The sequence below is a fragment of the Neoroseomonas terrae genome, assembly GCF_018129025.1.
Lineage (GTDB): Bacteria > Pseudomonadota > Alphaproteobacteria > Acetobacterales > Acetobacteraceae > Neoroseomonas > Neoroseomonas terrae.
Window position 1 is genome coordinate 110614 of record NZ_JAAEDI010000015.1, and the last position, 56428, is coordinate 167041.

General features: G+C 70.3%; 49 protein-coding genes, 1 tRNA gene and 2 pseudogenes (2 of these 52 running past the window's edge). 28 read left to right on the forward strand and 24 right to left on the reverse strand.

The features are described 5' to 3' along the window. On the reverse strand, window positions 1-219 hold the 5' portion of the coding sequence (gene dksA / locus GXW78_RS15190) for an RNA polymerase-binding protein DksA (RefSeq protein ID WP_211869677.1). The gene continues 198 nt to the left of window position 1, outside the view; the window shows 219 of its 417 coding nt (coding positions 1-219); its start codon is at window positions 217-219; the stop codon falls past the left edge of the window. A gap of 142 nt (window positions 220-361) precedes the next feature. Further along, window positions 362-778 (reverse strand): flagellar assembly protein FliX, encoded by a 417-nt coding sequence (locus GXW78_RS15195; RefSeq protein WP_211869678.1) that lies wholly within the window; start codon window positions 776-778, stop codon window positions 362-364. Between the two features lie 209 nt (window positions 779-987). Here GXW78_RS15195 and GXW78_RS15200 point away from each other — a divergent pair, with 209 nt between their 5' ends. The 18 genes and pseudogenes from GXW78_RS15200 to GXW78_RS15280 all read left to right on the forward strand — a co-directional run bounded on the left by GXW78_RS15200 (window position 988) and on the right by GXW78_RS15280 (window position 19140). Beyond that, entirely contained in the window at window positions 988-2076 is a 1089-nt protein-coding gene (locus tag GXW78_RS15200; RefSeq protein WP_211869679.1) for a flagellar basal body P-ring protein FlgI, read from the forward strand. After that, window positions 2076-2411 (forward strand): rod-binding protein, encoded by a 336-nt coding sequence (locus GXW78_RS15205; protein WP_211869680.1) that lies wholly within the window; start codon window positions 2076-2078, stop codon window positions 2409-2411. The genes GXW78_RS15200 and GXW78_RS15205 overlap by 1 nt, the downstream gene beginning before the upstream one ends. Next, complete coding sequence (locus tag GXW78_RS15210) at window positions 2408-2809, forward strand: hypothetical protein (protein ID WP_211869681.1); 402 nt, start codon at window positions 2408-2410, stop codon at window positions 2807-2809. The genes GXW78_RS15205 and GXW78_RS15210 overlap by 4 nt, the downstream gene beginning before the upstream one ends. Window positions 2810-3215: 406 nt before the next feature. Then, window positions 3216-3638, forward strand: a complete 423-nt coding sequence (locus tag GXW78_RS15215) for a YciI family protein (RefSeq protein WP_211869682.1) — start codon at window positions 3216-3218, stop codon at window positions 3636-3638. A 3-nt stretch (window positions 3639-3641) separates the two neighbouring features. Then, a complete protein-coding gene (locus tag GXW78_RS15220; protein WP_211869683.1) occupies window positions 3642-4937 on the forward strand; it encodes an RNA polymerase sigma factor in 1296 nt (431 codons plus the stop codon). A 342-nt stretch (window positions 4938-5279) separates the two neighbouring features. Next, a tRNA-Leu gene (locus GXW78_RS15225) sits at window positions 5280-5364 on the forward strand. 51 nt (window positions 5365-5415) lie between these two features. Then, window positions 5416-5832, forward strand: a pseudogene (locus GXW78_RS28000) (trigger factor); the annotation flags it as partial. 564 nt (window positions 5833-6396) lie between these two features. Continuing rightward, a pseudogene (tig, locus tag GXW78_RS28005) lies at window positions 6397-7248 on the forward strand (trigger factor); the annotation flags it as partial. A gap of 219 nt (window positions 7249-7467) precedes the next feature. Continuing rightward, entirely contained in the window at window positions 7468-8238 is a 771-nt protein-coding gene (locus GXW78_RS15235) for an ABC transporter ATP-binding protein (RefSeq protein ID WP_338147753.1), read from the forward strand. Continuing rightward, complete coding sequence (locus GXW78_RS15240) at window positions 8231-8974, forward strand: ABC transporter ATP-binding protein (RefSeq protein WP_211869685.1); 744 nt, start codon at window positions 8231-8233, stop codon at window positions 8972-8974. Before GXW78_RS15235 ends, GXW78_RS15240 begins: the two co-directional genes overlap by 8 nt. Window positions 8975-9035: 61 nt before the next feature. Next, window positions 9036-10277, forward strand: coding sequence for an ABC transporter substrate-binding protein (locus GXW78_RS15245; RefSeq protein WP_211869686.1), 1242 nt, complete (start codon window positions 9036-9038; stop codon window positions 10275-10277). 65 nt (window positions 10278-10342) lie between these two features. After that, a complete protein-coding gene (locus GXW78_RS15250; RefSeq protein ID WP_211869687.1) occupies window positions 10343-11581 on the forward strand; it encodes an ABC transporter substrate-binding protein in 1239 nt (412 codons plus the stop codon). A gap of 67 nt (window positions 11582-11648) precedes the next feature. Beyond that, window positions 11649-12875 (forward strand): ABC transporter substrate-binding protein, encoded by a 1227-nt coding sequence (locus GXW78_RS15255; RefSeq protein WP_211869688.1) that lies wholly within the window; start codon window positions 11649-11651, stop codon window positions 12873-12875. 64 nt (window positions 12876-12939) lie between these two features. Next, window positions 12940-14172, forward strand: coding sequence for an ABC transporter substrate-binding protein (locus GXW78_RS15260; RefSeq protein WP_211869689.1), 1233 nt, complete (start codon window positions 12940-12942; stop codon window positions 14170-14172). 57 nt (window positions 14173-14229) lie between these two features. After that, complete coding sequence (locus GXW78_RS15265; protein ID WP_211869690.1) at window positions 14230-15447, forward strand: ABC transporter substrate-binding protein; 1218 nt, start codon at window positions 14230-14232, stop codon at window positions 15445-15447. A 17-nt stretch (window positions 15448-15464) separates the two neighbouring features. Beyond that, window positions 15465-16361 carry a branched-chain amino acid ABC transporter permease gene (locus tag GXW78_RS15270; protein ID WP_211869691.1) on the forward strand — a complete coding sequence of 299 codons (897 nt, stop codon included), beginning with the start codon at window positions 15465-15467 and terminating at the stop codon, window positions 16359-16361. Between the two features lie 3 nt (window positions 16362-16364). Beyond that, a complete protein-coding gene (locus GXW78_RS15275) occupies window positions 16365-17354 on the forward strand; it encodes a branched-chain amino acid ABC transporter permease (protein ID WP_211869692.1) in 990 nt (329 codons plus the stop codon). A 478-nt stretch (window positions 17355-17832) separates the two neighbouring features. Continuing rightward, the gene (locus tag GXW78_RS15280; RefSeq protein ID WP_211869693.1) at window positions 17833-19140 is read left to right on the forward strand and encodes an NtaA/DmoA family FMN-dependent monooxygenase; all 1308 of its coding nucleotides are present in this window, start codon (window positions 17833-17835) and stop codon (window positions 19138-19140) included. 6 nt (window positions 19141-19146) lie between these two features. Here the strand turns inward: GXW78_RS15280 and GXW78_RS15285 are convergent, their stop codons facing one another. Beyond that, window positions 19147-19449: a hypothetical protein gene (locus tag GXW78_RS15285; RefSeq protein WP_211869694.1), complete on the reverse strand. Its 303-nt coding sequence runs from the start codon at window positions 19447-19449 to the stop codon at window positions 19147-19149. A 31-nt stretch (window positions 19450-19480) separates the two neighbouring features. After that, window positions 19481-19831, reverse strand: coding sequence for a hypothetical protein (locus tag GXW78_RS15290; RefSeq protein ID WP_211869695.1), 351 nt, complete (start codon window positions 19829-19831; stop codon window positions 19481-19483). A 194-nt stretch (window positions 19832-20025) separates the two neighbouring features. Between GXW78_RS15290 and GXW78_RS15295 the strand changes: the two genes are divergently transcribed. Next, window positions 20026-21009 carry an ABC transporter ATP-binding protein gene (locus GXW78_RS15295; protein ID WP_211869696.1) on the forward strand — a complete coding sequence of 328 codons (984 nt, stop codon included), beginning with the start codon at window positions 20026-20028 and terminating at the stop codon, window positions 21007-21009. A gap of 358 nt (window positions 21010-21367) precedes the next feature. On the opposite strand, the gene GXW78_RS15300 is transcribed toward GXW78_RS15295, so the two are convergent. From GXW78_RS15300 to GXW78_RS15320, 5 genes are read right to left on the reverse strand one after another with little or no spacing between them, the layout of a single operon-like run. Continuing rightward, a complete protein-coding gene (locus tag GXW78_RS15300) occupies window positions 21368-22438 on the reverse strand; it encodes a GNAT family N-acetyltransferase (RefSeq protein WP_211869697.1) in 1071 nt (356 codons plus the stop codon). After that, complete coding sequence (locus tag GXW78_RS15305) at window positions 22435-23538, reverse strand: polysaccharide deacetylase family protein (protein WP_211869698.1); 1104 nt, start codon at window positions 23536-23538, stop codon at window positions 22435-22437. Before GXW78_RS15305 ends, GXW78_RS15300 begins: the two co-directional genes overlap by 4 nt. Then, window positions 23535-24722 carry a glycosyltransferase family 4 protein gene (locus GXW78_RS15310; RefSeq protein ID WP_211869699.1) on the reverse strand — a complete coding sequence of 396 codons (1188 nt, stop codon included), beginning with the start codon at window positions 24720-24722 and terminating at the stop codon, window positions 23535-23537. The genes GXW78_RS15305 and GXW78_RS15310 overlap by 4 nt, the downstream gene beginning before the upstream one ends. Beyond that, window positions 24719-25720, reverse strand: a complete 1002-nt coding sequence (locus tag GXW78_RS15315; RefSeq protein ID WP_211869700.1) for a glycosyltransferase — start codon at window positions 25718-25720, stop codon at window positions 24719-24721. Before GXW78_RS15315 ends, GXW78_RS15310 begins: the two co-directional genes overlap by 4 nt. Further along, window positions 25717-26595 (reverse strand): glycosyltransferase family 2 protein, encoded by an 879-nt coding sequence (locus tag GXW78_RS15320; RefSeq protein ID WP_211869701.1) that lies wholly within the window; start codon window positions 26593-26595, stop codon window positions 25717-25719. The genes GXW78_RS15315 and GXW78_RS15320 overlap by 4 nt, the downstream gene beginning before the upstream one ends. A gap of 401 nt (window positions 26596-26996) precedes the next feature. Here GXW78_RS15320 and GXW78_RS15325 point away from each other — a divergent pair, with 401 nt between their 5' ends. The 6 genes from GXW78_RS15325 to GXW78_RS15350 all read left to right on the forward strand — a co-directional run bounded on the left by GXW78_RS15325 (window position 26997) and on the right by GXW78_RS15350 (window position 35118). Further along, the gene (locus GXW78_RS15325) at window positions 26997-28451 is read left to right on the forward strand and encodes a lipopolysaccharide biosynthesis protein (protein WP_211869702.1); all 1455 of its coding nucleotides are present in this window, start codon (window positions 26997-26999) and stop codon (window positions 28449-28451) included. Then, entirely contained in the window at window positions 28448-29197 is a 750-nt protein-coding gene (locus tag GXW78_RS15330; protein WP_211869703.1) for a YdcF family protein, read from the forward strand. Before GXW78_RS15325 ends, GXW78_RS15330 begins: the two co-directional genes overlap by 4 nt. Next, window positions 29197-30321: a GNAT family N-acetyltransferase gene (locus tag GXW78_RS15335; protein ID WP_211869704.1), complete on the forward strand. Its 1125-nt coding sequence runs from the start codon at window positions 29197-29199 to the stop codon at window positions 30319-30321. The genes GXW78_RS15330 and GXW78_RS15335 overlap by 1 nt, the downstream gene beginning before the upstream one ends. Continuing rightward, a complete protein-coding gene (locus tag GXW78_RS15340; protein WP_211869705.1) occupies window positions 30318-31502 on the forward strand; it encodes a glycosyltransferase family 4 protein in 1185 nt (394 codons plus the stop codon). Before GXW78_RS15335 ends, GXW78_RS15340 begins: the two co-directional genes overlap by 4 nt. A 431-nt stretch (window positions 31503-31933) precedes the next feature. Then, window positions 31934-34021, forward strand: coding sequence for an NAD-dependent epimerase/dehydratase family protein (locus tag GXW78_RS15345; RefSeq protein WP_211869706.1), 2088 nt, complete (start codon window positions 31934-31936; stop codon window positions 34019-34021). Window positions 34022-34032: 11 nt separating this feature from the next. Further along, window positions 34033-35118, forward strand: coding sequence for a glycosyltransferase (locus tag GXW78_RS15350; protein ID WP_246522235.1), 1086 nt, complete (start codon window positions 34033-34035; stop codon window positions 35116-35118). Between the two features lie 143 nt (window positions 35119-35261). Here GXW78_RS15350 and GXW78_RS15355 read toward each other — a convergent pair whose 3' ends face one another. The 15 genes from GXW78_RS15355 to GXW78_RS15425 all read right to left on the reverse strand — a co-directional run bounded on the left by GXW78_RS15355 (window position 35262) and on the right by GXW78_RS15425 (window position 51311). Beyond that, the gene (locus GXW78_RS15355) at window positions 35262-35969 is read right to left on the reverse strand and encodes an LbetaH domain-containing protein (protein WP_211869708.1); all 708 of its coding nucleotides are present in this window, start codon (window positions 35967-35969) and stop codon (window positions 35262-35264) included. Continuing rightward, window positions 35969-37138, reverse strand: coding sequence for a DegT/DnrJ/EryC1/StrS family aminotransferase (locus GXW78_RS15360; RefSeq protein WP_211869709.1), 1170 nt, complete (start codon window positions 37136-37138; stop codon window positions 35969-35971). The genes GXW78_RS15355 and GXW78_RS15360 overlap by 1 nt, the downstream gene beginning before the upstream one ends. Next, window positions 37138-38145 carry an NAD-dependent epimerase/dehydratase family protein gene (locus GXW78_RS15365; RefSeq protein ID WP_211869710.1) on the reverse strand — a complete coding sequence of 336 codons (1008 nt, stop codon included), beginning with the start codon at window positions 38143-38145 and terminating at the stop codon, window positions 37138-37140. Before GXW78_RS15365 ends, GXW78_RS15360 begins: the two co-directional genes overlap by 1 nt. After that, on the reverse strand, window positions 38129-39247 hold the full coding sequence (locus tag GXW78_RS15370; RefSeq protein WP_211869711.1) for a DegT/DnrJ/EryC1/StrS family aminotransferase: 1119 nt from the start codon (window positions 39245-39247) through the stop codon (window positions 38129-38131). The genes GXW78_RS15365 and GXW78_RS15370 overlap by 17 nt, the downstream gene beginning before the upstream one ends. Next, window positions 39244-40269, reverse strand: coding sequence for a Gfo/Idh/MocA family protein (locus GXW78_RS15375; RefSeq protein WP_211869712.1), 1026 nt, complete (start codon window positions 40267-40269; stop codon window positions 39244-39246). Before GXW78_RS15375 ends, GXW78_RS15370 begins: the two co-directional genes overlap by 4 nt. Beyond that, on the reverse strand, window positions 40266-40775 hold the full coding sequence (locus tag GXW78_RS28310; protein WP_211869713.1) for an acyltransferase: 510 nt from the start codon (window positions 40773-40775) through the stop codon (window positions 40266-40268). The genes GXW78_RS15375 and GXW78_RS28310 overlap by 4 nt, the downstream gene beginning before the upstream one ends. Before the next feature lie 140 nt (window positions 40776-40915). Further along, window positions 40916-42400, reverse strand: coding sequence for an exosortase A (gene xrtA / locus GXW78_RS15385; RefSeq protein WP_211869714.1), 1485 nt, complete (start codon window positions 42398-42400; stop codon window positions 40916-40918). Next, entirely contained in the window at window positions 42397-43635 is a 1239-nt protein-coding gene (locus GXW78_RS15390; protein WP_246522237.1) for a TIGR03087 family PEP-CTERM/XrtA system glycosyltransferase, read from the reverse strand. Before GXW78_RS15390 ends, xrtA begins: the two co-directional genes overlap by 4 nt. Window positions 43636-43640: 5 nt before the next feature. Then, entirely contained in the window at window positions 43641-44684 is a 1044-nt protein-coding gene (locus GXW78_RS15395; protein ID WP_211869715.1) for a FemAB family XrtA/PEP-CTERM system-associated protein, read from the reverse strand. A gap of 10 nt (window positions 44685-44694) precedes the next feature. Further along, window positions 44695-45579, reverse strand: coding sequence for an XrtA system polysaccharide deacetylase (locus tag GXW78_RS15400; RefSeq protein ID WP_211869716.1), 885 nt, complete (start codon window positions 45577-45579; stop codon window positions 44695-44697). Then, a complete protein-coding gene (locus GXW78_RS15405) occupies window positions 45576-46559 on the reverse strand; it encodes an ExeA family protein (RefSeq protein ID WP_211869717.1) in 984 nt (327 codons plus the stop codon). The genes GXW78_RS15400 and GXW78_RS15405 overlap by 4 nt, the downstream gene beginning before the upstream one ends. 9 nt (window positions 46560-46568) lie before the next feature. After that, complete coding sequence (locus tag GXW78_RS15410; protein ID WP_211869718.1) at window positions 46569-48245, reverse strand: TIGR03016 family PEP-CTERM system-associated outer membrane protein; 1677 nt, start codon at window positions 48243-48245, stop codon at window positions 46569-46571. Between the two features lie 58 nt (window positions 48246-48303). Further along, a complete protein-coding gene (locus GXW78_RS15415) occupies window positions 48304-49206 on the reverse strand; it encodes a P-loop NTPase family protein (protein ID WP_211869719.1) in 903 nt (300 codons plus the stop codon). After that, window positions 49203-50675: an XrtA system polysaccharide chain length determinant gene (locus GXW78_RS15420; RefSeq protein WP_211869720.1), complete on the reverse strand. Its 1473-nt coding sequence runs from the start codon at window positions 50673-50675 to the stop codon at window positions 49203-49205. The genes GXW78_RS15415 and GXW78_RS15420 overlap by 4 nt, the downstream gene beginning before the upstream one ends. Before the next feature lie 3 nt (window positions 50676-50678). After that, complete coding sequence (locus tag GXW78_RS15425; protein ID WP_211869721.1) at window positions 50679-51311, reverse strand: XrtA/PEP-CTERM system exopolysaccharide export protein; 633 nt, start codon at window positions 51309-51311, stop codon at window positions 50679-50681. A gap of 427 nt (window positions 51312-51738) precedes the next feature. Here GXW78_RS15425 and GXW78_RS28315 point away from each other — a divergent pair, with 427 nt between their 5' ends. From GXW78_RS28315 to prsR, 3 genes are all read left to right on the forward strand, one after another. Then, window positions 51739-52947 carry an exopolysaccharide biosynthesis polyprenyl glycosylphosphotransferase gene (locus tag GXW78_RS28315; RefSeq protein ID WP_211869722.1) on the forward strand — a complete coding sequence of 403 codons (1209 nt, stop codon included), beginning with the start codon at window positions 51739-51741 and terminating at the stop codon, window positions 52945-52947. Window positions 52948-53377: 430 nt separating this feature from the next. Then, window positions 53378-55396 carry an XrtA/PEP-CTERM system histidine kinase PrsK gene (prsK, locus tag GXW78_RS15435; protein ID WP_211869723.1) on the forward strand — a complete coding sequence of 673 codons (2019 nt, stop codon included), beginning with the start codon at window positions 53378-53380 and terminating at the stop codon, window positions 55394-55396. Beyond that, window positions 55393-56428, forward strand: the 5' portion of a protein-coding gene (prsR, locus tag GXW78_RS15440; protein ID WP_211869724.1) for a PEP-CTERM-box response regulator transcription factor. It continues 353 nt past the right edge of the window; 1036 of the gene's 1389 nt are visible here — the first part of the coding sequence; its start codon is at window positions 55393-55395; the stop codon falls past the right edge of the window. The genes prsK and prsR overlap by 4 nt, the downstream gene beginning before the upstream one ends.

Consider the following 56428-nt stretch of genomic DNA (forward strand, 5'->3'; position numbering starts at 1 on the left):
GCGGAGTTCAAGGGCGCGGTCGGTCTCGACACTGGCGCGGTCCGTCAGGTCGGGTTCCGCGATCCCGCCTTCGGAGAGGGAGGAGAGTGTCTCGCCTGCCTCCCTGAGCAGGTCCTGTCGCCACTTGAGGAGCTTCTGCCGGAAGTACTCCAGCTGAAGCGGGTTCATGAACTCCTCGGCGTCCGAGGGGCGGTAGTCCGGCGGCAGCGTCACGAGCATATCTATCCATTCCCCCGGGCCGAGGGTGCTCCCAGCTCCGATCGGAGCAGGCACCCCCCCTCGATGCGGGCGGAACATAGACGCGTGCCATGGCGAAAGCCAAGAGGGGAGAAAGCGACAAATCCCTGAAACAGCGCGCTTTTCAGTCCGATGACGCGGCGGGGTCCAGGCCGTGGCGTGCAAGTTCCACCCTGGCGCGCAGCCGGATCGCCGTAAGGACGGCAGCCAGGGCGGGATCGGCCGCCTCCGCGCCAGTCGGCAACGCGGCCAGGCGGTGAAGGGCGGCCTGGTCCAGCGCACCCTCCAGCACCCCGATCTGCAGTTCGCGAAGCGACAGCAGCAGGGCATCCGCCTGCTGCCGGGCGCGGGCATCGCGCTCGGCCGCGGGTCCCGACTCCTGCAGCGCCAGCAAGCCGAGCGGCTGCGCCGGCACCGCGCCCTGGGTACCGGCGGCCGCATGGGCCCTGACCCCACCCAGGCTGAAGCTTCCCCGCCCGCTACCTGTCGGCCGCGTCCTGCCTCCTGCCAAACCACCCGACACGCCCCGAACGCCAACCATGGCCCTTCCCTTCCGCCCCACCGGCAATCCCCCGCCGGTTCCCGGCAGATACTGCCGGCCGACTCGGCTGCTATCGCTGGCACGGCCCTTGCGCCGACCACGCCAGCCCGGCGACTGCCGTGGCACCGGTTCGATCAGCCGCGCCGCGCCGCCAAGCGCGGCCTGGGAGGAGCATCTTGGCCCCCAATGCTTACGCGAGAACAAAGAAGATGGTGGCCTGCCTGGCGCTGGCCCTCGGCCTGGCGATGCCGGCCGTCGCCCAGGTCCGCATTAAGGACATCGCCGATGTCGAGGGCGTGCGCGACAATCAGCTGGTCGGCTACGGCTTGGTGGTGGGGTTGAACGGCACGGGGGACCGGCTGCGCTCGGCCGTCTTCACCCGGCAATCGCTGGTCGGCATGCTCGAACGGCTCGGCGTGAACACGCGCGACAATGAGCGCCAGCTCGATACGCGCAACGTCGCCGCCGTCATGATCACCGCCAACTTGCCGCCCTTCGCTCGGCCGGGCAGCCGGATCGATATCTCGGTCTCGGCCCTGGGCGACGCGACGAACCTGACCGGCGGCACGGTGCTGGTCACGCCGCTGCTCGGCGCGGATGGGGAGGTTTACGCCGTCGCGCAGGGCGCCGTCGCGACCGGGGCGATCAGCGCCCGCGGCGCCGGCGCTTCCGTCACCCGTGGCGTGCCGACCGCCGGCCGCATCGCCAATGGCGCCATCGTGGAGCGGGAGGTGCCGTTCCAGCTCGCCGCCCGTGATCGCGTCCGCCTGTCCCTGCGCAACCCGGACCTGACGACGGCGCGGCGCATCGCCTCGGCGATCAACGGGGCGCTGCGCGGCGAGGTCGCTGCCGCGACCGATTCCCGCACCGTGACCGTCGCCCTCGGCGGCCGATCCCCGGTCGATTTCCTCAGTCGCATCGAGCAGCTCCGCGTCGAGCCCGACCAGGTGGCGCGCGTCGTCATCGACGAAGCCTCCGGTACCATCGTCATGGGCGCGAATGTGCGGGTCTCCACCGTCGCCATCGCGCAGGGCAACCTGACGATCAGGGTGACGGAGACGCCGCAGGTCAGCCAGCCCAACCCGCTGGCGCAAGGGGAGACGGTCGTCGTGCCGCGCACCTCGATCGAGGTGGACGACCAGGCCAACCGCCGCATAGGCGTGCTGCCGCGCGCCGTCACGCTCGACCAGCTCGTGCGCGGTCTGAACAGCCTCGGCGTCGGCCCGCGCGACCTGATCACCATCCTCCAGGCCATCAAGGCCGCCGGCGCCCTCCAGGCCGAGCTGGAGGTCCGCTGATGGACACGCCCACCATCGCCCCGGTTCAGCCGCGCCCGTTGCGTGCGCCCGGTGCTGCCGGCAGCGACGCCGCCATGCGCCGCGCCGCCCAGGATTTCGAGGCCCAGGCGCTGGGCATCCTGATGCAGCCGATCTTCGCCACGGTGGATACCGCCGGGTCCCGCTTCGGCGGCGGCGCGGCGGAGGCGCAGTGGCGGCCCCTTCTCGTCGATGCCTATGCCGCCGCCGCCGTGCGGTCGGGCCATGGCATCGGCCTCGCCGACGCCGTGCTGCGGGAACTGCAACGCCTCCGCGGCGCGGACACCACCCCCAATACGGGAGAAATTACCCCATGATGGACAGCCTGATCCTGGCCGGCCAGCGCCTCGCCGAGGCCCTCCGCGCGGAGAACGACGCGCTGGCGCAGCTCGACCTGCCCCGTGCCGCCACGCTCGCGACCAGCAAGATCGCGGCGTCGGACGCCTTCGCCGCTGCCTACGCGGCGCAGGCGAAGCATGGCTCGGCGCCGGAGGGGCCGATCCGTCAGGCGGCCGCTCTGCTGGCCCGCCGGCTGGAGGAGCTAGGGCAGGAGAACCGGCGCCTGCTGGAACGTGCCGTGGCGCTGCAATCCCGTGTCATCGAGACGATCGCGGGCGCCGCCCTGCAACGCAATGCGCCAATGGGTTACGCGCCGGCGAACCATCGCCCGCCGGGCGGGGCGGCACCGGCGCTGACGCTGTCGGCGCGCGTTTGAGGCGTGTCGGGGCAGCGGCGGTCGGAATTGAAGGGGCTTTGCCCCTCCAAACCAACCCAGCAAAGGCCGAAAGGCCTTTGCAAACCTCGACCTGGCGCCGGGCGCCGCTGGCAGACTGGACGGCGGAATCCGCCCTTGCGCACGATACGCGCTGGAGGCGGCGATGTTTCCAGGCACGCCCAGCGCCAGGAGATTGCGGTCCAGGTGCTCCAAGCACCTGGCGGGGTGGTTCGGAGGGGCAGCGCCCCTCCGACCTTAGGTCGCGCCACGCACCGCCGCGCGGCGAGGCGCGGAACCGGACGGGCAGCGCGATGTTTTTCACGCCACCCTGTCGATTCAGCCCGGCCTCGTTCGTCGTAGGGTCAGGGCGGCCGCTGGGGTCGTCTGCGGAGATGGAGACGGAACGATGCGCGTGATGGTGCTGGTGAAGGCGACCGAGGACAGCGAAGCGGGCGTGCCGCCGACGGTCGAACTGTTCGAAGCGATGAGCAAGTTCAATGATGAACTGGCCAAGGCCGGCGTCATGCTGGCCGGCGAGGGGCTGAAGCCGTCCTCCCAAGGCAAGCGCGTGGCCTTCGACGGGCCGGGCCGCAGCGTGATCGACGGGCCTTTCGCCGAGACGCGGGAGCTCGTCGCCGGCTTCTGGTTGTGGGAGGTGCGAGACATGGCCGAGGCCGTCGAGTGGGTGAAGCGCTGTCCCAACCCGATGTTCGGCCCGAGCGAGATCGAGATTCGGCCGGTCTATGAGGCCAGCGATTTCGGCGAGCTGATCGAGAAGGGCATGGCGGACCAGATGGAGCGCCTGCGCCGCCAGACCGGCGGGAACTGAGCTGTGCCGCCGCCGGGGCAGGGGGCCGCGGCGGCGGCCGTCGAGGCGGTGTTCCGCATCGAGCGGGCGGCGCTGATCGGCGGCCTGCTGCGCCTGGTGCGGAATCTCGATGTCGCCGAGGATCTGGCGCAAGATGCCATGGAAGCGGCGTTGGCGGATTGGCCCCGCGGCGGCGTGCCTGAGCGGCCGGGCGCTTGGCTGATGGCCACGGCCAAGCGCCGCGCCATCGACCGCTTCCGCCGCGACCGCATGCTCGGCCGCCGCCATGCCGAGATCGGGTGGGAAGGCGAGGTGGCGCAGGACGTCGCCGGCGCCATCGATGCCGCGTTGGATGACGGGATCGGCGACGAGGTGCTGACGCTGGTCTTCACCGCCTGCCATCCCATGCTGCCCCCGGAATCCCGCGCCGCGTTGACACTGCGCCTGATCGGCGGGCTGACGGTGCCGGAGATCGCCCGCGCCTTCCTGTCCAACGAGCCGACGATCGCGCAGCGCATCACCCGCGCGAAGCGCAGCATCGCCGAGGCGGGGCTGGTCTATGAGGTGCCGCGGGGTGCGGCGCTGGCGGCGCGTCTCGCCTCGGTGCTCGAGGTGCTCTACCTGATCTTCAATGAGGGCTACGCCGCGACGGCGGGTGAGGCGCTGACGCGGCCGGACCTGTGTGCCGAGGCCTGCCGCCTCGGCCGCATCCTGGCTGCCGCCATGCCGGCGGAACCCGAGGTCCAAGGCCTCCTGGCTTTGATGGAGCTGCAGGCGTCGCGCCTCGCGGCGCGTAGCGGGACGGATGGCGCCCTCGTGCCCTTGCCCGCGCAGGATCGCCGCCGCTGGGACCGGACGCGCATACGGCTTGGCCTGGCCGCGTTGGCGCGGGCCGAGGCGTTGGGCGGTGCGGAAGGTCCTTATGCCTTGCAGGCTGCGCTCGCGGCCTGTCACGCGCGTGCGCGGACCGCCGACGCGACCGATTGGCCGCGCATCGCCGGGCTGTATGACCGGCTGCTGGCCGCGATGCCCTCGCCCGTGGTGGCGCTGAACCGCGCGATCGCCCACGGGATGGCGTTCGGCGCCGCGGCAGGGCTGCGGCTGCTAGCGGTGATCGAAGAGAAGGGGGCCTTGCGCGGCTATGCGCCATTGCCAGCGGCGATCGGCGATGCGCTGTTCCGGCTGGGGCGCCGAGGCGAGGCGAAAGTTGCCTTCGCCGCAGCGGCCGGGATGACGCGCAACGAGCGGGAACGAGATTTCCTGTTGGGCCGCGCGGCGGATTGCGTAGCGCCGTCCGGGCGGGGGTGCGACGCCCCATGATGCCGACGCCTCATGCCCGGAGCGATCCTGCGGCGTGAGGGATGGCCCTGCGGGTCGGCTCGTCGATCAGGCCAGTTGGGTCGGTTTTTGGTCGAAATCGTAATGAAAGGCCGGCCGGAAGCCGGGAAGGCTGGTATCGCCCGGTCCGGCGAGGTGAGGGCAGCCACGATTTTCCGCATGAATGGCGAATCGTACCGGCGGATCAGGATCACGGGATGGCTCCTTTCCGCGGGGCAGGGCGGCGGGCCGGCCCGTCCGGACCGTCATCGTCCAGCCATGCCTTGGAAAGACGGCCGTCCTGCGCTACAGACCGCGCCTCTCCGCCGCGCGGCGCCTCTGCGGGCGGGCGTGGTGGAACTGGCAGACACGCCGGATTTAGGTTCCGGTGGCGCAAGCCGTGGGGGTTCGAATCCCTTCGCCCGCACCAACAGGCGCCGCCGGTTGTCTCTAAGCCTTCGGATTGGATGGACGTCCCTCGATGCAGGTCACCGAGCTCGCGAATGACGGGCTGAAGCGCGCCTACTCCGTCACCGTCTCCGCGGCGGATCTTGCCGCCTCGCGCGACAAGCGGCTCGCCGAGATCGCCAAGACCGCCACCATGCCGGGCTTCCGCCCGGGCAAGGTGCCGATGTCGGTGGTGAAGCAGCGCTACGGCTCCGCCGTGCTGGGGGAGGTGCTGGAGCAGTCCGTTTCCGACACCTCGCGCCAGGTGATCACCGATCGCGGCCTGAAGCCCGCGATGCAGCCGAAGGTCGAGCTGACGAGCTTCAACGAGGGCGCCGACCTCGAATACCGCATGGATCTCGAGATCCTGCCGGATGTGCCGATGCCGGATTTCTCGGGCATCGAGCTGGAGCGCCTGAAGGCCGAGCCGGCCGAGGAGGCGATCGACAAGGCGCTTGCTTCCATCGCCGAGCGCAACGGCGAGCTGGCCGATGCCGAGCCGCGCGCCGCGACGAAGGGCGACATCCTGGTCAGCGACTTCACTGGCCGCCTGCCGGCCGACCTGCTGAAGAACGGCCCCGGCCTCGGCGCCGTGCCGGGCAAGCCGGGTTCCCTCCCGACCGGCTGGGCCGTCGAGACGGTTGGCCCGCTCGACCATGAGATCGCGGCGATCGGCAGCGAGGCCGGCCGCCCGTATTTCGACCTGAAGGTGACAGGCACGCCGACCGAGAAGGCGATCCTGCGCATCCGCTTCGCGCCGGTCGACGAGCTCCAGGTGAAGGGCGGCGACACGCTGACGCTGCTGACCGCGGTGCGCGTCGCGGACGGCGCCTTGCCGGCGGGTGCGGAGCCGAAGACCGGCTTCAACGAGATCTCGGGCGACAAGGACATCCACCAGCGCGCCGCCGCGACCCTGGGCGCCGATGGCGATCGCATGACGCTGACGCTCGCCGAAGGTGATGCGCCTGTGCAGGCCTGGCCGAGCTTCGTCGTGACGCTGCCGGCCGGTGCAGTGGATTTCACGCTGCGCGTCGGCCCCGCCCGGGTCTTCGCCGGCAGCGAGGAACCCGAGGCGCGCGTCTTCCCGGGCGGCACCGCGACCGATCTGCCGATCGAGGTGGCCGGTACCGGCTTCATCCCCGGCTTCACCGAGCAGATGGACGGCATGGCGCCAGGCGAGACCCGCGAGATCGACGTGGTCTTCCCGGGCGACTATGGCTCGGCCCAGCTGGCCGGCAAGCATGCCCGCTTCTCGATCACCGCGAAGGCGCTCAAGACCCGCGTCGCGAAGCCGATCGATGACGAACTCGCGAAGGCCGTCGGCATGGCGGACCTCGCCGCGCTGAAGGATGCGATCCGTGGCTCGCTCCAGCGTGAGTACGACGCGCTGGCGCGGCTGAAGCTGAAGCGCGCGCTGCTCGACAGCCTGGCCGACAAGGCGTCCTTCCCGGTGCCGGAAGGCATGGTGGAGGCCGAGTTCGCGCAGATCTGGCAGCGCGTCGAGGCCGACCTGAAGGCGGGCCGCCTGGACGATGACGACAAGGGCAAGGACGAGGAGACGCTGAAGGCCGAGTACCGCGGCATCGCGGAGCGCCGCATCCGCCTCGGCCTGCTGCTGTCCGAGATCGGCCGCGCCAACAACGTGCAGGTCGGCCAGGACGAGATGGCCCGCGCCGTCCAGCAGGAAGCGATGCGCTACCCCGGCCAGGAGCAGCAGGTGCTGGAGTTCTTCCGCAAGAACCCGCAGGCCGCGGAGAACCTCCGCGCCCCGCTGTTCGAGGAGAAGGTCGTGGACTTCATGATCGAACTCGCGAAGGTCACCGAGCGCCAGGTGGCGCCGGAGGAGCTGACGACCGCCGCCGCCTGACCGAGGCCGCGCATCGCAGGATTCGCCAAGGGGCAGCCGGCATCGGCTGCCCCTTTTTCATGCAGCGCGGCTCCGTTTCATGCTCTCCATCCCGCCTGCGGAAGTAAATGCGCGGCTTCCATGTCGGCCTGCTTGCACCGCCGCCCGCGCCTCGCCTACATCGGAAGGCAGAACATGAGCGGTCGTCCGGGCCGCCGAAATATGGGGAGAACGTCGAGGGTGCCTGATGCCATCCTGGAGACGGCGGGACTGACGAAGGAGTTTCGCGGCTTCGTTGCCGTGAACGACGTCAACCTGTCGGTTCGCCGCGGCACGATCCACGGCCTGATCGGCCCGAACGGCGCCGGCAAGACCACCTGCTTCAACCTGCTGACCAAGTTCCTCCCGCCCACCCGCGGCACCATCCACTACGATGGGCGTGACATCACCGGCATGAAGCCGGCCGAGGTCGCGCGGCTCGGCCTCGTGCGCTCGTTCCAGATCTCCGCGGTTTTCCCGCATCTCTCGGTGCTGGAGAACGTCCGTGTCGCGCTCCAGCGCAGCCGGGGTGGGTCCTTCGACTTCTGGCGGTCGGACGCGCTGCTGCGCCGCTATGACGACCGGGCGCGCGCGCTGCTCGAGGATGTGGGCCTGTCGGGCTATGCGGAACTGACGGCCGGCGAACTCCCCTACGGCCGCAAGCGTGCTCTCGAGATCGCTACGACCCTCGCCCTCGATCCCGTGATGATGCTGCTGGACGAGCCGACCGCGGGCATGACGCATGACGACGTCGGCCGCATCGTCGCGCTGATCCGCCGCGTTTCGGCCGGCCGTACCGTGCTGCTGGTCGAGCACAACCTCACCGTCGTCTCCGGCCTGTGCGACACGATCACGGTGCTGGCGCGCGGGCGCGTGCTGGCGGAAGGCGACTACGCCACTGTCGCCCGCAACCCGGAGGTCGTCGCCGCCTATCTCGGCACCGAAGCGCCCACGGAGGCCGCCCATGGCTGACGCCCTCGCCGAACGGCTGCGCCCCGTGCAGGACGGCACGCCCCTGATGGCGGTACGCCGGCTCGAAGCCTGGTATGGCGAAAGCCACGTCCTGCATGGGGTCGACATCGACATCCGTGAAGGTGAGGTGGTCACGCTGCTCGGCCGCAATGGCGCGGGCAAGACGTCCACGCTGCGGGCCATCATGGGGCTGGTCCCGAGACGCAGCGGTTCGGTCCAGTATGCGGGGCGGGAACTGATCGGCGCGCGGTCGGATGTGATCGCCCGCACCGGCGTCGCCTATTGCCCGGAGGAGCGCGGCATCTTCGCCTCGCTCGACGTGACGGAGAACCTGATGCTGCCACCGGTCGTGCGGCCGGGCGGCCTGCCGGTGGACGAGATCTACGCGCTGTTCCCGAACCTCAAGGAGCGCGCCCGCAGCCAGGGCACGAAGCTGTCGGGGGGCGAGCAGCAGATGCTCGCCATCGCCCGCATTCTGCGCACCGGGGCGAAGCTGCTGCTGCTCGACGAACCCTCCGAGGGCCTCGCGCCCGTCATCGTCCAGCAGATCGGCCGCACGATCCGTGAGCTGAAGAGCCGCGGCTTCACCGTGCTGCTGGTGGAGCAGAACACCCGCTTCGCGCAGACCGTTGCCGACCGGCACTACGTCATGGAGCACGGCAAGGTCGTGGACATGGTCCGCAACGAGGAGCTCGCCGGCTCGATGGGCCGCCTTCAGCAGTATCTCGGCGTCTGACGCCGCACCGTGACAGGCGGCGCGGATGCAGGCGCCGCTGGCTATCGAAGGAGATGCGTTCATGACCGGACTTTCCCGCCGCGGAGTTCTCGCCGCCGGTGCCGCCGCCGCCTCCTGGGGGGCGCTGCCGGTTTCCCGCGCCCGCGCGCAGGCCGCCAACACCATCAAGATCGGCGTGCTGAACGACCAGTCAGGGCTTTACCGGGACCTGTCCGGGCCGGGCTCGACCGCCTGCGTTCGCCAGGCGGTGCAGGAACTGGGCGATCTCGGCTTCACGGTCGAGGTGCTGCAGGCCGATCACCAGAACAAGCCCGACGTCGGCTCGACCATCGCCCGCCAATGGATCGACCGTGACGGCGTGGACGTCATCATGGACGTCCCGACTTCCTCGGTCGCCCTCGCAGTGAACCAGGTGGTCAAGGAGAAGAACAAGATCATGCTGAACTCGGGCGCCGCGGCGTCCGACCTGACGGGTTCGGCCTGCACGCCCAACACCATCCACTGGACCTACGACACCTACATGCTGGCCCGTGGCACGGGTGGGGCGATGGTGCGCGCGGGCGGCGACACCTGGTTCTTCATCACCGCCGACTACGCCTTCGGCCACGCGCTGGAACGCGACACGGCGGAATTCGTGCGCTCGGCCGGCGGGCGCGTGCTCGGCCAGGTACGCACGCCTTTCCCCGGGACGACCGACTTCTCCTCCTTCCTCGTGCAGGCGCAGGCATCCCGCGCGAAGGTGATCGGGCTGGCGAATGCCGGCGGCGACACGATCAACTCGATCAAGCAGGCGGCGGAATTCGGCATCACCCGCCGTGGCGTGAAGCTCGCCGGGCTGCTCGTGTTCATCACCGACGTGCATGCGCTCGGCCTGCAGACGGCGCAGGGGCTGGTGCTGACCGAGACCTTCTACTGGGACCTCAACGACCGCACCCGGGCGCTGACCACGCGCGTGCGGCCGAACATGCCGAACAACGCACCGCCGTCGATGGTGCAGGCGGGCTGCTACTCCGCCGCGCTGCACTACCTGAAGACGGTGAAGGAGATGGGCGTCGCGGCGGCCAAGGCCGATGGCGCGGCGACCGTGGCGCGCATGAAGGCGATGCCGACCGAGGATGATGCCTTCGGTGCCGGCTCGATCCGCGCCGATGGTCGCAAGATCCACCCCGCCTACCTGTTCGAGGTGAAGAAGCCCGACGAAGGGCGCGGCGCCTGGGATTACTACAAGCTGCTGCAGACCGTGCCGGCCGATGAGGCCTTCCGGCCGCTCGCCGCCGGCGGCTGCTCGCTGGTCCGCAGCTGACCGATGCGGGGCGAGGCGGGATCCAACCTGCCCGCCCCATGCGTGCCGTCAACAGGGAGAGACGAATGACCATGACCACCCGTCGCAGCCTGCTCGCCACCGGGGCCGCCCTGGGCGCACTGCCGCTGCACCGCGCCCGTGCGCAGGCGGCGAACACCGTCAAGATCGGCGTGCTGAACGACCAGTCCGGCCTCTATCGCGACGTGAACGGGCCGGGATCGGTGGCCTGCACCAGGCAGGCGATCGCCGATCTCGGGGCGACGCTGCGCGGGATGAATGTCGAGGTCGTGGTCGCCGACCATCAGAACCGCCCCGATGTCGGCGTGAACATCGCGCGGCAGTGGTTCGACCGCGATGGCGTGGACATGGTGATCGACGTGCCGACCTCCTCGGTGGCGCTCGCCGTCGCGCAGGTCGCGCGGGAGAAGAACAAGGTCTACATCAACTCCTCAGGCGCCACCTCCGATCTTACCGGATCGGCCTGCACGCCGAACACGCTGCACTGGACCTACGACACCTACATGCTCGCCAAGAGCACGGGCGGCGCGATGGTCCGCGCGGGCGGCGACACCTGGTATTTCATCACTGCCGACTATGCCTTCGGCCATGCGCTGGAACGCGACACGACGCGCTTCATCACGGCAGCCGGCGGGCGCGTGCTGGGATCCGTGCGGACGCCGTTCCCGGGCACGACGGATTTCTCCTCCTTCCTGGTGCAGGCGCAGGCGTCGCGGGCGAAGGTGGTCGGCCTCGCCAATGCCGGCGGCGACACCATCAATTCCATCAAGCAGGCGGCCGAGTTCGGGCTGACGCGGCGCGGCACCAAGCTCGCCGCGCTGCTGATGTTCATCTCGGACGTCCACGCGCTGGGGCTGGAGACGGCGCAGGGGCTGGTGTGCACCGAGACCTTCTACTGGGACCTCAACGACAACACCCGCGCCTTCACCGCGCGCGTGCTGCCGAACATGCCGGGCGGGCTGCGACCCGGCATGGCGCAGGCCGGCTGCTATTCGGGGACGATGCACTACCTGAAGGCGGTGCTCGAAATGGGCGTGGCGGCGGCGAAGGCCGATGGTGCCGCGACGGTCGCGCGCATGAAGCAGATGCCGGTGCAGGACGACGCTTTCGGCGCGACCTCGATCCGCGCCGATGGGCGGCGGATCATGCCGGCCTATCTGCTCGAGGTGAAGACGCCGGCCGAGAGCCGCGGCCCCTGGGACTACTACAAGCTGCTGCAGACGACGTCGGCGGATGAGGCCTTCCGGCCGCTGTCGGAAGGGGGCTGCCCGCTGGTCCGGTCCTGATTCGCGACCCCGGGCGGGGCAACGACTCCGCTCGGAACCAATGAACGAACAACGGAGGATTCGCCTGATGGAAACTACCCGCCGCGGCCTGCTCGCCGCCGGTGCCGCCACGGCCGCCATCGCGCCGCTCTCCCGCGCGCGGGCGCAGGCCAACACCATCCGCATCGGCGTGCTGACCGACATGTCCGGCACCTACCGCGACAATACCGGCCCGACATCGGTCGCCGCGACGCGGGAGGCGGTGGCGGAATTCGGCACCAGCCACGGCTTCACCATCGAGGTGCTGGAGGCCGACCACCAGAACCGCCCCGATGTCGGCTCGAACATCGCTCGGCAATGGTACGACCAGGGGGTCGATCTGATCCTGGATGTGCCGACCTCCTCGGTCGGCCTCGCGGTCAACCAGATCGCGAAGGAGAAGAACAAGCTCTACATCAATGTTGGTTCGGCCACTGCCGACCTGACCGGCCCGCAATGCGGCCCGACGACGCTGCACTGGGCCTACGACACCTACATGCTGGCGAAGTCGACCGGTGGCGCGATGGTGCGCGCGGGCGGCGACAGCTGGTACTTCATCACCGCCGACTATGCCTTTGGCCATGCGCTGGAACGCGACAACACGACCTTCATCCGTGCCGCCGGTGGGCGTGTGCTGGGCGCGGTGCGGACGCCATTCCCGGGTACCACCGACTTCAGCAGCTTCCTGGTGCAGGCGGCGGCCGCGCGGCCGAAGGTGATCGGCCTGGCGAATGCCGGCGGCGATACCGCGAATTGCGTGAAGCAGGCCGCGGAATTCGGCATCACGCGCCGCGGCATCAAGCTCGCCGCGCTGCTGCTGTTCCTCAACGACGTCAACGGCATCGGGCTGCAGACGGCGCAGGGGCTCGTCTGCACGGAATCCTTCTACTGGGACACCAACGACAAGACCCGCGCCTGGACGCAGCGCGTCGTCCGCCGCACGCCGACCAACTACCCGTCGATGATCCATGCCGGCTGCTATTCGGCGGCGCTGCACTTCCTCAAAGTCGTCGCCGCGATGGGTGTGCCTGCGGCCAAGGCCTCGGGGCTCGAACTGACGAACCGCATGAAGGCGATGCCGACCGAGGATGACTGCTTCGGCCCGGGCACCATCCGCGTCGATGGGCGCCGGCTCTGCCCCTCCTTCCTGTTCGAGGTGAAGGCGCCGTCCGAGAGCCGCGGTCCCTGGGACTACTACAAGCTGCTGCAGACCACGCCGGCCGAGGAGGCCTATCGGCCACTGTCCGAGGGAGGCTGCCCACTCGTGCGCGGCTGACCGTCGCCGCGCGCCGCGACTGAGGAACGAACGCATTCAACGCTTGCCATGGGAGGAACGACGAATGAGCGAGACCAGCCGCCGTAGCGTTCTTGCCGCCGGTGCGGCCTTCGCTGCCCTGCCCCTGTCGCACGCCCGTGCGCAGGCGGCGAACACCATCAGGATTGCGTTGCTCTGTGACTTCTCCGGCACCTACCGCGATGTGACCGGGCCGAACGAGCTTGCATGCGTCCGCCAGGCCGCCGCCGAGTTCTCCAATCGCGGCTTCAACATCGAGGTCGTGTACGCCGACAACCAGAACCGCGCCGATGTCGGTTCGAACATCACGCGGACCTGGATCGACCGCGACGGCGTCGATTGCATCGTCGATGGCGGCGCGTCCTCGGTCGCGCTGGCGGTGAACGAGGTTGTGCGGGAGAAGAACAAGGTCTTCCTCAACTCCTCCTCGGCGACCTCGGACCTGACGGGGCGGTTCTGCTCGCCCAACCTCGTTCATTGGACCTACGACACTTACATGCTGGCGAAGTCGACCGGTGGCGCGACGGTGCGGGCCGGCGGGGATAGCTGGTATTTCATCACCGCCGACTACGCGTTCGGCCATGCGCTGGAACGCGACACCGCGACCTTCGTGCGCGCCGCCGGCGGGCGGGTGCTGGGGCAGGCGCGCACGCCGTTCCCCGGTACCTCGGATTTCTCCTCCTTCCTGGTGCAGGCGCAGGCCAGCCGCGCGAAGGTCATCGGCCTGGCGAATGCCGGCAGCGACACCATCAACTGCATCAAGCAAGCATCCGAATTCGGCCTGGCGCGGCGCGGCATCAAGCTGGCCTCGCTTCTGATGTTCATGCCCGATGTGCATTCCCTCGGCCTCGAACAGACGCAGGGGCTGATCTGCACCGAGACCTTCTACTGGGACCTCAACGACCGCACGCGCGCCTTCACGCGCCGCGTCGCTGGCCAGCTCCAGTCCAACGTGCCGCTCTGCATGAACCATGCGGGCGGTTATGCCTCGGTGATCCACTACCTGAAGGCCGTGGCCGACATGGGCGTGGCGCGCGCCAAGGAGAACGGCGCCGAGGTCGTCGCCCGCATGAAGGCGATGCCGTGCGACGATGATTGCTTCGGCCCCGGCAGCATCCGCCAGGACGGGCGCAAGCTGCACCCCGCCTACCTGTTCGAGGTGAAGGCGCCGTCCGAGAGCCACGGCCGGTACGACTACTACAAGCTGTTGCAGACCACCGCGGGCGACGAAGGCTTCCGCCCGATGGCCGAGGGCAATTGTCCGCTGGTGCGGAGCTGAGGAATGGCGGCGGGGCCCAGCACCCCGTCCGCCGGCAGGAAGAAGGGAGAAAGGGTCATGGACATGCATCGCCGCAGCCTTCTCGCCGCGGGCTCCGCCGCCGCAGTCGCGCCGTTCTCGCGCGCGCGTGCGCAGGGCGGCACCATCCGGCTCGGTGTCCTGACCGACATGTCGGGGCCTTATCGCGACAGCACCGGTCCCGCCAGCCTGCTGATGACGCAGGTCGCCGCCGAGGAATTCGCCAATCGCGGCTTCACGATCGAGGTCGTCGGCGCCGACCACCAGAACAAGCCCGATGTCGGCGCCAACATCGCCCGCCAGTGGTACGACCAGGGCATGGATGCGATCGTCGACGTGCCGACCTCCTCGGTCGCGCTCGCGATCAACCAGATCGCGCGGGAGAAGAACAAGGTCTTCCTCAATTCGGGCGCAGCGACCTCGGACCTCACGGGCCCGCAATGCAGCCCGAACACGGTCCACTGGACCTACGACACCTACATGCTCGCCAAGGGCACGGGTAACGCCATCGTGCAGACCGGCGGCGACAGCTGGTACTTCATCACCGCCGACTACGCCTTCGGCCACGCGCTGCAGCGTGACACGACCCGTTTCATCGAGGCCGCGGGCGGCCGAGTGGTCGGGGCGGCGCGCTATCCGTTCCCCGCCACGACGGATTTCTCCGCTTTCGTCGTGCAGGCGCAGGCCTCGCGGGCCAAGGTGCTCGGCATGGCGAATGCTTCGGGCGATACGCTCAACACCATCAAGGCGGCGCGCGAATTCGGCCTGCACCGGTCGATGAAGCTAGCCGCCCTGCTGATGAGCAGCACGGACATCCACGGCCTCGGCCTGGAAGCCGGGCAGGGGCTGTTGCTGACCGAGGCGTTCTATTGGGACCTCAACGACCGCACCCGCGCGTTGACGCAGCGGGTGCGGGCGCGGAACCAGGATCGACCGCCTTCCCAGGTGCCGGCGGGCTGCTACGGCGCGACGCTGCATTACCTCAAGGCCGTTGCCGATCTCGGTGTCGCTGCCGCCAAGGCGGATGGCCGCGCCACCGTCGCGCGCATGAAGGCGATGCCGACCGACGACGACGCCTTCGGTCCGGGCCGCATCCGCGAGGACGGTCGCAAGATCCATCCGGTCTACCTGTTCGAGGTGAAGACCCCGGCCGAATCCCGCGGTCCGTGGGACTACTACAAGATCGCCGCCACCACCCCGGCCGAGGAGGCGTTCCGGCCCCTGGCGGAGGGCGGCTGCTCTCTCGTGCGTTCGTGACAAGGATCTGATCGTCGATGCTCGAATTCCTCGAGACCATAACCGGCGTCCCGACGCCGCTGCTGTTCGGGCAGATCCTACTCGGACTGATCAACGGCGCCTTCTATGCGATGCTGTCGCTCGGCCTCGCGGTGATCTTCGGGCTGCTCAACATCATCAACTTCACCCATGGCGCCCAGTTCATGATGGGCGCCTTCGTTGCCTGGATGCTGCTGACCTGGCTGGGGCTCGGATACTGGTGGGCGCTGATCCTGGCGCCGCTGATCGTCGGCGCCACCGGGGTGGTCATCGAACGGTTGATGATCAGTCGCCTTTACAAGCTGGATCACCTCTACGGCCTGCTGCTGACCTTCGGCATCGGGCTGATGATCGAGGGCTTCTTCCGTAACCAGTACGGCTCCTCGGGCCTGCCCTACCGCATCCCGGCCGAGCTCTCGGGCGCGTGGGATCTCGGCTTCATGTTCATGCCGGTCTATCGCGGCTGGGTGGTGGTTTTCTCCCTGGTCGTCTGCCTGGCGACCTGGCTGGTGATCGAGAAGACGCGCCTCGGCGCCTATCTCCGCGCCGCGACCGAGAATGCGGCGCTGGTGCAGGCCTTCGGCGTGAACGTGCCGCGGATGATCACGCTGACCTACGGGGCGGGGGTCGCGCTCGCGGCACTCGCCGGCGTGCTCGCCGCGCCGATCTACTCGGTGAACCCCCAGATGGGCACCAATCTGATCATCGTCGTCTTCGCCGTCGTCGTGATTGGCGGCATGGGGTCGATCCTCGGCTCGGTGCTGACCGGCTTCGGCCTCGGCGTGATCGAGGGCCTCACCAAGGTCTATTGGCCGGAGGCGTCCGCCACCGTCATCTTCGTCATCATGGCGATCGTGCTGCTGACACGTCCCGCCGGCCTGTTCGGGAGGGCCTGAGTCATGGCATCCGAAACCACCGCCGGACCGATGCCCGCCACCATGGGTGAGGCGCGGGGCTTCCTGGGCTACAGCCGCGCACAACTCGTCGCGCTGGTCATCCTGGTTGCCGCGCTGATCGTCGGGCCGTACTTCCTCTACCCCGTCTTCCTGATGAAGCTGCTGTGCTTCGCGCTGTTCGCCTCGGCATTCAACCTGCTGATCGGCTATGTCGGGCTGCTGTCCTTCGGCCATGCCGCGTATTTCGGCATGGGCGGCTACATCGCGGGCTACACGGCCAAGGCCTACGGCTTCACGCCGGAGGTCGCGGTCATCGCCGGTGCCGCCGTCGCCGGCATCCAGGGCTGGATCTTCGGCTGGATCGCGATCCGCCGGCAGGGCATCTACTTCGCGATGATCACGCTCGCGCTCGCGCAGATGGTCTATTTCTTCTGCGTTCAGGCACCGTTCACCGGCGGCGAGGACGGCATCCAGGCGATCCCCCGGGGCCGGTTGTTCGGTCTGATCGACCTCGGGCCCGACATGTCGATGTACTGGTTCGTGGCCGCCGTCTTCCTCGCCGGCTTCGTGATGATCCATCGCGTCATCCATTCGCCCTACGGCCAGGTGCTGAAGGCGATCCGCGAGAACGAGCCGCGCGCGACCTCGCTCGGCTACCGCACGGACGACTACAAGCTCGTCGCCTTCATCCTCTCCGCGACGATCGCGGGGGTTGCGGGTGGCGTGAAGTCGCTGGTCTTCGGCATCGCGACGCTGACCGACGTCCACTGGGCGATGTCCGGCGAGGTGGTGCTGATGACGCTGGTCGGCGGGCTCGGCACGGTCTTCGGGCCGATGGTGGGCGCCGCGGTGATCGTCACCATGCAGAACTACCTGGCCGAGATGGGCGCCTGGGTCACGGTCATCCAGGGCGGGATCTTCGTGGCCGTGGTGCTCGCTTTCCGGCGCGGGCTGGTCGGGGAGATCGCGCATCTGCTGAAGGTGAAGCTGTAGCGGCGCGCCGGCTCGTTGCGCGAAGGCTGGATCGGAGAGGGGCTCTGCCCCTCTCCGAACCTCACCCCGCCCGGCCATTGTATGGCCTGGACCGCCATCATCTGGCAGCGGGCGCGAAGCCCAATTCTCCCGGTCTCAAACCCGTTCCGTGCGCAGATCTGTCTGACGGCCATGTTCCGGCCCTGCGTGCGCAGGGCCAAGTCAGGGTTTGCAAAGGCCCTTCGGCCTTTGCCGGCGTAGGGTTCGGGAAGGGGCAGAGCCCCTTCCTGATCCGGCCGCTCCTCGCCAATCTTCGCGCATCTGGCCCCCTGGCGCACAATCTGCTGCCACGAGCGTCCCTTCCTGCTCTGAAACCGCACGCGGGCGCCGAATTTGCCGGCACCGCCTGTCGCGGCGATGGACTTTCAACCGCTAAGCCGGCTTGCCCGGCCTGTTCGCTCGCGCGACGCTGCCTGCCCGCTTCACTCGCAGGGCAGACATGGCGCGCAAATTCCATCTCGGCTGGTTCCTCCAGGGCTCCTCCGTCCAGGGCTGGGGCGAACCCTGGACCGGCAACATCGGCACCGAATGGATGGTGCCGGACTTCTTCATCGAGATGACGAGGAACCTCGAACGCGCCTGCTTCGACTACGTGCTGATCGAGGACTCCTCCTATGTCGGGGAATCCTATGGCGGCTCGCGAGAGATCTACCTCCATCACGGCCTGTCCGTGCCGCGCCAGGACCCGTCCATCGTCGCGGCACTTCTCGCGCGGGAGACGAAGCGGATCGGCATCGTCACCACGCTCGGCACCTTCGCCTACCCGCCCTATCTCCTCGCGCGCCAGATCGCGAGCCTCGACCAGGTCTCCTCCGGCCGCATCGGCTGGAACGCGGTGACCGGTTCGTCGGACTATGCCGCGCGGAACTTCGGCCTGGACGGCATGCCGCCGCATGACACGCGCTACGACATCGCTGACGAGTACATGCAGGTCGTGCGCGCCCTGTGGAACTCCTGGGAGCCCGGTGCCATCGTCGCGGACCGTGAACGCGGCATGCTGGTCGACCACACCAAGGTTCATGCGGTCGACCACCAGGGCCAGTACTTCAAGGTCCGCGGTCCGCTCAATTCCGGTCCCTGCGTGCAGGGCCAGCCGGTCATCGCCCAGGCGGGCGGCTCGCCGCGCGGCCGCGCCTTCGCCTCCCAGCATGCCGACACCATCGTCGCCATGGTGAAGGGCACGGCGGGCATGAAGACGTACCGGGACGACATCCGCGCGCGCATGGCCGCGCATGGCCGCAATCCGGACGACTGCAAGGTGCTCTTCCTCGTCTCCCCCGTGCTCGGCGATACGGAGGAGGAAGCCCGCGCGAAGCACAAGCGCCGTCTAGCGACGAGCGAGGACCAGATCGCCAAGCGCCTCGCGCATCTGTCGAAGATCACCAACCTCGATTTCGGCGCGCTGCCGCTCGACCAGCCGCTCGGGACGCTGACCACCAACGGCCACCAGCAGTCGCTGGACGAGTTCCTCAAGAAGGCCGGCAACAAGACGCTGCGGGAGGCCGCCGAGATCTACTCCGACGCCGGCTCCATCCCGCTGATCGGTACGCCGGCCCAGGTCGCGGACCGGATGGGCGAGGCGATGGAGGAGATCGGTGGCGACGGCTTCCTGCTCACCACCAACGAGACTTCCCGTCGCGTCATCGCCGAGATCGCCGATGGGCTGGTTCCGGAACTGCAGCGCCGCGGCCTTTCGCGGCGGTCCTACGAGCACGCGATGTTCCGTGAGAACCTGCTGGCGTTCTGACGCCCGTCAGCCCAGCGGTAACGCCGCCATCGCGAGCAGCGCGCTGAACAGCGCCAGCACGGCAAGGCAGGCGACCAGCGCGCAATGCGCCACCCGGCCGCGCTGCGCCGGGCCTGCCCGCCACAATGCGACCGCCCCGGCGGCGCATGCCAGGGCGCCGACGCCGCCTGCCAGCAGCCCGACAGCGGCGCCGAGGCGCGGGTCATCCCATGGCAGGATCACCCCCGCCACGGCCGAACCCACGACGACCGCGCCAAGCAGCAGCCACTGCCCGAGGGTCGGTCGCGGCTTGTCGCCCTGTCCCGACATGCGACGATCCATCCTGCCGGCAGCCGGTCGTCTACCGCGGCGCTGCGTTCGGGTTCTGCCCGGTCAGCTCGCGGTAGAGCTGGTCCTCCGCCCGGGCATCCTGCGCCGGGGTTTGCATCGGTGTGGGCGCCGGCGCGGTCGGCGCTGCATGCGGGTTCTGGCCGGTCAGCTCTCGGTAGAGCTGGTTCGTCACCTGCGCGTCGCGCCTCGCCTCGGCGGCGCTCGCCGCATCGCCGGCGGCCTGCTCGGCGGCACGGACGGCGGCGGGGTTCGGCTCGCGCTCATCCGGCGGTACGCCCTGCGCGGCGGCGCCCATCGCGAACAGCACGGCCAGGCCGGCGAGCCAGGCGCGGCGCGGGCAGGGGGGGACACGATCAGCCATGGGAAGTCTCCGGTGCTGAGGCATCATAGGCCGGCCGGCGCCGCGGTGCACGGGCATCCCGGCCGGGCACGGCGGTCCGCGCGGGACGGCGGCCCTTGCGCCGCCGCCGAAAGCCGCTTTACTCGCGCCATGGCCCGTATCGGTCCCGCGCAGCCCGCCGCCACCGCGGCATTCGTCCCGGCCGTGGCGTCGCCGTGACCCCTGTCCTCGACGTCGCAGGCCTCACGCTCGATTTCCGTCAGGATGGGCGCGACCTGCGCGTGCTCGACGGCGTCTCTTTCAGCGTCCATGCCGGCCGCACGCTCGCCATCGTCGGCGAGTCCGGCTGCGGCAAATCCGTCACCGCGCTGGCCATCATGGGCCTGCTGCCGGCCACGGCGCGGCTGGGCGGCACGATCCGGCTGGCGGGCCGTGACCTCCGGAGCCTCACGCCCGACGAGCGCCGCCTGCTGCGCGGCGGCGAGATGGCGATGATCTTCCAGGAGCCGATGACCAGCCTCAACCCGGCCTTCACGGCCGGGGAGCAGGTCGCCGAGGCGCTTCGCCTGCACCAGCGCCTCGACCACGCCACGGCGTTTGCCGAGGCGATCCGGATGCTCGACCGCGTGCGCATCCCGGATGCCGCGCGGCGCGCCCGGCAGTACCCGCACCAGCTCTCGGGCGGCATGCGCCAGCGCGTGATGATCGCCATGGCGCTGGCCTGCCGCCCACGCCTGCTGATCGCGGATGAACCCACCACCGCACTCGATGTCACGGTGCAGGCGCAGATCCTCGCGCTGCTGGATGAGCTGAAGCGCGAGACCGGCACCGCCGTCATCCTGGTCACCCACGACCTCGGCGTCGTCGCCGACCATGCGGACGAGGTCGCGGTCATGTATGCCGGTCGCATCGCGGAGCAGGCCCCGGCCTCGACGCTCTTCGCCCGGCCCGAGCACCCCTACACCGCCGGCCTGCTCGGTGCCGCACCGGGGGAGGGGATGCCGGGTGAGCGTCTGGCCAGCATCGAGGGCACCGTGCCCGACCTGCGCCACCCGCCGCCGGGCTGCCGCTTCGCCCCGCGCTGCCCCTTCACGGTGCCGCGTTGCAGCGCCGAGGTTCCGCCGTTGGCCGAGGTCGCGGCCGCGCATCGCAGCGCATGCTGGCGGGCACCACTCGACAGTGTGCTGGACGCTGCCTAGCGCCGGGGGGCGATGGCCTTGGCATTCTGTTTTCTGGTGGCCCGATAGATCCGCGGTCGATGTTGGAGGGGTTTCACCCCTCCAAGCCACCCCAGCAAAGGCCGAAGGGCCTTTGCAAAACTCCATTTGGCGTGGTGCGCTGCAGGCAGAATGGGGTGGCGGGTCCCGCCCTTGCGCCCGAAACGCGCCTGGAGGGGCAACAAACCCCGCCAAGCCCGACACCAACCGACTGCGGCCCAGGTGCTCGAAGCAACAGGGGCGCCCGTCGGCGTTGCGTCGATGGGCGTGCGGAACGGGCAGCGCCCCACGATGCCCGCGGCAGAAGCAGCCACATCGTCAGTTCTGTTCAGACGCCGCCCTAGCCGCGCAGCCGGTGCTTCCAACGCACCGCAACCAGCCTTGCCCCCGCCACCAAGCGCCGCGACGGCGTCGCCGCGGCGCATTCCACCCAGCTCAGCGTCGGTGCCGCCGTGCCAAGGCTCGACTTCCAGCGCGCCGCACCGGCAAGGAAGTCGTATACCGCCGCGCCCTCAGCCTCCGCAGCCTCGATGGCCAGCAGGTGGCTGGTCAGGCCTGGCTTGGCGTGCGGCCCGATCCCCTGCCGCTCGAACCCGCTCTGATAGGCGTGGATCCAGCCGCGCCATCGGAAGTTGTAGAGAAAGCCGACGCAGTCCGGGCCTGCGGTCACGCGCAGCAGGTCCACCTCGCCGCGCGGGAAGGCTGCATCGATCAGCGCGCGATGGAAGCGCCACATGAAGGGGTTGGCGAAGGCGCCCGGGAGCCCGCGGCGTCCCCAATCCGCGCCGTGCAGCGCGACCATCGCCTCGAACCAGTCGAGCGCCTCCTCCGATGACCCGGCGCGCGCCAGCGTGACCGTGCCCTGCGCCGCATAGCCGCGCAGCGAGCGAAGAAGCTGGTGGCGCGTGTTGCCGCTGAGCGACTGCCGATACGTCACGCCCGCCGCCCGCAGCGCCGCCAATTCGACGCGCGGCGCCGGCCGGTCCTGCCGGCGGAAGGTCACGACCGGCAGCGCCGCCGCCAGGCTCGGTGCAATGCCGTCGAGCACCAGCCGTCTCGTGCCGGCCAGCCGCAGCGCTGTCGTCAGCATCGCCGCATCCGTGCCTGCCGGTGCGTCGGCGGCGAGCAACGGCCCATTGTGCTCGACGAACACCGCGTCCAGCCGCGCGTCGCCGCTCGCTGTCAAATGCAGCGCCCCATCGCGCCGGTTGCACAAGGCAAGCCCGACCAGCCGGTCTCCGCTGAACGCCTGCAGGACCACCGGATTCGCGAACCGTTCGGCGGCCAGGCAGCCGATCCAACTCCAGGACTGGAAGAAGGAGCAGGCCGGCGCCCCGGCCTCCAGGGCTCGCCACGTCTCGCCAAGGGCCCTGAAGCAGTGGACCTCCCCGGCGAGGATGCGCAGCGTCATGGATCAGGCAGCGGCATCAGGCGCGACGGAATCGAGCCCATCTCGACAAAACGCACGCCGAGCCCCGCCAGCATGTCGAGCGCGCCCGCCAGGCGTTCGAGGAAGCCGCGCAGATCATCCTCAGTGCGGACATAGGGGTTCGCGCCCGGCAGCATCGATGAACTGTGGAAGCTGAGGCCGAGCACGCGCTCGCCGCGCGCGATCAGGCCGCGCGCCAACCGCCCCATCTCGGCGAGGTCGTTGCCTTCCGGTGAAAGCGTGATCCGCTCGGCGCAGCGCGTCGCCGCCAGCAGGCCGCGCAGGGTTCGCCGGCCAGCGTGCGGGATCGGCGGCAGACCGTGCAGCGTTGCCCCCGTCAACCCGCCCCAGCCAACGACACTCCGGCACAGCGGCAGTGCAAGAATCGCCTCGCCTTCGCCGAAATGGAACGCGCCGTAGTCCACGGCGGAGAAGTCCGGCCCACCCTCCGCCGCGAAGCTGGTGCGCGGCGCAATGCTGGTGTCGATGCGGAAGCCAAGCGCCTCCAGCAGCCGCGGCGTCGAGGGGCTGAGCCCGTAGCGGCCGGCCCGGTAGATCGTCGGCCGGAAGCCGAAAGCCACGGCGAAGGCGTCGCACAGCGTGCGCAGCTTCCGTTCCTCGGCCCCCCGCGGCAGGTTGCCCGCGAAGGACAGGCGGTGGCCGCGGCCTTCTCCAAATGGCGGCGTCACCCAGGGATGGAGCTGCGCGCCCAGGGCGCATCGTCCGCTTTCGTGTTCCTGCCGCAGCCACGCCGCCGCCGCGGCATCCACCAGCACCGGATAGGTCACGAGATAGGTCGGCACGATACCATGCGCCGCGAACAGGCCGGTGAGCTGCACGAGGCGTGGAATGCCGGCCGTCGAATACGGCGTGCCGTGCACGGCGTCCTGCCAGTCGAACGCTTCCTCGGCGTCGATCACGACCGTGCACAGCGCATCATCACCCCTGACGCGCGCCGCGCGCGCATGGGCGAAGTCGCTGTGCCGCCAGGGCTGACGCCCCGTCGGCAGCGGCCTTCGCCGGGTCGGGGCGAGCGCGCCGCCACCGGCGACATCGCGCATCGTGCCCCGCCCGGCGCTCATTCCTGCCGCACCGTCGTCGGGCCGATCCCGACGCCAGGCTCGGCGGGCGCCGCGTCGCTGCGCAACAGCCCACGATACAGCGCGCGGAGGTCGGCGGCGAAGCGGTCGGCGCCGAAGCGTCGCCGGACTTCCTCCCGCGCGGCCTGGCCGAGCCGCGCTGCCAGCTCCGAGTCGTCCAGCAGGCGCGCGATGCAGGTCGCGAGTTCCGCCGCATCCCCGTGCCGATGGACCAGGCCCGTGCGGTCGTGATCGAGCGCTTCAAGGACACCATCCACCGCCGTTGCCACGCAGGGCCGCGCGAGGCCCATCGCTTCCAGCACCACCAGGGGCAGGCCTTCGAAATGCGTGCTCAGCACGCAGAGGTCGGAGGCCAGCATCAGCCGCTGCGCGTCGCTCCGGAAACCCGTGAAGATGAAACGGTCAGCCAGCCCGGCGGCGGCGATCGACGCCGCGACCTCGCGATGATGCTCGCGGTTCATGGCGACGTTGCTGTGGTCGCCGACAACGACGAAGCGCAGCGCCGGGTGCGATGCCCGCAGTCGCGCAGCGGCTGCCACCAGCGTCGGATAGTCCTTCTGCGGGTTCACCCGCGCGAACATGCTGGCGATGCGCGCATTGGCCGGCAGCCCCAGCTCGGCGCGGACTGCGCGCGCCACCGTGTCCCGCCCGGCGAGGACCGCATCCTCCGCCACTGCCGAAGCGTCATAGAGCACGCTGCCGCGACGCCGCGGCACGTGCAGGCCGAACTGCCGCCAGGTGCTGTCGGAGACGAAGACGAAGTGTGACGCGCGGTTGATGAAGACGCTGTCCCGCCAGGGCATGGTCGCGAGGCGGTTGCGGACGTGGCAGATCACCGGCACGCCGGCGAGCCGCCCCGCCGTCGCGACGTAGTAGGCCGCCTGCGCATCGGCGCAGTGGATCACATCCGTCTGCAGCCAGCGTCGCGCGAAGCGGCGGGATTCCACCAGGAAGCGGAGGCCTCCGCGCAGGCTCGGCTCGGGCCGGTGGTCCGGGATATCATAGGGGATGCCGGCCTCGTCCAGGTAGCGTGTCAGCTCCGTGGTCGGCGCCAGCAGCAGCGCGCGGCCCTCGATGCCAAACGGCCGCACCGCGTCGATGATGCGCCGCACGGCGATCTCGGTCCCGCCGACACCCTGGTAGGGCAGGACGTGCAGCACCCTCATGGTGCGCCCCCGGATGGACGCAGGCGCCGCATGCCGTCGACCGCGCCCCAGACGCGCCGCCCGAGCAACTCCCGCACGCGCAGCCGCCACCAGAGCGAGGAGGAGGTCACGGGCGGGAATGCCGCGACGGCGAGGTTCCGCATCGCCTCCGCCTCGCGCGGCGCGCCCTCCTCGAAGGTGCGGATCGCGGCCCAGAGCAGTTCGGACGAAAGGCCACGCCGCGCCAGCGCCTCCAGCGCCGCGACATCGGCCAGCCCGTCCGCGCCGCGCTCGAAGAATAGGCGGAAGGCCTCGATGCGTTGGCGATAGTCGCCGAGCATGCGCTCCGTGGAATAGCCGTGGCGCATGTTGTGCGCGTGGATGCGGGTGAAGGCCTGCACCGCCTCCACCTCCGCGACGTCCCCATGCACGGCGAGCCGCAGCCACATCTCGAGATCGCCGGAATGCGGCAGTTCCGGCCGGTAGCCGCCGACGCGCTTCTGGATGGCGCTGCGCACGATGACGGTCGCGGTTTCGACCGGGTTTTCCGGCTTGCCGCAGATCGACGCGATGAAGTCGCGGCCGCTTCGGTGGCACACTGCCGCTGCCGGATCGGCCGTCGGTTCCGCGGCGATCACCGCCTCATCGGTGAACTTCACGGCCTTGCCGTAGACGAAGGCGAGAGACGGGTCGTCTTCCATCAGCCTGGTCGCGCGCGCGAGCGCACCCGGCGCCAGCACATCGTCGGCCGAGAGCAGCAGCATGAAGGGCGCCTCGATCCAGTCGATACCTTCGTTATAGGTCGCAATGTGCCCGCGGTTCTGTGGATGCGCCACCAGATGGACCCGCGGATCGGTCGCGGCGATCGCCTGTGCGGTAGCGAGCGAATCATCCGTCGAGCAGTCGTCGATGACCAGCACGCGGATATCGCAGCCTTCCTGCACCAGCAGGCTGCCGACGCAGCGCCCGAGGAACCGGCCGTAATTGTAGCATGGGACGATGATGTCGACGGCCGTCATGTCGCGCCTCCGCCCATCATGCGCCGCCTGGCTTCGAGCACGGCCACCGGCGTGAAGGCGGCGAGCAGCGCCGTCACCTGCGGCAGCGACACCCCGGCGCGGAAAGAGGAGAGCGCGAGGTGCCGCGCCGCCCGCATCTGCCGATGATGAACCGCACCGCGGCTATGGCGCAGGCAGCATTCGGCAACGCGGCGCTGCAGCCGTGCCGGCGGCAGGTGGAAGCGTTCGGCGACATCGGCCAGGCAGGCCAGCTCGGCGGCCGCGAAGCTTTCGATCTGGCGCGACAGGCTCATCGCGGACGGCGCGTAGACGACGAGTTCCTCCGGGCAATTCACGACGGTCCAGCCAGTGCCCGTCAGCCGGAGCCACAGGTGATAGTCCTCACATGCGCGCCGGCTCCAGAAGGCGCCGGCCTGCTCGAAGGCCGCGCGGCGCACCAGGGTGGAGGAGACGACGATCTGGTTGCCCTCCCAGAACGCATCGAAGTCAGGCCGCGCGACGAAGGGGGGCGTGGTCTGCCCGACATCACGGCAGGCGACGACGGCAACGTCCTTGGGCCCGATCTCCCGCACCTGCCGTTCGAGCTTGCCAGGCAGCCAAGCGTCATCGGCATCGAGGAAGGCGAGCCAGTGCCCGCGCGCGGCCGCCGCGCCGGTGTTGCGCGCCATGCCGCATCCTGCATTCGCCTGCCAGATCACGCGCACATCCCCGTGGCGGCGGGCCACATGGTCGCCAACGCCGTCGGGGCAGCCATCGTCGACGACGATGATCTCGGCCGGCGATACCGTTTGCGCCCGCGCGCTGTCGATCGCCGCGTCGATGGTGGCGGTCGCCCGATAGGCGGGAATGACCACGGAGATCGACGGTTCGGCCATGGGAACTCCAAGCCCTGTGACGGGGGATGCCTCATGCCCTGTCCCTTAGAGGCTTCGGCCGTTCGGCGTTGGGGGGCACCGGCACGGTGATGCTTATCGGATCGCGGCAATCCGATCAATATTACTTTAGGGAAATGACTGTCTGTCGCGCCAAAAGGTGCTAATAATGTCATGAAAGGGAATAAGTATATGAAACGTCCTTATTCCCGCGATGGTGAGCATGCCGAGAGCGTACCGCGTTCGGTATGCGTTTTGGCAGTAACGCACGCACCGGTTGTGATTTCTGAGGTTGTGGGACCGATGAGTACAAGAGGTTTCGACGAAACAACCGCTCGCGTGAGCATGCATGCGTGCCTTCGCGGCGCCCTGTTCCGGCCTGCCTGCGCGCCCGGCATGGATCCATGAGCAGCCTTCGCCGCTCCCTGGCGTTCTCCTTCGGCCAGACCTACGGCAGCTACCTGCTCGGCCTCGTCGGCATCGTCGTCCTGTCGCGCCTCCTGACCCCTGCGGAGTTCGGCGTTTTCTCCGTCGGTGCCTCCATCGTGATGTTGGTCAACGCCGTCCGGGATTTCGGGATCGGCACCTTCCTGGTGCAGGAGCCCGAGCTGACGCCGGCGCATCTGCGTTCCGCCGTCACCATCGCTTTCGGCATCTCGGTCTCCTGCGCCCTGGGCCTGTCCGCCGCCGCCGTGCCGATCGCCGGCTTCTACGGGGAGGCGCGCGTCGCCGACATCGTGCTGGTGCTGGCGGCCGGCATGGTGGTCTCGGTCGTCGGCATACCGGGGCTCAGCCTGCTGCGCCGTGACCTCCAGTTCGATGCGCTCGCCGCGATCAACCTCTCGGCCTCGGTGGTACAACTCGGCGTGGTCGTCGCCCTGGCGCTCCTCGGCCACGGCGCGATGAGCCTCGCCTGGGCGACACTGGCCGAGAGCCTGTTCCGTACGACGGCCGCAATTCTCTGCCGGCCGGTGCCGGGCGCTTTCCGGCCCAGCCTCACCGCCTGGCGCAGCGTGCTGGCCTTCGGTGGCTACTCCACCGCGACGGCGATCATCAACGTCTTCCACGACACCCTGCCGAAACTCATCATCGGCCGCCTGCTCGGTGTGGTGCCGGTCGGGCTGTATGGCCGCGCGACGATGGTCTGCGCACTGCCCGACCGGATGTTCGTGAGCGCGCTGCAGCCCGTGATGCTGCCGGCGATGGCCGAGCAGGCGCGGGCAGGGCGCGACCTGCGCGGGCCCTACCTGCTCGCGCTCACGCACATGTCCGCGCTGCTCTGGCCCGGCCTGCTCTGCCTGATCCTGCTGGCCGACCCCATCGTGCGCCTGATGCTCGGCCCGCAATGGGGGGAGGTACCGCCGCTGGTGCGCATCATGGCGCTCGGGTCCCTCAGCCTGTTCCCCGCCTTCATGACCTTTCCCACCATGGTGGCCCTCGGCCGCATCCGCGACACGCTGTGGATGAGCGCGATCTCGGTCCCACCCTCCATCCTCGTGATCCTCGCGCTGTCCCATGTCAGCCTGGAGGCGGTGGCGGCAGCGCAGATCGTCAACGCGCCGCTGCAGGTCGTCGTCGCCATCGTCTTCATCCGCCGACGGCTGCCGATCGCCTGGTCGGACATATTGCGGGCGATCCGCCCCAGCGCCATCGTTGCGGTCTGCGCCGCCGCCATGCCGGCGCTAATGATCGCGCTCGGCGGCTTCCGTCTCGACCTTTCGACGCCGGCATTCGTCCTGGCCATTCTGGGCGCGGCGGCGGGCTGGCTCGCCGGCCTCGCGCTCAGCGGACATCCCATGATGACGGAGGTGAGACAGGTCGCCCGCATGCTTGGCCGCACGGCAAGGCAGGGCGGATGATCGTAACCTTCTTGCAGGGTGCCGCCGCCAGCCTGCTGCTGCCGCCGCTGGGGCTTGTGATCGCCATCGTCGTCCTCGCGCTGCTGGCCTGGCGCGGCTGGCGGCGTGCCGCCTTGGCCTCGGCGGCCGGCGGCGTCGTGCTGCTGCTGCTGTCGACCCCGGTCGTCGCGGGCCTGCTCGCCGCGAGCCTCGACCGCAGCACGCTTGCCGCGCCGGGTGGCGCGCCGGCGCCGGGCGCCATCATCATCCTCGGGGCGGAGATGGCATCCGGCGCGGCGGACGCCGATATCGGGCCGCTGACGCTCGAACGGTTGCGGACAGGTGCGGCGCTGCATCGGCGTCTCGGCCTGCCGATCCTCGTCACGGGCGGGCCGCTGCGGCCGCGCGAGCCGCCGATCGCCGAACTGATGGCGCGCAGCCTCTCGGAGGATTTCGGCACCCCCGCGCGCTGGACGGAAGATGCCGCGCGCGACACGCGGGACAATGCCGCTCTCGCCACGGCCAAGCTGCGCGGCGAGGGCGTCCGCGCCGCTTACCTCGTTACCCACGCCTGGCACATGCCGCGCGCGATGGAGGCCTTCCGCCGCGACGGCTTCGCCGTCATCCCGGCACCGGTCCACCGTCTGCGGACACCCGAAGGCAGCGCCCGGGACTGGGTGCCGCGACCGGATCACCTTGCTTTGACCTGGTACGCGCTGCGCGAGTGGCTCGGCCGGGCCGTCTATGCGGTGAGGGATGGCGGCTGATGCGCGACCTGCTGCTCCGCCAGCCGGATGACGGCACAGGCCATGCCCGCGCTCCTCGCCTGCGGCGGATCGGGCCGGAGGGGCTGCCGGCGTCGCTTGACGCCCTTCTGGCGCCGCCGGAGACGGACCTCGCCGCCAGCCGGCTTTGGTACGATACGACCTGCCGCGTCGCCTTGCCGCCCGGCACGCAGGCGATGCTCGCCGAGGTCGGGCCGCCGGGAACCATGGTCGTGCCGCTGCTGATGCAGGACGGCCGGATCGAGAGCCTCACGACGCCCTACACGCTGCGCTGGCGCCCGTTGACCGCCGCCTGGGCCGGCGCCGTTGCGCTGGAACGGGCGGCGGCCGAGCTCGGCGAGTTGCTGCGCGGGCGCCCTCCCACCCTGTTCCGGGCGATGGATAGCGATGACACGCTGCTCCTGCCGCTCCAGGCGGGGCTGTGGCGCGCCGGGCTCTGGTCGCGTCCCTTCGCGCATTTCGGCAATTGGCACGAGGCGCTGCCGCCGGGCCTGCGCTGGGCGGACTACGTCGCTGCGCGCGAGCAGCCGATGCGCAGCACGCTGATGCGCCGTCGCCGGCGCTGGGAGGACGAGACCCGCATCGACCTTCTGACCGAACCCGGCGCCGCGTTGGAGAAGGGCATTGCCGCCTACATCGACGTCCGCGCGCGAAGCTGGAAAGCCGCGGAGCCGTCGCCCGCCTTCGATCCGGCCTTGATGCGCGGTGCCGCGGCGGCCGGGCTGCTGCGGCTCGGCGTGCTGCGGTCGCGGGCTGACGGCCGGCCGCTCGCCGCGCAGTACTGGGTCGTCTCCGGCGGACAGGCGGCGCTGCTGAAGCTGGTGCACGACGAGGCCGCCCGAACCCTGTCGCCCGGTACCGGCCTGACGGCGGCGATGGTCGCCGCATTGATCGCGGAAGGCGTCGCCGGCATCGATCTCGGCCGGGGCGACGACGGCTACAAGCGGTTCTGGGCGAAGTCGCGCCGCCAGCGCATCGGCATGCTGATCGCCGATCCGCGCCATCCGGCCGGAATGCTCGCGCTCGCGCGGCATGCCGCCGGGCGCGGCTGGCACCGCCTTCGCGGCATCGTGGCGCGCGGCGAAACCGGGGAGGGACCGGCATGAGGATCCTCTACAGCCATCGCATCCAGTCCCATGACGGGCAGGGCGTGCACCTCGAGGCGATGGTCGCCGCGCTGCGGGAGGCCGGGCACGAGGTGCTGGTCGTCGGTCCCGGCCTCTATGACTCGGCCGCGCTCGGCGGCGAGAGCCGGCTCGTGCCGCTGCTCCGCCGTTGGTTGCCCGGCTTCGCGGTCGAGCTGCTCGAACTCGCCTACAGCCTGCCGGCCTATCTGCGCCTGCGCCGCGCGGCCTCCGCCTTCCGCCCCGACGTGATCTACGAGCGGGCGAACCTATTCTTCCTCTCCGGCGCCTGGCTGGCGCAGCGCGGCGGCCTGCCGCTGCTGCTCGAAGTGAACGCGCCGCTCGCCGAGGAGCGCGCCCGCCATGGCCGCCTGCGGCTCGGCCGGTTGGCCCGCGCGACCGAGCGATACGTCTGGCGCGCCGCCGACCGCGTCCTGCCGGTGACGGAGGTGCTCGCCGCGCGCATCGCCGATGCCGGCGTGCCCCGTGCGCGCATCACGGTGGTGCCGAACGGCATCCACCTCGATGCCTTTCCGGACAGCGGCGATGCCCCCGCCGGCCCTACCGTCGTCACCCTCGGCTTCGTCGGCTTCGTCCGCGACTGGCATGGGCTGGACCGCATCCTGCACCTGATGGCCGAACCGGCTGCCGGGCCGCGGCTGGACCTCGTGGTGGTCGGGGAGGGGCCGGCGCGGGCGGGGCTTGAACGGCTCGCGGCCCAGCTCGGTATCGCGCACCGGCTGCGCTTCACCGGCCTTGTTGAGCGGGAGGAGGTGCCGCGCCTCGTCGCGGGCTTCGACATCGCCTTGCAGCCCGCCGCGGTGGAGTACGCTTCGCCGCTCAAGGTCTTCGAGTACATGGCCGCGGGGCGCGCGATCATTGCCCCGGACCAGCCGAACCTGCGGGAGGTGCTGGAGGACGGCCGCACCGCGCTGCTCGTCCCGCCGGGTGATGCCGATGCGCTGCGCGCCGCGCTGCATCGCCTCGTCGCTGATGCCGCGCTGCGCCGCCGCCTCGGCGCCGCGGCGCGCGCCGAGATCCTGCGCCGCGACCTCACCTGGGCCGGCAATGCCCGCCGCGTGATCGGCTTCGCCGAGGCCGAGTGCGTCCGGCGGCACGGCGGCGCGGCGGCCGGCGGGACGGTTGCCGAGGCGGGGCCATGAGCGTGCGCTGCCTGCCGAGTGTCTTCCCAGGCTCCGCCCCAGCGCCTCGCGGGCGAGCTTCTGGGCGATGGCGGGCCGCCATGTGCGCCGGCGACGACAGGCGCGATGCGCCCTCCGCCGCAAGGAATTGTCGTTCGGCAGGGCCGCGGTTGCTATGCTCATCGCCGAGGAAGCGCTGGGCCGGCTCTGCATCCGAGGGCATCCGCTGATGCACGAGATTCGTGGCCTGCTGTGCCCGGTGCGGCGGTGGACATGATCGCAGCGGCGCCATCGTTCATCGTCCTGCTCGGCGTGCCGGCGCTGCCGCGCGGCTGTTCGCCCTGTGTGAACGGGCCGACGCCACGGCGGCGCGGACCGGATTGTGAGAAGCATCATGACGCCAGTGCCGCCGCAGCGGTCATCGGCATCGCCATGACGGAGCGGAGCTCAGCATGAGACGTATCTGCCTGATCGGTGCCGGCAGCATCGCGCGGACCCACGCGGAGGTGTTGCGCGGCTTGCCGGGCGTCTCGGTGGTCGCGATCGCCGATCCGCGTCCCGCGGCGGCGGAGGCGCTATCGCGCTTGCTGCCGGGAGCGCGCCCGGTGGCCTCGGCGGAGGAGGCGCTGTCGGATGGCGGCTTTGACGCTGCGCATGTTCTGACGCCGCCGGACACGCATGCGGCGATCGCGCTGCCTTTGCTCGAAGCGGGCCGCGATGTGCTGATGGAAAAGCCGATGGCTACGTCGCGCGCGGAATGCGATCAGCTCATGGCAGCCGCCGAGGCGGCGGGCGCAGCACTCGGCATCAACCAGAACTTCCTGTTCCATCCGGCGTTCCTCGCCCTTCGCCGGGCCCTGGCGAGCGGCAAATGCGGGCGTCCGCGCTTCGTCGACTGCGTGTACAGCGTGCCGCTGCGTCAGCTCTCGGCCGGGCAGGTTGGGCATTGGATGTTCGCCGCGCCGGTGAACATCCTTCTCGAGCAGGCCGTGCATCCGCTGTCGCAGATCGCGGCGTTGCTCGGCGGCATCGAGGCCGTGGAGGCGATCCCCGACGCACCGCGCACGCTCTGGGAGGGGCGGCGCTTTCACGGCGGGTGGACGGCCACCCTGCGTGGCCGGGATCTGTCCGCGACGCTGCGTTTCGCGGTCGGCGAGAGCTTCCCGCTCTGGCAGGTCAGCGTGCTTTGCGACGATGGCATGATCGTCGCGGATATACTCGGGCACCGCGTCCATCGGCTGGAGCGGACACGCTTCGCCGATCCGATCGACGGGATGGCTGCGCCGGCGTCAGCGGCGGCGACAATGGTTGGGGCCGGTCTGGCCAACGCCGCGCGCTACGGCGCCTCCCTGGTCGGGATCACGAAGCGGAGCGATCCGTTCTTCCGCAGCATGCGGGGCAGCATTGCTGCCTTCCACGCCGCGCCGCAGCGCTTTGAATCGAATGCGACGTTCGGCGCCGCGCTGGTCGGCCTGTGCGAGGACATCGCCGCCCGGCTGCCGGCCGAGGAGAACCGGCCCGCCGCGCCGCAGGCCCCGGCGACGCTGGCGGGCATGGCCGATGTCACGCTGCTGGGCGGCACCGGCTTCATCGGCAAGGCCACGGTTGCGGCGCTGGTGCGGGAAGGCCTCAGCGTTGCCGTCATGGCGCGCGGCACGACGGGGCTGCCGCCGCTTTTCTCGGGGCCGCGCATCCGCCTGCTGCGCGGTGACATCGCCGATCCTACTGCGGTGAAGGAGGCCGTGGCGGGTGCCGGCGCGGTCGTGAACCTGGCCCATGGCGGCGGAGGGGCGGATTTCGCGGCAATCCGGCAGGCGATGGTGGGTGGGGCGGAGATCGTCGCGCAGGCCTGTCTTGCCGCCGGCACGCGCCGGTTGGTGCATGTCGGGTCGATCGCCTCGCTCTATCTCGGTCCTGGCGCGGCATGCGTGACCGGCGCCACGCCGCCTGACCCACAGGCCGGGCGGCGGGCCGACTATGCCCGCGCCAAGGCCGAATGCGACCTGATGCTGCTGCGCCTGCACGCGCAGGAGAAGCTGCCCCTCGTCATCCTGCGGCCGGGCCTCGTGGTGGGGCAGGGGACCTCGCCGTTCCATAGCGGCCTCGGCTTCTTCAATGCCGAGCAGCATGTCATCGGCTGGAACCGTGGCCGCAATCCGCTGCCGTTCGTGCTGGTGGAGGATGTGGCGGCCGCGATCCTCGGCGCCCTGCTGGCAGAGGGTGCGGAGGGCCGATGCTACAATCTGGTGGGCGATGTGCGACCGAGCGCGCGCGAGTATCTCGGCTGGCTCGCCGAGGCGACCGGCCGCCCTGTCCGCTTCCATCCGAAGTTCCCGGACCTGCTGCTGGCCGAGGAAGGTGCCAAGTGGTTGCTGAAGCAGGTGGGCAGGCGGCGCTCCCTGCCGCCGTCGCGCCGTGACCTGCTGTCGCGCGGCCTGACCGCAAGCTTCGATTGCAGCGACGCGAAGCGCGATCTGGGCTGGGTGCCTGAGGCGGATACGCTCCGGTTTCGCACGGCTACCTTTCAGACGGGGCCCTGATGAGCCCGACAATGCCCCTTCTGCTACACGTCTTTGCCAGCTTCGCCACCGGCGGGCCGCAGGTACGCTTCACCAGGCTGGTCAATCGGATGGGAGGTGCCTTTCGCCATGCCGTGGTGGCGATGGACAGCAACTACGATGCGCGGAACCTGCTCGACCCGGCCCTGGATGTGCGGTTTCCTGCGGTATGCGTGGCGAAGCGCGCCGTCGGCGGCAATGTCTTGCGCTTCCGCGCCGCGCTGCGCGCCATCCGCCCGGATCTCCTGGTAACCAGCAACTGGGGAAGCATCGAATGGGCCGGGGCGCGGATCGGCACCGGCGTGCCGCATCTGCATCTGGAGGACGGGTTCGGTCCCGAGGAGCAATCCCGCCAACTTCCGCGCCGGGTCCTCGCGCGCCGCCTGCTGTTGCGACGGGCGACGGTGGTGCTGCCCTCCCGCACGTTGTTCCGCATCGCGCGGGAGGAATGGAAACTGCCGCCGGAACGTCTCAGGTTGCTGCCCAACGGCGTCGACACCAGCCGCTTTGCCCCGGTTGTGCGCGAGGGGCCCGCACGGCCGGTGACCATCGGCACCGTTGCGGCGCTGCGGCCGGAGAAGAATCTCGCCCGGCTGATCCGCGCGATCGCCAGGCTCGGTCCGGATGTCCGGCTCGTCATCGTCGGCGACGGCGCGGAGCGCCCCGCGCTCGAGGCCCTGGCGGCGGCCGAGGGCGTTGCCGAGCGGGTCAGCTTCGCCGGGCATTGCCACGACCCGGCGCCGCTCTACGCCGACTTCGACGTCTTCGCCCTTTCCTCTGACACCGAGCAGATGCCGCTGTCACTGCTGGAGGCGATGGCGGCGGGTCTACCGGTTGCAGCGACGGATGTCGGCGACGTGGCGGAGATGCTCGATCCGCAGCACAGGCACTTCGTCGTGCCGTGCGACGATGCGGCACTGGCCGGCGCGCTCGGTGCACTGGTGCAGGATGCGGATATGCGGCGACAGCTCGGCGCGGCGAACCGCCGGCGCGCCGAGGACCATTTTGCCGAAACCGCGATGGTTGCCGCCTGGGAAGGTCTGTTCCGTGACCTCAGCGCCAAAGGCACGCCGAACTGACGCGCGTACGGTGATGCGCCGTGCAACAAGGCGGGGACGAACAGTGTGTGGCGCCTGACGGGTGACGGTGGTCGACCAGTTCCGCGGTCACCGCGCTCCGCATTGCCGCCGCGAAGCAGGAGGTGACGGCGACGCTCCGGCCGCTAGGCGACCGGCTCCTCGCGTGCCGGCGATGCGGCTGACCTGATTGGACGCGCCGGGTTGCCGGCTACCGTCGTGCCTTCCGGCACATCCTTCACCACCACCGCGCCGAGCCCCACCAGCGCCCCGGCGCCGATCTTCAGACCCTGGCGCACCACGGCCGCGCTGCCGACATAGGCGCCCCTGCCGACGCGCGCGCCGCCGCTGATCGTGCTGCGCGGCGCGAGGATGGCGAAGGGCTCGATCACCGAATCGTGGCCGACGACGGCGCAGGGGCCGATCCAGGCATGCGCCCCCAGCACGCAGCGCCCAGCGACCGACGCGCCGAAGCCGACGCAGCAACCCGGGGCCAGCGTCGCCCGCGTCGATACCGCGGCGCCAGGGTGGACGAGCGTCGCGAAATGCTCGTCCGAGAGACCGGTTCCATCGAGGATTGCGCCGCGTCGCGCATGGCTGCGATCGCTGCCGACCGCGAGCACGAAGCGCGCGCCCGCCAGCTCGCCGCCGGGTGCCGCCAGCAGCCCCGCGGCGGACAGCGGCCCCAGCACCGGCACGCCCATGAAGTCCGGCCCGGCCGCATCGTCGAGCACGCCAGCGACCTGCCAATCCACGCCGGCGGCGCGCAGTGCGGTGACGATGTCGAGTACGTCGAGCGCATTGCCGCTCGCGCCGAGGATGGCGAGCCGCCCCGGCGCGGCGGCCTGTGGCATCAGGCGACGGCGCGCACGGGCGTGGTGCCGGTATCGATCGCGGCGCGCAGCGCCGCGACGACGCAGACCTGCGTATCCGCCGTCATCTGCGGGAACAGCGGCAGCAGAATGGTGCGGTCCTGCGCGCCTTCCGAAGCGGGCAGCGGCACGCGCGGCCTGCGCTCGGCATAGGCGGGCTCGCGATGGATGCACATGATGCCGCGCCTGGTCGAAACACCCCGGTCGAGCATCGCCTGCATCACGCCGCGCTGGTCGATTCCGAGCGGCAGACGGATCGCGAAGGACTGCCAGTTGCTGCGCGCCCAGTTCGGCTCGAACGGCGGCTGCACCTCCGGCACGTGCCGCGCGAGCAGCGCGCGGTAGGAGACCGCCAGTTCGCGCCGTCGCCGCACGATCTCCGGGAGGCGCTTGAGCTGCTCGATGCCGACCGCCGCCTGAATGTCGGTCAGGCGATAGTTGAAGCCAGGCTCCGGGTAGCTCTCGAAGATCACCTGCGCGCTGCCGTGGCGGACCGTATCCGGCACCGACATGCCGTGCTGTCGCAGCAACCGGAAGCGGGCGTCGAGCGCCTTGCTGCGCGTGGTCACCACGCCGCCATCGCCGACGGTGATGACCTTGCGCGGATGCAGCGAGAAGCAGGCGACATCCCCGATCGGAGCGCCGATAGGCTGCCAGGCGCCGTCATAAAGGACGTCGGAGCCGAGGCCGCAGGCCGCGTCCTCGACAACCGGCAGGCCGTGGCGGCGCGCCACCGCCATGATGCCCGTCATGTCGCAGGGCATGCCGATCTGATGCACGCAGAGGATCGCGCGGGTGCGGCGCGTGATCGCCGCCTCCAGCAGCGCGGGGTCCATGGTGAAGGTCCTCTGGTCGATGTCGACGAAGACCGGCTCCGCGCCGCATTGCAGGATGGCATTGGCGCAGGCGATGAAAGTGTGACTGACGGTGATGACTTCATCGCCGGGCTGCACGCCGACGCCGAGCAGCGCGAGATGCAGCGCCGTGGTGCAGTTGGACACCGCGATGGCGTGCGGCGCGCCCACGAGGGCGGCGAAATCCGCCTCGAACTTCGCGACGCGCGGGCCCTGGGTCAGCCAGCCGGAGCGGATCACCTCCGCCGCCGCCGCCGCCTCTTCCTCGCCCACCAGGGGCTGGGTGATGGGGATCATCAGGCCACCTCCTGCCGCACGGTCTTCTCGCGGCGCCACCAGTCGACCAGTTCCGCCATGCCGTGTTCGAGCGGCACGGCCGCCTCAAAGCCGATCGCGTCGCGCGCCGCCCGCGTGCAGGCGAGCCGCCGCGGCACCGGGTTCACCGCGCGCTCCGCCTCATGCACCGGCACCAGGTCGGGCCGGCCCATCACACGGGCGAGCAGCTGCGCGAGGTCGAGCAGGGAGGTCTCGCTGCCGCTGCCGACATTCAGCGCGATGTCCGTGGCGCCCGACGCCGCCGCCAGGACGTTGGCGCACGCGACATCCTTCACGTGGATCATGTCCATCGTCTGCAGGCCGTCGCCGAAGATGATCGGCGCCTGACCGGCCGCGATGCGGTCCATCCAGCGCACCAGCACTTCCGTGTAGCGCCCGTGGATGTCCATGCGCGGGCCATAGACGTTGAAGTAGCGCAGCGCGACATAGTCGAGCCCGTGCATTTCGTTGAAGGACCGGCAGAGCCCTTCGCCGAACATCTTCGTCGCCCCGTACAGCGTGCGGTTGTCGTAGCCGTGCTGCCGCTCGGTCGTCGGGAAATGGTCCGCCATGCCGTAGACGGAGGCGGAGGAGGAATAGACCAGCCGCCGCACCTTGTGGTGCATGCAGGCTTCGAGCAGGTCGTAGGTCGCGGCGGCCATCACCTCGAAGGCGGCGCGCGGCTCCTGCGCGCATTGCGTGATGCGCAGCGCGGCCTGGTGGAAGACGATGTCGCAACCGTCGACGAGGCTGTCGAGCAGCCGCGCGTCCCGGATGTCGCCCTCAACGAGGTGCAGGCGGTTGCTGCCGAGTGCGCGATGCAGGTTCTCCCGCCGCCCGCGCACCATATTGTCGAGGACGAACACCGCCGCACAGCCGGCGGCGAGGAGCTGGTCCACCGTCTGCGACCCGACGAAGCCCGCGCCCCCCGTCACCAGGCAGCGCGCGCCTTGCAGGCCGGGGATGGGCAGGTCAGGCGACGCGTTCATGGATATCCTCGTTGGCCCGCATCAGCGCCCCGCAGATGTGCTGCTGCTGCGCCTCGGTGAGCTCGGGGTAGATCGGAAGGGAGAGCATCTCCCGCGCCAGCCGCTCGGCGACCGGGAAGGCGCCCGCGCGGTAGCCGAGATCGGCGTAGGCCGGTTGGAGATGCACGGGCCGTGGATAGTGCATGCCCGTCGCGACGCCGGCGCCGGCGAGGGCCTCGGCGATCCGGTCCCGCGCCGGGGATCGGATGGCGTAGACATGGTAGACATGCTCGTTGCCCAGTGGCCGCGCGGGCGTTGCGATGCCCGATCCGGACAGCAGGCGGTCATAGATCCGCGCGACGCGCCGCCGCCCCTCGGTCCAGGCCGGCAGATGCCGCAGCTTCACCTGCAGGATCGCGCCCTGGATGCCGTCCATGCGATAGTTGAAGCCGTGCCGCACATGGTTGTAGCGGCCGGCCTGGCCCCAGTCGCGAAGCTGGCGCATCGTCGCGGCCAGCGCCGCATCATCGGTGACGACACCGCCGCCCTCGCCGCAGGCGCCGAGGTTCTTGCCCGGATAGAAGCTGAAGCAGCCGATGGCGCCGACCGTACCGGCGCTGCGTCCTTCCCATTCCGCGCCATGCGCCTGTGCGGCGTCCTCGATCACCGGGATGCCGTGGCGCTCGGCGACGCGGAGGATCGCCTCCATATCCGCCAGCCGGCCATGCAGGTGGACGGGAATGATCGCCTTGGTACGCGGCGTGATGGCGCGCTCGATCAGGGTCGGATCGATGTTGAAGGTGCGCAGGTCGGCATCGACCAGCACGGGCGTCGCGCCGGCATAGCGGATGGCCGCGACCGTCGCGACGAAGGTCATTGCCGTGGTGATGACCTCGTCGCCCGGCCCGATGCCCAGCGCGAGCAACGCCAGATGCAGCGCCGAGGTGCCGGAGTTCAAGGCGATCGCCTCGCGCGCCCCGCAATAGGCGGCGAAGTCATGTTCGAAGGCGTCGACGCGCGGCCCCGAGACATAGGCGCCGCTTGCCAGTGTCTCGAGCACGGCCGCGTCGAGCTCGGTCCTGATGCCCTCGTATTGGGCCCGGATATCCAGCAGGGGGATCATGACGCCTTCCTCAGCTCCGCGATCTCGACGGGGTTGCCGCGCTGGCGCAGCGACAGCATCGCCGCCTCCAGCGTCTCCACCACGCGCAGGCCGCTCTCGCCGGAGGTGATCGGCGTGGTGCCGCGCTCGATGCAGTCCACGAAATGCTCGACCTCGGTGAGCAGCGCTTCCTTCACCGGGATCTGCGGCGCCCACATGTCGCCGGAGCGGTAGGAGATGCGCCGCTCGACCATCCCGGCGTCGTCGCCGACCGAGACGCCGCGGTCATAGACCTTGATCTTCTCGCTGGGTTCGAGGTCGTCCCATACGATCATCTTCTTGCTGCCGCCGATCAGCGTCTGCCGCACCTTCACCGGCGCCAGCCAGTTGACGTTGAGATGCGCGGCGGTGCCGTTCGGGTAGAACAGCGTCAGATGCGCCATGTTCTCCTGGCTGCCGCGGATGTGGCCGCTGCCGCTGGCCGAGACGGCCGTCGGCTTCTCGGCCAGCAGGAAGTCGAGGATCGACAGGTCGTGGACGGCGAGGTCCCAGATCACGTTCACGTCGCGCTGGAACAGGCCGAGATTCACCCGCGTGCTGTCGTAGTAGAAGATGTCGCCCAGCTCGCCGGCGGCGATCAGCTCGCCGATCTTCCGCACCGCGCCGGTGTAGACGAAGGTGTGGTCCACCATCAGGGTCAGGCGGCGGCGCGCGGCTTCCTCGACCAGCATCCGCGCCTCGGCGGAGCGGTCGGTGATCGGCTTCTCGACCAGCACGTGCTTGCCCTTGCGCAGCGCGGCGAGGGCGATTTCGAAATGGCTTGAGACCGGCGTGGCGATCATCACCGCATCGGTCGCAGGGTCGTCCAGCAGGGCGCGCCAGGATTCCACCAGCCGCGCGGCCGGGTAGCGCTTGCCCGCCCGCGCCAGCGCGGCAGGGGAGAAATCCGCGATGGCGGTGAGCGTCGCGCTCTCGGTCTCCGCCACGCTGCGGGCGAGGTTCGGTCCCCAGTAGCCGTAGCCGATGATGCCGATGCCGGTCATGTCGCTATCTCCGCCGTCGCTTTGCGCTGCCCCGCCTTGTCCGCCACCCGCCCGACCACGCGCGCCGGCACGCCGACCGCCAGCGCGCCGTCCGGGATGTCGCGCGTTACCACCGCACCGGCGCCGACCATGGCGCCGCGCCCGATCGTGACGCCCGCGACGATGGTGGCGTTGGACCCAATGGAGGCCCCGCGACGCACCAGCGTCGGCACCACCTGCCAGTCCGCCTCCGTCTGCAATGCGCCGCCCTCGGTGGTCGCGCGCGGATACAGCTCGTTGGTGAAGACCACGCCGTGCCCGATGAAGACCTCGTCCTCGATCGTCACCCCCTCGCAGATGAAGGAATGGGAGGAAATCTTGCAGCGCGAGCCGATGGTGCTGCGCTTCTGCACTTCGACGAAGGGACCCACCTTCGTACCACTACCAATTGTGCAGCCGTACAGATTCACTAATTCCGGGTGAGTGATCAGAACATCGTCGCCCAGGTCTGCATTCTTGATCGGCATGGTCCGACCATCCTCCATCTCAAGATTTACTGCAATCCCGAAATGATGAAGCGGACCGAAATTTCGTATGAATATGTGCGACAAATTACAGAGGGAAGGAGGGTAGAATTACTTTTCTGAAGGATTTTACACTCACGAATTCAGTGTCGGTTCACAGAAGGAGGCCACGCGTGTGAACCAAGCGGCGGCGACTGCGCCGCCAGGATCGCAGCGGACAGGCGGCGCGCCCGTTCGGGCGCAATATCCGATGCCGAATGCAGGTCGAGGATCGCGAGCACCGGTCTGCCACCCCCGCCCGCCAGGCTCCGCCACGCCTGCCGCACGCGGGTCGCAAGCCCGTCATCCACGGCCTCGCCATCGAGCGACGCCAGCGTCGCGACCCAGGCGCGGCGCTCCGCCGCGCTACGCAGCCGCCAGGCCCCGTCATCCGCGTGCAGCACGAAGGTCAGCGCCAGGTCGTCGGCCCCGCTCGCCTGCCGCCGCGCCGCCGTCACCGCAGACCAGCCAGAGTGTGGCGCGAAGACCAGCAGCCGCGCCGTTGCCACGGTTCGCTCGCAGTGCAGTGCCTCGTCCCGGGCCACGCAGCCGGCCGGCGCGGTCAGTGCCACGGCCAGCATTCCGGGCGGAGCCGCCGTACCGTTCAGGCGGGTCGCCGCGGCCTGTGCAGCGGCCGGCAGCAACAGAACGAGGGCCGCGGCCATGCCGGTCCGCATCGCGCCGGGCGGCGCGTCGGGCTGGCCGGACGCGGCGCGTGGCGGCGTAGCCGCGTCCTGTTCCCGCAGTGCCATCCCGGCCAGCACCAGCAGGACGAGGACGACGGCGAAGAAGCCCCAGCCATAGATGACATGGTCCGCCGCCGCCGCGTCGGCACTGCCGACATGCTGAGCGAGCGTCACGATGCCCAAGGCGCGCAGTCCGTTCGCGAACACCGGCACGACCAGCGATGCCAGCACCATGGCCAGGCGCCGCCACGGGCTGCGGAACATTTCCACCGCGAACAGCACGCCGAAGGCCAGGCTCGCGATCAGGAAACGCAGCCCTGCGCAGGCCTCGGCAACGTGGAAGGTGCCGGCCGGGGTCTCGATCAGCAGCCCTTCCGCATGGAAGGGCGTGCCCGCCACGGAGAGCCCCGCCTGGATCATCGCCCCTGTCAGCCGCTGCAGCGGCGGCACCAGGAAGGCACCGAAGGGCACCAGGAACACCAGGTAGCCCAGAGGCACCGCCATGCGCCGCGCCACGTCCCAGCCGAGCACGGCCAGCACCAGTGCCCACAGCATTCCGATCGCCGCAAGCTGGCGCCCTTCCATCACCCCGAGCCGCTCCGCCGCCAACCATGCCAGCGCCGGTGGGACGGCGGCCAAGGCCAGCCATGGGGAGGGTTCCGGGCCTTGCCCGGGCAGCAACACCCGCCGCCGCCAGGCGAGCCACGCCGCCACCGGCAGCACGAGGAAGCAATGACCGTAGGCGCTCGACCCGCGCCAGGTGCCGATTGCCTGCGCGATTTCAGTACGGAACAGCACCCCCCAGAACAGCAGGGCCGGCAGCAGCACGAGCAGGGCAGGGCGCCACAACTCGCGCGCACCGGCGGCGGCCCCGACCCCGGCGAGCCCGCCCGCCGTCTTCACGGCACGGTCTCTGCCGGCACCCGCCCGGTGTCGGCTCGGGCCAGCGCTGCGTCCAGCCGCCGCAAGGTGGCGCGCCAATCATGCCCTGCTGCCATCGCCATCCGCGCCGCGGCCCCAAGCCCCCCATGGCCCCCGGCAAGGACCGATTGCACCGCGGCAATGGTTGCCGCCGGGCCGTCGGCCACCAACAGGTCGCGGCCAGCCCGCGCCTGCACGCCTTCGAAGGCCTCTGGCGACGCGACCACCGGGCGGGCCATCGCCATCGCCTCCAGCACCTTGTTCTGGATGCCGCGGGCGATGCGCAGCGGCGCCACCGCCACGGCGGCATGGGCCATGTAGGGGCGGGTGTCCGGCACCGCGCCCGCCACGTGCACGCCGGGCAGCGCGGCGAGCGCACGCACCGCGTCGGCCGGCCGCGCGCCGACGATGTGGAAATGCGGCGGCCTCGCCTGGCCGGCGCGCAGCGCGGGCAGTACCTCCTCGGCGAACCACGTCACCGCCTCGATGTTCGGGCGGTAGTCCATGGTGCCGGTGAAGACGATCGCCGGCGCCTCCTCGCCATAGGGATCCGGCGTTGCGCGGGACGGGTCGAAGTGGTCGAGGTCCACGCCGTTGGCCACCCAATCGATCCGCGCCGCGCATTCAGGGGCGAGCTCGACGAAGCGCGCGGCTTCCTCCCGCGAGACCAGCAGCGTACGATCGAAGGCCGCAGCGGCGCGACGCTCGAAGGCGAGCAGCGTGCGTGCCTCCCGGGCCCAGATATGGCGCATCGGCAGCCGCGCATCGGCGGCGTAGGCGAGCCATTTCTCGGAATCGACGTCCACCATGTCGAGCACGCGCCGCACGCCACGCAACTCCGGCCCGAGCACATAGGGCGCCATCGCCGAGGAATAGGCGACCACGGCGTCGTAGCGCCCCTCCGCCAGTCCCTGCCGCACCCAGGCGGCGAGACTTGCGTCGCGGAACCAGCCGAGGCTCATCGGCTGGCCCGGCCGCAGCCCGCGCAGCGCCCGCGCGAAGCGGCTGCCCGGCGCGATCACCGCATGTTCGACCCTCGCGCAGCGGCAGCGCAGGTCGTTGAGGTATTGCAGGTCGTCCGGGTCGTCGACGAGGCAGCCGAGATCGACCTGCCAGCTGCGCGTCAGATGGTCCAGCATGTGCCAGGCGCGGATCTTGTCGCCTTTGTTGGGCGGGAAGGGGATCCGGTGGGCAAGGAAGAGCAGTCGCTGCATCATGGCTTTCACCCCAGCCCGCGCACCAGGCGCGGCCCGATCAGGTTCGCCACCGCCAGCGGCAGGCGCTTCCAGGCGGCGATGACCAGCCGGTATTTCGGGTTGTTCGGGTTGTTGTCCGGCACGGTGGCGCCGGGCGCGAGCTGGTAGCAGTAGCTCAGGGCCATCGGCTCGAAGCCCCAGTTCTTCTTGAAGGCGAAGGCGCCGGTGTCGAGCTTGCTGCGGCCGAAATCGAACATCGTGGCGCCGCGGTCGGCGCCCGCGCGGCGCATCACCTCCCAGTACATCAGGTCGGCGGCGGCGAGGCCCCGTGCCGCCCGCGTGCCGCCGCCGTAGTAGGGCAGCACCTCGTCCCGGAAATGGAAGTTCAGCACGGCTGACACCGCGTTGCCCTCATGCAGCACGGTCGTCACGTCGTGCGCATCGGGGAAGGCGGCGGCGAGTAGGCGGAAGTAGCGGCGCGGAAACACCGGCGAGCCGAGATTCCGCACGCTCTCGGCATAGACGCGATGCAGTCGGTCGACATCGCCATCCGTCACTGCCGCCAGCCCGCGCTTCATCGCCTTGCGCACCTCCGCGCGCTGCTTGCGCGGGATGTTGCGTTCGAGATCCTTGGCGTCATCGCCGGTGATCGCGATGGGCTTGCGGAAGGTGAAGTAGAGCGGCGCGCGGGTGCGCCAGCCCTCGTCTGGCACCTCCCGCCGCCGGAACTCCAGGCAGGGCACACCGAGCCGCCGCTGCGTCCCGACGGCATGCGCCTCGAGGGCCGCCGCCGCCTCCGGCGTCGCCGCGACCGGCCCGCCATAGACGCAGAAGGGTGTCGAGGCGAGCAGGTCGCCGAACAGCCGCGTCCGCATGCGCGCCAGCGGCAGCACGCCCACCACCGCCCCGTCCTGCTCGGCATAGGCATAGTGCGTCCCGTGCCCGAAGGCCTCGCGGATGACGCGCGCCCAGGGGCTCAGGTGGAAGAAGGTCGCTGCCGGACTTTCACGCACGAAGGCGTCCCAGGCGGGGGCGGAACGCTCGTCCAGATCGCGGATGCGGACTGACATCGCATCCTCCTCACGCGGCCGCGGCGCCGGCGGGCGCCTCGGCCTCGCCGATCGCCCCGGCGAAGACGCGGTCCACGCGGCCCCAGGCGAAGTCGTGCAGCAGCCGGGCGATGCGGCTCTCCATCGATCCCTGGCGCGCGTAGTGGCGGAAGCGGGCGCGCGCCGGCGCGGCCGCGAGGCGCGGCTGCCCCGGGTCGATCTCCCAGGGATGGAAGTAGAAGATGCCTGCGCGGTCCTCGACGGCGTTCACCCGCTTCAGCGCGGCGCGGAACAGCGGATAAGGCGCAAGGCGGAACCAGCCTCCCCCTGCGCAGGGCAAGTTGCGCCCGAAGGCCCGCAGCGTGGTCATCGGCAGCTCCGGCACGCCTTCGGGGTCCGGGCAATGCGGCCCGCGCGGCGCATCCGGCGCTCCGTAAAGGTCATGGCCCACCGGGAAGACCGAACTGCTGTAGCGGTAGCCCTCCTCGGCCAGCACGCGATGCGCCCAGGGCGTGATCGCCGGGCCGATCGAGAAGGTCGGCGCACGGTATCCGCGCACGGCCACGCCCGCGATGTCCTCCAGCGTCCGCTTCGCGCGACGGATGTCGTCGCGGAAGCGCCTGGCGCCGATCGCATGGACCAGCTCATGGCCCTGGCCGTGGCTCGCGATCTCATGCCCCTCTGCCGCGATCCGCCGCACCAGCGCCGGGTGCCGGTCCGCCACGCAGCCCAGGATGAAGAAGGTCGCCTGCGCGCCCACGCCCGAAAGCTGGGCCAGGATGCGGTCGGTGCTCGCCTCGACGCGCGTGTCGAAGCTGTCCCAGCGATCGCGAGGGATCACACCGGCGAAGGCCTGGACCTGGAACCATTCCTCGACATCGACGCTCATGGCGTTGCGGCGCGGCTTGCGGGTCATCGGCGGGACCTCGCGGCGCGGTCGTCGAACAGTTCCTGCAGCCGGCGGAACACGCGTTCGCGCCGCGCTACCTCCCGTTCCAGGTCGGCAAGGCGGTCGGCTAGGTCCCGGATCACCCCGGATGTCGCATCGGCCGGAAGGTCGGGCATGTCGGGGCTGCAGATTTCGCTGAGGTCCTGTTCCAGCTCCAGCGCCACGGAATCCACCAGGTCGGCGTCGAGTTCCGTGCGTTGGTCGAGCGAGCCCGCCAGCAGGATGCGCGAGCACAGCCGGTTGATCCGCCGCGGAATTCCGTCCGTATGCTGGTGGACGACGTCGAGCGCGCCTTCCACCCATGCCGGCTGTCCGACCCAGCCCACCGCCGTCATCCGGTGGCGGACATAGGCATGCGTCTCCTCCCGCGTCAGCCCGCCGAGGTGATAGGCGGCAAGCACGCGCTGCCGAAGCTGGTCGAGATCTGGCCGCGCGAGCGTGCGCCGCAGCTGAGGCTGACCCATCAGCACGACCTGCAGCAGCGCCTGCTCGCCCTCTGTGACGTTGGACAGCATGCGCAGCTCCTCCAGCGCGCCGACCGGCAGCGCCTGCGCCTCGTCCACGATCAGCACGTGCTGGAGGCCGCGGCGGGAGATGCCGTCCCACAGCGTGCCGACGATGGTGCGCAGCAGCTCCGCCTTGCTGCCGGCAGGGGAGGCGCCGAAGGCCACGGCGACGAGGCGCAGCAGGTCTTCCGCCTCTACCTGCGTCGTCATCACGCGGGCAACGACATGCCCCTTCGGCACCAGCTCCGTGCAGAGCCGTTCGATCAGCGTCGTCTTGCCGGCGCCAACCTCCCCGGTGACGACGACGAAGCCCTCGCGCTGCGCCAGGCCGAACAGCAAATGCGCATAGGCACGGTTGTGCACGGTGCTCGGGAAGAACAGCCGTGCATCCGGCGTCATCTGGAAAGGGTGTTCTCGGAAGCCGTAGCAGTCGATCTTCATCGGGGCCCCCTAGAAGCTCTGGCTCACGCCGATCATGATCGTCGCCTGGCCGTAACCCGTGTCGGGCTGCTTCGTGGTCTGGCTGGCGTAATAGATCTGGGCGATGCCCGTCAGCCCGCGCCCGAGCTGGTGCGAGATCCCGGCGGTGAGGTAGAGCGCGTCGAGCGAAGGGTCGTTGCCGTACTCGCTGCGGCCGTACTGCACGCTCGCGGTCACCGCGGTCTCGGTCGAGACCGCGTGCGTCCAGGAGATACCGCCATAGTAGCCGGTGGATTTCGCGATGATCGTCCCCGGCATCGCCGAGACCGGGGTCTGCTCCTGGTAGTAGGCGAACAGGCTGACGCTGTCGCGCGGCCAGCTGAAGGTGAGCGCGACGCTGCCGTTCTTGATGCGGTAGAGCCCGCTGGTCGACGGGAAGAAGGGGTTGGCATAGAGGACCGGCGCGCCAGTCTGCGCATCGATCGGGTTGCCCAGCCGGTCGAGCGTCGTGGTCGCCAGCAGGTCCTGTCCTATCGTGGCGGAGGTCCCCAGCCGCTCGATGTAGCTCGCGGTCAGGCGCGTATAGGCGCCGAGCTGGATGCCGGCCTCGAGCGACGGTGAGTCGAAGCCGCCGCGATGCCCGTAGCGCGCCACCAGGTAACTCTCCGGCGTCGGTGTCAGCCGCACCCCGACCGACCAGATGGCGTCATTGATGCGCTGCGGGGCGGTACCGCCATACTCGATGCTCTCGTAGCCGCCCTCGAGCAGCACGGCGATCGTCGGCAGGATGGCGTAGCGACCCTCCAGCGCCGCCACGAAGACATGCGCGTCGTCATACACGCCGTCGCCGATGAAGGCGGTGCCGTCCACCCGCGCCTGCAGCGCCAGCCGCCCGAGGTCCTCGCCCGACCGCACGACGACATAGCCGCGGTTGGCGATGTAATCATCGTCGTTGAAGAACGGCTGCGCGGTGCCGGGTGCGAAAGTATTCGTGCCGGTCTGGCTGGAATACTGAAACACGTAGCCGATCTGGGCTGTCGCAAGGCTGCCGAAGCGATGCACGTAGTAAGGCGAGGCCGAGAAATTGTAGTACTGGACCTGGTTGTCGCGCTGTGCGTTCTGCGCCGTGCCCGGCGCGAAGCCCCCCGTGGCGGTGCCGACCGAGGCGGAACCCCGGATGTCGAGGAACAGCGCGCCCGGCACCAGCTCGGCGAGGACCTGTCCCGAACCGATCTGGGACACGGTGTTCTGGTCCGAGTAGTGGGCATATAGCCGTACGTTCGGCGTGTAGCTCAGCGTCGCGCGGACCCGCGCCGTCGCGCCGTCGACGACGATGCCCGGCACGATCTCCAGGAAGACGTCCGCGCGCGGATCGTGCCGAGCCTGATAGACATTGTTGGTCGCGCCGCCGAACAGGCCGATGCTGGGCGTCACCGTCCAGGCACGCGTTGCGGCTTCAGGCTCGGCGCCGCTGAACGTCGCGCCGAAGGGCCCGAGCCGCACCGGCGCCGCCACCGCGGCACCCCCCACGGGGTCGCCGAGCGACCCGCCGCCGATTGGCGCCCCGACGGGCCCTGCCGGGACGGCCGCGCCGGTTTCGGCTGCCATGCCCGCGGCGGGTGAAGCCGGGGTTGCGGGCGTGCCGGCGGTCGCCGGCGTGCCGATGGTCGCCACGCCGGATCCGGTGTCCTGTGCATGCAGCGACACGGGGGCGAGCAGCGCGGCCGCGACGGCCGCACCTTGCCATCGCAACGGTGCCACTGGGCTAGGCTGCCTCGGGGCTTGGTTGGCCATTATAGGCTCCATGGGCGCCGAAGCTGTCGTTCACGGTCAGTCCCGCCCGGTTCAGCAGCAGGCGGATGTCCGGGCAGGCCTCGATGACGTCGAGCGCGGCCTCGACCTCGTTGCGCTGCGTCTTCTCAGCGAGCACCACCAGCACGATCTGGCCGGCGATCGGCGCCATGGCTCCGGCATCCGCGGCGGCCAGCGCCGGCGGCATGTCCAGGATGATGAGATGGTCGGGGAAGGCGGCGGCGATCTGCCGCACCGCCGCCGCCAGCGCATCGGCGCCCGGTGCCTCCCCGGCGCCGGGCAGCCCATCATTGGTCAGCACCGACAGCCGCGGGATCGCGGTACGGCACAGCAGCGTGGCCGGGGCGAGCGATGGCGACGCCGCCAGCGCCCGCAGCCCCGGCGTCCCGCCAAGGCCCAGCATCTCCCCGAGTGACCCGCGACGGCCATCCGCATCGATCAGCAGCACCGGTGCGGCGACGCCCTCGGCGATGGCTGCGGCGACGTTCAGCGAGGTGAAGGTCTTCCCCTCGCCCGGCGCCGCGCTGGTGACCATCACGACGCGGGCGCAGCGCGGATCGCCCGGCGGCAGCGCAGGAATGCCGCGCAGCAGCTGATGGCGAACCAGTTCGATCTCCTCGGCCAGGCGCGACCGACCCTCGCCCCGCGGCCGCGGCAGCAGCCCGGCGTGCTCGAGTTCGGCCTGGCTGACGACCGGCCGGGTATCGCCTTCGGGCGACGCCGGCGCAGGCGCAGGCGCCGGCGGTGGCGGCGCGATGGGATCGGGCGCGATGGCCGCACGAGCGCCGGTGGGCCGTTCCTCGGCCTCATGCAACGCCTCGACGGCGCGCTCGACAAGGTGCGCACGTCCGGTCATGCGATGAACCTCGCCATCAGACCGCTGCCGCCGATCACCCCTCCGCAGGCGAGCAACAGGAGTGCGACCCCGCTTGCAAAGGCCGCCGTATCCGCCGCGTGGCGCTTCGGCCTTGCATCGGACACCACGCCCAGGACAGGCAGGCCGATCCGCCGCAGCTCGCCCGGCGTGTAGAAGGCGCCGTCGAGCTGCACCAGCAGCACGGCGAGCCCCACCCCGGCAGCGAGCCCGACGACCAGCACGGCCGCCGCCATCAGCCCGCGCTTCGGCGCGACCGGCAGGGTCGGCACCGTCGGCGGATCGATGATCTCCACCTTGGCGCGCTCGGCGCTGGTGCGCGCGGCCTCGCCGATCTGGATGGACTCGCGGCGCGCCAGCAGTTCCTCATAGTTGCGGCGCATCACCGTGTAGTCGCGGTCGAGGGCGAGGAACTCCGCCTGCACGCCCGGCGCATTGCGGGCCATGTCGGTCAGCCGCTCCAGCTCCAGTTCGCCGTCGCGCACCTGGCGTTCCAGCGAGGCGACCGCCGCTTCGGCATCAACGAGCTGCAGCGCATGCTGCTGCTGCTCCTGGGACGGCCGGGCGGGCGCGGCGCCGGTATCGGCCGGGCGCGGCGCCGCGCGGGCCGCCGCGAGCTGATTGCGCGCGGCGATCACGTCCGGATGCTGGTCGGTATAGCGCAGCCGCAGCTCGCGCAGCCGGCGTTCGGCGTCGGCCGCCTGGGCGCTGATGCCACCGCGGCGCGCGACGGCCGGCGCTTCGGCGATCTGCTGCTTCAGCAGGTCGCGGCGGGTGATGGCGTCCTCCAGCTCGCCGCGAAGCTGCTGCAGCCGGCTGCGGATGGCATCGAGCCGCGGCACGTTGCCATCGAGCGCGAGCAGGTCGGCATAGCGTGCCTGGAAATCGGCCCGCCGGCGCTCCGCTTCGCGAAGCTGCTGCTCATAGGAGGCGATCTGCCGCGCGACGAAGCTGCGGGCATTCTCCATCTGGCGGCGATCCGTGCCGGTCGCTGCCTCCGCGAACAGCGTCAGCACGGCCTGCACCACGTCCTTGGCCATCTGCGGGTCGGTGTCGCGGTACTCGATGGTGAACAGGTTGCGCGTCGACGGCGTCAGCCGGATGTCGGTCATCAGCCGCAGGACCATTCCCTCCTGCGCGTCCGGGGTGGCAGCGCGCAGGTCGAGCCCCGTGCGCGCGATGATGCGCTCCACATTGGGCCGGCTGAGCAGCGTGCGCTGGAGCATCTCCACCTGGCCGGCCGGCGTCGGGTCGATGGCAATGCCGCGCAGGACGGTGCCAAGCAGCGCGTCAGGGTCGGCATAGATGCGCGCCTGCGCCTGATAGCGGTTCGGCATGAGCTGCACGGCGGTCCAGCCGAGCGTGCAGACCAGCCACGCGAGGGCGAGCGCTTTCCAGCGGTGCCGCCATCCGGCCGCCGCGTGGCGCTTGATAAGAGCGTGCATCTCCATGGATCAGAACCACGCCTGGGGGATCAGCAGCGTGTCGCCCGGTCGCATCGGCACGTCCTGCGACATGTCGCCATCCCGCAGCAGGTCGTTGAGCCGCACGCGCTGGACCGTGCGGGTGCCGTCCGGCCCGGCGCGACGCACCAGCTCCGCCCGGTTGCCAGCGGCGTAGCGCGTCAATCCGCGTGCGGTGATCATCACGTCGAGGAGCGTCATGCCTTCGCGATAGGGCATGGCGCGGGGCTCCGTGGCCTCACCGATCACGCGGATCTGGCTCTCTGGCGCGCCCACGAAACTGCGCACCATCACCGTCACATTGGGTTCGACGACATAGCGACGAAGCCGTGTCTCGAGCTCGCGCGCCAGCACGGTCGGCGTCTTGCCCGCGGCTTGGACGTCCGGAACCAGCGGAATGGACAGCCGCCCATCGGGCCGGACGGGCAGCGCCGTCGCGCTGAGGTCGGGCGCGAGGTGGACGAAGATATCGAGGGTGTCACCCGGACCGATCACGTAGGTCGGCGCCGCTGCCACGGAAGGGGCGGCAGGCAATGCCGTCTCGCGCGGCTCCGCACAGGCCGCTGGCAGTAGGAGCAACGCCACGAGGAATGGGTGAAAGCGACGGGACCGGTGTGCGGACATGACGGGGGGGACTCCGCGGCGCCTGCGGGGTGATCTGTGACCCAGATCGCTGCGTCGCATGATGTTTCTTAGCCGGATCGTATGGCGGCGATCGATAGAAAATCAACAACGACGATGGCCAGATAGTGAGAAAGGGATCAAATTCGGCGGTACAATTATTAGTTGTTGCCTGATCAACCATTCGGCGAGCACCGACCGAATACGCGTCATGAGGGAATGCCAGCTCGGTGATCTACTTAAAGTAGTGAGTAATGGCATGGAAATTTTTGGTTGCTTAGTGATCGGCTTTATCTTCATTCTGAAGCGGTTTCGTTGGTGTGATGAAAATAAGGCCGTCGCATCAATTTTGTTTCGTTCCGTGCATGGGGGCCCTGGGGTCGTCGCCGCTTCGCGCTGCGACGGCGAGAGCAGTTGCAGGAGAGCGTTCATGGCCGAACGGACTGGCTCCATGGGGGGCGTTGCGCGCTTTTTGTGGGTGGCTGCCGAAGCCGGGGCAGGGCTGCTATCGCTGTTGACTGCATCGGGCCTGGCCCCGGCGATCCGCTTCGGCATGCAGGCGGACCTATGGGTGGGCGCCTGCATGGGCACGGTGCATCTGCTGGTGACATCCCGCACACCGGGCTTGCGCGATACCGGGTGGCAGCGGCAGGTCGTCGGCGTGCTGCTGGCCGGCGCCGTGCTGCTCGCTGCCTCCTGGTTCGGTCGCGGGGCGATCGATGCGCGGTCGCTGGGCACAGCGCTGTCTGCCTTCGTGGTGTTCCGCGTCGCCGCCGGCGTCGCCGGGCTCGTCCTCGCCACGCTGGCCGATCTCCAGGCAGGGCCTGCGCTACCGCTTCCGCGGCCTGCCACCGGCTTCATTCAGCACTTCGCCGTCGCCGACACGCCGCGGCGCGAGGCCATCATGGCGATGAGCGGGCAGACGATCCGTCGCGGCGAGGTTCCCGCCATCGGTAGCGGCCCCGGTGGGCCGGGCCTGCAGAACTGGCTCGACATGGACAGTTTGCCGGCCGACTGGCTCGACGGCAGCGGTGCGCTCGGTGAGACACGATCGGCCGCCGTCGTCCGGCGCAGCTTCGACATCCTGGCTTCCGGTGGTCTGTTCCTTCTCACGCTGCCGTTGCTGCTGTTGACGGCGCTGGCGATCCGGCTCGAGAGCCGCGGGCCGGTGCTCTACCGGCAGGAACGCGTCGGCCTGAACGGCCGCGTCTTCACGCTATTCAAGTTCCGCAGCATGACGGTCGACGCCGAGGCCGGCGGCACCGCTATATGGGCGGTGCCGCAGGATCCGCGCGTGACGCGCGTCGGCCGTTTCATCCGCCTGACGCGCATCGACGAGATCCCGCAGGTGCTGAACGTGCTGCGCGGCGACATGGCTTTCATCGGCCCGCGCCCCGAACGGCCGGTCTTCGTCGCGCAGCTCGAACGCGCCATTCCGCGCTACGCCGACCGTGCCACGGTACGACCCGGCATCACCGGCTGGGCGCAGGTCCGCTATCGCTACGGCGCTTCGGTCGAGGATGCGCGGATGAAGCTCGGCTACGACCTCTACTACATCCGCCACCGCAGCCTCGCGCTCGATCTGCGCATCCTCGCCGCCACGGTCCGCGTGGTGTTGCTGCAGGAGGGATCCCGGTGAGACGCGGCCCGACGCCGGCAGCGGCCCGCGCCGCCACCCGGCCAAGCGTGCCGGATACCGCCGTGGTTGCGGGCTGCATTCGTGCGAAGGTTGGATCGGAGACGGGCTCTGCGCCTCTCCGAACCTCACCTCACCAGGCCACCGATGGCATGGACCGCCGCGATTTGGCGCCGGCCGCGAAGGCCAATTCTGCCGATCTCAAAACCCTTCCGTGCGCACAGCCGTATGACGGCGACGTTCCGACCCTGCGAGCTCTGCGCCACATCAACGTTTGCAAAGGCCCTTCGGCCTTTGCCGGGGAAGGGTTCGGGAAGGGGCAGAGCCCCTTCCTGATCCGGCCGCTGCGCCCAATCCTCGCGCATATTGGTGCGGGCTGGTGCGGGCACCGGCGCACATCCGCACGGCTCCCGGTGCTCCGTCGGCGCGTGCCATGGAGGTGACGGCACCGCCGCTGCTCCATGCCGGCGCCATGGTGGTGGCCTTTGCCTGCGCCGCCCTGATCCTGCTGACCGGGCGGGGCCGGCACGCGCTGTTGCCGGCGCTCGTCGCCGGCGTGGTCGGGCTCTGGTCGCTCGGGCGCGTCTTCGCCGTGCCGGCCCATCCGACCGGACTGCCGCTGCTGCTCGACCTGACGCGCGATCTCGTCTGCATTGCCCTGCTGCTCGCGCTCACCCTGCGCTTCCGTGGCAGCAGGGCGCGCCGGCAGGTGCAGGCTTTCGCGGCCGGGGGTGGTCTCCTGGCCGGGCTCGCCCTGCTCTTGGCCGCAGCCGCGCCGCAGGTCGGCAGCGACCTTCTCGCCCGGCTCGGCCTCACCCTCATCGTCCTGCTCGCCGCCGAGAACCTGTACCGCAACGTGCGGGAACCGCTGCGCTGGCATGTTGTCCTGCCCGCCATCGCCATCGGCGGCATCGCCGCCTTCGACCTGCTGGTGCATGCGGAGGCAGCCTTGTCCGGCAGCCTTTCGGGCGACGGTGATGCGGCCCGCTCGGCAATCGCCGCGCTCGCGATGCCGCTGCTGCTGCTCGGCGTGCTGCGCGATCGGCGCCTCGGGCGTGATGCGCCTGTCTCCCGCGATGCCGTCTTCCACGGCGCGACGCTCATCGTCGCCGGCGCTTTGCTCACCGTGGTGGGCGTGGCGGGGGAGGCATTGCGCCACCTCGGGCCCGCCTGGGCGCCGGTGTTGCGGACGGTACTGCTCGGCGCGGCGGGCATTGGCCTCGTGCTGGCGCTGGCCACCGCCTCGTTCCGGTCCCGCCTGCGCAGCCTGGTGGTCGATCACTTCCAGCGCCTCCGCTTCGACTACCGGCGCGAGTGGCAGCGCTGCGCCGGCACGCTCTCGACCCCCGACAACGAGATGCCGGCGGGCCTGCGCGCCATCCGCGCCATCGCGGACGCCGTGGATGCTCCGGCCGGCGTGCTGCTGCTGCGCGGGCAGGGTTCGGTCGCCCTGGAATGGGCGCGGTCGTGGAACCGGCCGGCCTGTACCCTCGATGGGGATTTCGCGCGCGACTTCGGCATCAGCGTCGCCGCGCGGCCGCAGGTCGCGGTGCTCGACCCCGTCACACCGGCGGGGTTGCGCAACGCCTTCGGGCCGTTGTGGCTCGTCGTGCCCTTGCTGCACGACCGGCTGGGCCTGACCGGCGCGGTACTGCTGGCTTCGCCGCGCGCGCCCTTCCTGCTGGATCGCGAGGCCTTCGACCTGCTGCGCACCCTGGCGCGGGAGGTCGCGATGTTCCTCGCCGAGCACGCCGCGGCCGAGCGGCTCGCCGAACAGCGCCGCGTGCAGGGCTATGCGCGGCAATTCGCCTTCGTCGCGCATGACGTGAAGGCGGTGGCGAGCCAGCTCTCGATGCTGCTCGCCAATGCCGAGGAGAACATCGCCAACGCGGAGTTCCAGCGCGACATGCTGGTGACGGTGCGCGCCTCGGCCGACCGCATCCGCGGCCTGATCACGCGGCTGTCAGCGCCGGAGGACGCGGCGCCGGCAACGCCGACTGCGGCCGATGCGCCGGCGCGGCTGCGTGCCCTGGCAGCATCGCGCCGCCATCCGGTGCGCATCGAGCAGGAGGGTGTCGCCGCCCCGGTGGCCATGACGCCGGATGCCTTCGACAGCGCCCTCGGCCATCTGCTGGACAACGCGATCGACGCCTCGGTGCCCGACCAGCCGGTGCGCATCCGCCTGCGCTGGCAGCAGCATCGCGTGGCGATCGACGTCACCGACCGCGGGACCGGCATGAGCCCGGAATTCATCCGCGACGAGCTGTTCCGTCCGCTCGGCACGACCAAGCAGGACGGTAGCGGCATCGGCACCTGGCAGGCGCGGGAACTGCTGCGCGAGGCGGGTGGCGACCTGACGGTGCTGAGCAGGCCAGGCGTCGGCACGACGATGCGCCTGACGCTCGCGACGACCGCGCGGGCCGAAGCCGCTGTGCTGGAGGACCGCGCATGAGCAAGCCGAAGCTGCTGGTCATCGAGGATGACCCGGGCCTCTGTGCCCAGTACCGCTGGGCCTTCCCGTCCTGCCGCGTCACCGTCGCCGGCGACCGCCAGACGGCCGAGCGCGCCATCCAGCGGGAGCGGCCGGACGCCGTGCTGCTCGATCTCGGCCTGCCACCCGATCCGGAGGGCGTCGAGGAGGGGCTCGCGATCCTGCAACGTCTCCGCCACGCCCATCCGTCGATGCCGATCGTCGTCGTCACCGGCCGGGGCGAGCACGCCCATGCGCTGCGCGCCATCGCCCTGGGCGCCAACGATTTCTGTGAGAAGCCGGTCGAGATCGAGGTGCTGCGCACGGTCGTCGACCGCGCGCTGCGCGTCGCCGCGCTGGCGGAGGAGAATGCACGCCTCGCCACCCGGGCCGGCGACAGCCCTATCCCGGGCATGCTCACCGCCGATCCGGCGATGCTCTCGCTCTGCCGCACCGCGCAGCGGCTGGCGGGTGTTCCGGTGCCGGTGCTGCTTCTGGGCGAGAGTGGTACGGGCAAGGAACTCCTGGCCCGCGCGCTGCACACGCATGGCCCGCGCGCCGCGGCCCCCTTCATCGCGATCAATTGCGCCGCCATTCCCGAGACGCTGCTGGAAAGCGAGCTGTTCGGCCACGAACGCGGCGCCTTCACCGGCGCGGTGAAGCAGACCCAGGGTCGCATCGAACAGGCACAGGGCGGCACGCTGTTCCTCGACGAGATCGGCGAGATGCCTTTCGCCCTGCAGGCGAAGCTGCTGCGCTTCCTGCAGGACCGCCAGGTGCTGCGCATTGGCGGGCGCCAGCCCATCGCCGTCGATGTGCGCGTCGTCTCCGCGACCAACCAGCCGCTGGAGGCGCAGGCGGAGCAGGGCGTCTTCCGCTCCGACCTGCTGCATCGTCTGAACGCGCTGACGCTGCGCATTCCACCGCTGCGGGAGCGCGGCGGCGACGTGCTGCTGCTCGCGCGGCGCTTCCTCGCCCAGCATGGCCGCGACTACGCCCGCCCGCTGCGCGGCT

What these genes read in the sequence shown, in the direction of transcription:
- GXW78_RS15365 (WP_211869710.1), bottom strand. Translation starts at nt 38,145, where the DNA reads ATGAACGCGTCGCCTGACCTGCCCATCCCCGGCCTGCAAGGCGCGCGC.
- GXW78_RS15215 (WP_211869682.1), top strand. Translation starts at nt 3,216, where the DNA reads ATGCGCGTGATGGTGCTGGTGAAGGCGACCGAGGACAGCGAAGCGGGC.
- GXW78_RS15320 (WP_211869701.1), bottom strand. Translation starts at nt 26,595, where the DNA reads ATGGCCGAACCGTCGATCTCCGTGGTCATTCCCGCCTATCGGGCGACC.
- GXW78_RS15420 (WP_211869720.1), bottom strand. Translation starts at nt 50,675, where the DNA reads ATGGAGATGCACGCTCTTATCAAGCGCCACGCGGCGGCCGGATGGCGG.
- GXW78_RS15275 (WP_211869692.1), top strand. Translation starts at nt 16,365, where the DNA reads ATGGCATCCGAAACCACCGCCGGACCGATGCCCGCCACCATGGGTGAG.
- GXW78_RS15340 (WP_211869705.1), top strand. Translation starts at nt 30,318, where the DNA reads ATGAGGATCCTCTACAGCCATCGCATCCAGTCCCATGACGGGCAGGGC.
- prsK (WP_211869723.1), top strand. Translation starts at nt 53,378, where the DNA reads ATGGAGGTGACGGCACCGCCGCTGCTCCATGCCGGCGCCATGGTGGTG.
- GXW78_RS15345 (WP_211869706.1), top strand. Translation starts at nt 31,934, where the DNA reads ATGAGACGTATCTGCCTGATCGGTGCCGGCAGCATCGCGCGGACCCAC.
- GXW78_RS15310 (WP_211869699.1), bottom strand. Translation starts at nt 24,722, where the DNA reads ATGAGGGTGCTGCACGTCCTGCCCTACCAGGGTGTCGGCGGGACCGAG.
- GXW78_RS15405 (WP_211869717.1), bottom strand. Translation starts at nt 46,559, where the DNA reads ATGAAGATCGACTGCTACGGCTTCCGAGAACACCCTTTCCAGATGACG.
- GXW78_RS15305 (WP_211869698.1), bottom strand. Translation starts at nt 23,538, where the DNA reads ATGAGCGCCGGGCGGGGCACGATGCGCGATGTCGCCGGTGGCGGCGCG.
- GXW78_RS15315 (WP_211869700.1), bottom strand. Translation starts at nt 25,720, where the DNA reads ATGACGGCCGTCGACATCATCGTCCCATGCTACAATTACGGCCGGTTC.
- GXW78_RS15335 (WP_211869704.1), top strand. Translation starts at nt 29,197, where the DNA reads ATGCGCGACCTGCTGCTCCGCCAGCCGGATGACGGCACAGGCCATGCC.
- GXW78_RS15205 (WP_211869680.1), top strand. Translation starts at nt 2,076, where the DNA reads ATGGACACGCCCACCATCGCCCCGGTTCAGCCGCGCCCGTTGCGTGCG.
- GXW78_RS15195 (WP_211869678.1), bottom strand. Translation starts at nt 778, where the DNA reads ATGGTTGGCGTTCGGGGCGTGTCGGGTGGTTTGGCAGGAGGCAGGACG.
- GXW78_RS15300 (WP_211869697.1), bottom strand. Translation starts at nt 22,438, where the DNA reads ATGACGCTGCGCATCCTCGCCGGGGAGGTCCACTGCTTCAGGGCCCTT.
- GXW78_RS15395 (WP_211869715.1), bottom strand. Translation starts at nt 44,684, where the DNA reads ATGTCAGTCCGCATCCGCGATCTGGACGAGCGTTCCGCCCCCGCCTGG.
- GXW78_RS15250 (WP_211869687.1), top strand. Translation starts at nt 10,343, where the DNA reads ATGACCATGACCACCCGTCGCAGCCTGCTCGCCACCGGGGCCGCCCTG.
- GXW78_RS15325 (WP_211869702.1), top strand. Translation starts at nt 26,997, where the DNA reads ATGAGCAGCCTTCGCCGCTCCCTGGCGTTCTCCTTCGGCCAGACCTAC.
- GXW78_RS15425 (WP_211869721.1), bottom strand. Translation starts at nt 51,311, where the DNA reads ATGTCCGCACACCGGTCCCGTCGCTTTCACCCATTCCTCGTGGCGTTG.
- GXW78_RS15350 (WP_246522235.1), top strand. Translation starts at nt 34,033, where the DNA reads ATGCCCCTTCTGCTACACGTCTTTGCCAGCTTCGCCACCGGCGGGCCG.
- GXW78_RS15415 (WP_211869719.1), bottom strand. Translation starts at nt 49,206, where the DNA reads ATGACCGGACGTGCGCACCTTGTCGAGCGCGCCGTCGAGGCGTTGCAT.
- GXW78_RS15270 (WP_211869691.1), top strand. Translation starts at nt 15,465, where the DNA reads ATGCTCGAATTCCTCGAGACCATAACCGGCGTCCCGACGCCGCTGCTG.
- GXW78_RS28310 (WP_211869713.1), bottom strand. Translation starts at nt 40,775, where the DNA reads ATGCCGATCAAGAATGCAGACCTGGGCGACGATGTTCTGATCACTCAC.
- GXW78_RS15245 (WP_211869686.1), top strand. Translation starts at nt 9,036, where the DNA reads ATGACCGGACTTTCCCGCCGCGGAGTTCTCGCCGCCGGTGCCGCCGCC.
- GXW78_RS15400 (WP_211869716.1), bottom strand. Translation starts at nt 45,579, where the DNA reads ATGACCCGCAAGCCGCGCCGCAACGCCATGAGCGTCGATGTCGAGGAA.
- GXW78_RS15370 (WP_211869711.1), bottom strand. Translation starts at nt 39,247, where the DNA reads ATGATCCCCCTGCTGGATATCCGGGCCCAATACGAGGGCATCAGGACC.
- GXW78_RS15360 (WP_211869709.1), bottom strand. Translation starts at nt 37,138, where the DNA reads ATGATCCCCATCACCCAGCCCCTGGTGGGCGAGGAAGAGGCGGCGGCG.
- GXW78_RS15285 (WP_211869694.1), bottom strand. Translation starts at nt 19,449, where the DNA reads ATGTCGGGACAGGGCGACAAGCCGCGACCGACCCTCGGGCAGTGGCTG.
- GXW78_RS15260 (WP_211869689.1), top strand. Translation starts at nt 12,940, where the DNA reads ATGAGCGAGACCAGCCGCCGTAGCGTTCTTGCCGCCGGTGCGGCCTTC.
- GXW78_RS15200 (WP_211869679.1), top strand. Translation starts at nt 988, where the DNA reads ATGGTGGCCTGCCTGGCGCTGGCCCTCGGCCTGGCGATGCCGGCCGTC.
- GXW78_RS15375 (WP_211869712.1), bottom strand. Translation starts at nt 40,269, where the DNA reads ATGACCGGCATCGGCATCATCGGCTACGGCTACTGGGGACCGAACCTC.
- GXW78_RS15240 (WP_211869685.1), top strand. Translation starts at nt 8,231, where the DNA reads ATGGCTGACGCCCTCGCCGAACGGCTGCGCCCCGTGCAGGACGGCACG.
- GXW78_RS15330 (WP_211869703.1), top strand. Translation starts at nt 28,448, where the DNA reads ATGATCGTAACCTTCTTGCAGGGTGCCGCCGCCAGCCTGCTGCTGCCG.
- GXW78_RS15210 (WP_211869681.1), top strand. Translation starts at nt 2,408, where the DNA reads ATGATGGACAGCCTGATCCTGGCCGGCCAGCGCCTCGCCGAGGCCCTC.
- GXW78_RS15265 (WP_211869690.1), top strand. Translation starts at nt 14,230, where the DNA reads ATGGACATGCATCGCCGCAGCCTTCTCGCCGCGGGCTCCGCCGCCGCA.
- GXW78_RS15255 (WP_211869688.1), top strand. Translation starts at nt 11,649, where the DNA reads ATGGAAACTACCCGCCGCGGCCTGCTCGCCGCCGGTGCCGCCACGGCC.
- GXW78_RS15290 (WP_211869695.1), bottom strand. Translation starts at nt 19,831, where the DNA reads ATGGCTGATCGTGTCCCCCCCTGCCCGCGCCGCGCCTGGCTCGCCGGC.
- GXW78_RS15390 (WP_246522237.1), bottom strand. Translation starts at nt 43,635, where the DNA reads ATGATGCAGCGACTGCTCTTCCTTGCCCACCGGATCCCCTTCCCGCCC.
- GXW78_RS15355 (WP_211869708.1), bottom strand. Translation starts at nt 35,969, where the DNA reads ATGCCACAGGCCGCCGCGCCGGGGCGGCTCGCCATCCTCGGCGCGAGC.
- GXW78_RS28315 (WP_211869722.1), top strand. Translation starts at nt 51,739, where the DNA reads ATGGCCGAACGGACTGGCTCCATGGGGGGCGTTGCGCGCTTTTTGTGG.
- GXW78_RS15280 (WP_211869693.1), top strand. Translation starts at nt 17,833, where the DNA reads ATGGCGCGCAAATTCCATCTCGGCTGGTTCCTCCAGGGCTCCTCCGTC.